Consider the following 57,671-nt stretch of genomic DNA (forward strand, 5'->3'; position numbering starts at 1 on the left):
GTGTCTGAGTATATGCCCGCTGTGGGGGGGTAGCGGCTGGTAGCCCTTGACAAACAACATAGACTTCAGCATGACAGCATAATGGCAGCATCATTGTCTTTCTGAGCGAAGCGAAGAATCTCAGAGATGCTTCACACTGTTCAGCATGACACGCGGAAGTAGCCGCAGGCCTTAGCCTGCTTTTCAGCATCACACGAAAGCCAACGTAGGGGGTACAGCGAAAATGAAATATATCAAACACACCCTGCCTGCGATAGCCATTGCGCTAGCTGCGGTGGTGGTCGTCTCTTGCGGTAGACAGTCCACTACTGCCACCAAAGAGCTGGAGGTCGCCTGCTTCAAGGGTGGATATGGCATTGACTTCTTCGAGCAGGCGGCGCGCGAATACGAACAGCAACATCCGGGCGTCAAAATCAAGGTATGGGGTAACCCGCGTGTGTGGGAACAGTTGCGCCCACGCTTCATTGCGGGCAACCCCCCCGACCTAACCTACCCCGGCTGGGGTATGGACCACTGGGCACTGGTGTACGAGGGGCAGGTTATCCCGCTGGATGAATATCTGGACAGCCCGCCCTACGGTAAAACCGAAGGCAAATGGCGCGATACCTTCGAGCCTGCCCTGCTGGAGCTGTGCCAGTATCAGGGCAAGACCTACATGCTACCCTACTTCTTCAGTATGCTCGGCTGGTGGTACAACAAGGACATGTTTGAGAAAAACGGCTGGAAACCACCACGCACATGGAGCGAACTGCTGGACCTCTGCGAGAAGATTAAAGCCAAGGGCATCGCGCCCATCACCTATCAGGGCATCTACCCCGCCTACGCAGTCAGCGGGTTCCTCATCCCGTGGGTCATCAGCGCGGGGGGCATTGAAGCCTTTGATGACGCGCAAAATCTCGTGCCGGGTGCGTGGAAGTCGCCGGCGTTCCTGAAAGCGGCACAGATGATGGACGAGCTGCGCCGCCGTGGGTATTTCCAGGAAGGTGCAAACGGCATGGACCACACCGGGGCGCAGATGGAGTTCATTTCAGGACGCGCCGCGATGATACCCTGCGGCACTTGGCTGCACTCGGAAATGCGCAACGTGTTGCCACCGAACTTCCGCATGGGGTTCTTCCTGCCACCGGTGCTGGACGACGGCAAGGGCGACCCGACCGCCGTCGGTATCGGCATCGAGCCGTGGATGGTTCCCACCAAGGGCAAAAACCGCGAACTCGCCATTGACTTCTACAAATATATGACCTCGCTGGAGAAGGCGAAGCAGTTCGTGGAGCAGAAGGGCACGCTGATGTCCATCCGCGGTAGCGACCAGGCAAACTTCCCCGAGCATCTGAAAGAACCCGTCGAGGTGTTCCGCAGGGCGAAAACCGTCTGGTCGGTGGAGTACCGTCAGTGGTACCCCAAGCTGGGCAAGGCGGTAGAAGACGCCACCGCTGCGCTGCTGTCGGGCAACATCACGCCCGAGCAGTTTGTCGAGCGACTGGAAGCGGCGGCGGAGGCGGCACGGCAGGACAAGAACCTTCCCAAGCACACCTACAAACGCGGACAGGGGCGATGAGCGGACGTTCCCGCGGGATATTCATCGCCGGGTTTCTGCTACCGGCAACGGTGCTGTATGCGCTGTTCGTGGTGGCGCCGGTGCTGCAGGCGTTCGCCTTCTCGATGTATCGCTGGCGGGGAATTTCGGAAAGCCGTACCTTCATCGGACTGGAGAACTTCCGCCAGATCTTCGCGGACCCCATTGTGTGGCTGGCGCTGCGACACAATCTGCTGCTGTTTGTGGGCACAAGCATCGTCATCCTGGCACTTGCGCTCGCGCTGGCGCACGCCGTCGGGCACGACTCGGGCACGGCGCGTTTCCTGCGGGCGGTGTACCTGTTTCCACAGGTCATCTCGCTGGTCGTGGTGGCTGTGCTGTGGCTGTTTATCCTCAACCCTTCCTTCGGCATCCTGAACGGCGCGCTGAAGGCGGTCGGTCTGGAAGCGTGGGCGATTGCGTGGCTGGGCGACAAACGCACTGCGCTGGCGGCGGTGGGCGTGGCGCACGTGTGGCACGCGCTGGGGTTTTATATCATGCTGTTCAGTGCAGCCCTGCGCACCATCCCGCACGAGGTGATGGAGGCAGCGACGCTGGATGGGGCGGCGGGTCTTGTGCGGTTGCGTCACGTGACCCTGCCCCTGCTGTGGGCGGTGCTGCGGATTGCTTTGGTCTACATGGCAATCGGCACGATGAATATCTTCGCGCTCGTGTTCCTGATGACACAGGGCGGTCCCGACCGCGCCACCGAGGTGATGCTGACTTACCTGTATGAGCAGGCGTTCAAACACAGCGACTTTGGCTATGCCACCGCGCTGGCGATAGTGAACTTCATGGTGGTGATGGCGCTGAGCGGGGCGATTCTGGCACTGCTTCGCCATAACCCGCAGGAGGGCAGGGCGTGATGCGGCGCGTGCTGATTGGTGGCGGGTTGTGGATATTCGCCCTGTCGGTGGTCGTGCCCCTGCTGTGGGTGCTGATGACCGCCTTTAAGACGGGACCCGAAATCTTCACCTCGCCGTGGGGCTTGCCTCGGTCGCCGCAATGGCAGAACTTTGTGCGGGCATGGCAGGAGGCGGGCATCGCCCGTTACTTCATGAACAGCCTCATCGTTACCCTCAGCACGCTGGCAATCCTGTTGCCCATCGGCGCGATGGCGGCGTATATCTTCGCCCGCTATCCGTTTCGCGGCGCGAACTGGCTGTTTGGGGCGTTCCTGGGCGGAATGATGTTCCCGCTTTTCCTCACTATAGTGCCGCTGTTCTTGCTGCTGGCGCGGCTGGGTTTGCTGGATACCCTGCACGGCTTGACGCTGGTTTATGTGGCGTACTCCCTGCCGTTTACGGTGTTCGTACTGACGGGCTTTTTCCAGACCCTGCCCCAGGAGCTGCTGGAAGCGGCGCTGATTGACGGCTGCGGCCCCGCGCGGGCGTTCTGGAAGGTGATGCTGCCGCTGGCGAAGCCGGGAATCATCGTGGTGGGAGTGTTCAACGCGATTGGCTTGTGGAACGAATATCCCCTCGCGCTGGTCATCATGAGCAGCGACGAGAGGCGCACCCTGCCACTTGGTATCGCCAACCTGCTGATGGTGGAACAGTACCAGAGCGACTGGGGCGCGCTGTTTGCAGGGCTGGTGATTGTGATGCTGCCCGTGCTGTTCGTGTACTGGCTGTTCCGCGACCGGATCCACGAGACGATGGTCGCTGGGGCGTTGAAGGGGTAGAGAAGCGCAATGAGGGGGTAAGGGTTGTAGAGTATGGCTGGGAAATGGACTGTCCAACCACGGGGCTTTGTAGATGTCGTCAAGACGGTAAGGCAGGGGAATACGCAGTGAACTGCGAATCCCCAGGATAAACGCCGACGAGTTGACCGTTTGGGTGGCGGGGCACAGCTGCGTCGCAACCAACCTGTAGGTATGGCATCCAATATCCCTGTTGCAGCGCCGGAACTTTCTTTCTATCTCAGCGAGGGATTGTGACGGGACTATGCAGTTGGCTACAGCGGTATACGTTTGTCATCCATGTGCGAAAGGGGGTAAGTCGCCGTGCCGGTGAGCAGGCTTTTTCGTTTCATTCTCTGGAATGACATGCACGTTCGCGCAGCGCAGGTACCTGACAGGTCCGAAGGCTACCCTTTAGCCAACGAGAAGGCGCTTTGGGCGTTGGAATGCGCGAACGGTCAACATGGTTGCGAACCGCCGGATTTTATCCTCTCGTTAGGCGACATCGTTGACGGCGAAATTCCGGACTATCGCGACGATTTCCGCACGTTGAAAAACCTTCTGCTGAGCCGCCTGAAGGTGCCTTTCTTGCCGTGCGTCGGTAATCACGAAAACGGTCAGGGCGAGGGCATCCCCGAACGATACGTTGCCTACGACTGGTGTTTTGGCGAGGGATGGCGTAATTATGTGTTTACGTGCAAGGGAATTGGTTTCATTGTCGTGGATACCAGTGGTGCTCACCGACTCGGCGACGCAGTAACGGAAGCCAGAAATGCGTTCCTGGAGCGGGCTTTCCGTTTTCTGCAAGGTCGTCCCGTTATACTGGCAACTCATGTTCCACTGGTACCGATGCGGGACGAAGAGGTTTTGAAAGCCAGTTTCGGTTTTGACAGCTGGAAGGTTCGAGATGAGCGCACTTGCAAAGTCGTCCACGCACACGCCCATCAAGTCATTGCTGTCTTCAGCGGTCATCTCCATCTCACGGCGGCGAAATGGGTCAACGGAATCGCACATATCGTCCCGGCGGGAACGGCGGGCTACCCGGCAGATTTCGCGTCGGTGGACGTTTACCCGGAAAAGATAACGGTTCGGATGCATCGCGCGCCCCAACCGCTTTTGGACAGGAAGGGGAACATCCACGGCACCCCAAGACACAAACAAGATTACACCGATGCCGACCACCCCACGCATGAACGTTACCTTTGGGGCAACCCCGAGGAGCGGGAAATCACCATCCAGCTGCAAAATGCGAAAAGACCCGCTAGCCGACGAGAAAGGCTACGTGTTTACCACGAGGTTGGAGCTGGCACATGGAAAGAGGTTGCCTATTAGAGGCAACCGAGGCGTTACCCAATGGCTCGGCGGGAGTCTACCCCTCCAGCGGGTTCCATTACCCTGCTCTTCAAATGTATCAACAGCGCAGCGATATCGGATGGGCGGACGCCCGGGATGCGCGATGCCTGCCCCACACTGCGGGGGCGCACCCGCGAGAGCTTCTCCCTTCCCTCATGCGACAGACCGCGCACCATGCCGTAGTCCATATCTTCGGGGATAAGCAACCCCTCGAGCCGCTGGTGTTCCGCGACCTGCTGTTGCTGCCGTCGCAGGAAGCCCTCGTACTTCGCCGCCAGCTCGATCTGCTCCGCCACCTCGCGCGAGGCAGGCTCGTCCACAGGCGCCAGTTGCAGCAAGGTCTCGTAGGTGACCTCCGGACGGCGCAGCAGGTCATACAGGCTGGTGGGTCCGTCCACCGGCGCGAGACCGTGTTCCTGCAACAGCGGGTTGTGCCTGCCCGTGATGACGGTTTGCTGCAACCGGCGCGTTTCGCGTTCGATGGCATCCCGCTTGGCGGTAAATCGACTCCATCGCTCATCATCCACCAGTCCCACCTGCCTGCCAATGGGTGTCAGGCGCAGGTCGGCGTTGTCGTGGCGCAGGGCGAGGCGAAACTCTGCGCGGGCAGTCAGCATCCGGTAGGGGTCCTGCACCCCCTTGGTGATGAGGTCATCGATCAGCACGCCGATGTAGCCCGTGTGGCGTTCCAGCACCATCGGCTCGCGCCCCTGCACGAACAGCGCGGCGTTGATGCCCGCCACCAGCCCCTGTGCTGCGGCTTCCTCGTAGCCGGATGTGCCGTTGATTTGCCCCGCGAGGAAAAGCCCTTGCACCTCGTGTGTCATCAGCGTGGGCTTCAGCTGGTCGGGGTACACCATGTCGTACTCCACTGCGTAGCCCGGGCGGATCATCACCACCTCTTCCAGACCGGGCAGGGTGCGCAGGAAAGCCAGCTGCACCTCCTCGGGCAGGCTGGTGCTCATGCCCTGCACATACAGTTCGTTCGTCTCCCAGCCCTCCTGCTCGAGAAACACCGGGTGCGACTCCTTATCGGGGAACCGCACGATTTTGTCCTCAATGGAGGGGCAGTAACGTGGACCCACGCCGGTAATCCTGCCGCCGTATAGCGCGGAGCGGTGCAGATTCTCGCGGATGATGCGATGGGTCTCTTCGGTGGTGCGCGTTTGCCAGCAGGGCAGCAGTTCGCGCGGCGGGTCCAATCGTTCATGTACGAACGAGAAGGGCGGCGCGTTGGGGTCGGATGGCACCACCTGCACACGCGAGAAATCCACGCTCTCTTTAGCGACACGGGCAGTGGTGCCGGTTTTGAATCGCCCCAGCCGAAAGCCCAGCTGGCGAAGCGATTCGGACAGCCCGACGGAAGGCGGCTCGCCCGCCCGTCCCGCACGGATTTGCTTCTCGCCGATATGTATCAAGCCGTTCAGAAACGTACCCGAGGTGATTATCACCGCCTTCGCCCGCAGCTCCCGCCCGTCTTTCAGGCGGATACCTTCCACCTTGCCCGCGTGTGCAACAACCTCTATCGCCTCGCCCTGTATCAGGTCGATGTTCGGCTGCGACTCCAGCACGGCGCGCATGTAGCGCGGGTAGAGCTGTTTGTCGGCGTGGGCGCGAAGGGTCTGGATAGCCGGTCCCTTGCCTGTGCCCACGAAGCGGATGTGGGTCAGGTTCAGGTCAGTGGCAATGCCCATCTGCCCGCCGAGGGCGTCGATCTCGCGCACCAGATGTCCTTTGGCGGGTCCTCCGACGGAGCAGTTGCAGGGCATGTGCGCTACCCGTGTGGGGTCGAGCGTGATGACAGCGATGTGACAGCCCATTCGCGCCGCTGCCAGCGCCGCCTCGCACCCTGCGTGTCCTGCACCCACCACAATGATGTCGAACCTGTTCTGGTTCATCTCCCGCGCTGCTTGCAGAATATCGCAGGCGTATTATACCCGATTCTGGCGCGCAGGACGCAGGAATATCCCGGCAGGCGAATCGTGGCGATAGATACCTGTAGAAGTTACGCAGTTCAAAGGCTGCACGAAAGTTTGTAACCTGAAGAGACAACTTCTGTCATTCTGAGCGAAGCGAAGAATCTCTTTTGTGGCTCTGAGATGCCTCGCTTGCTCTCAGCATGACAGTAAATCGTCTCCGCAGTCGTTGAAAAATGCATGGCTGGTCAGGTGCCTATTGCAACTGCGTAAGTCCTAACCTGTTAAAAATACGGGAATCCTTTCTGATTTTGCCCGACATATTGACAGGTGCTGCTGGACGTGCTACACTGGCTCTGGCGCAATAGCGGTGTCATGTTTTCACACGCTTTGCTCCAATCTCGGTTTGCGAAAGGAGGTTCCATACCATGCGAAAGTGGCACGCGCTTCTGGTTGCGGCATTCACGCTGTGTGCGATGCCGACCTTCGCCCAGCTCCTCACCGACTTTGAGGGCTACCAGCTGGGTGCTAATGGACAGGTGATGTTCCGCTTACCGAACTTCTCAGGTTCTACAGCAGGCTTTCTGGAGTCATCACCGAATCTGGCAGCCATCAGTGATGAGAAGGCGTTGTCCGGCACGCAGTCGCTGAAGGTCTCGTTCCAGTTCAAAGCGGCGCAGACCAACCCCTGGGTGCGTCTGACCACGTTCAATGCGGCAAACCTACCGAACCCCATCATTTCGGTGACCCTTCCGTTCAGCTTGTGGGTATACGTGCCTGCGGAAACACCGGATTTTCGCTTGACGCTGGGATTGCGGGAGACCAACCCTACGGGACCCATTGGTGGAAACGGCGGCACCTCCGGCCCTATTGAGTTCGTCGGCGCACCATCCAAATCGGGCAACGCACCTGCAGGCAAACTGATTACCACCAAGGGGCAGTGGGTCAACGTGGTATTCGACATCCCGAACGAGCCTGTGGTGGCCTTCACTGGCAACGGCATTCTGCAGTCGACCACTGGCAAAGCGGTGCTGGAGTGCCTTGCCATCACCCCGGCAGACAGCAGCGTCGTAGGGCCCTATACTTTCTATCTGGATAACCTGGCGGTCGTGCCCGAGCCGTCCACCGTCGGCGTGCTGGGGTTAGGGCTGGCGGGTCTGCTGTTGCGAAGACGCCGTTCCGCGTAACCCTGCGTGTCTATCACGAGCCGCTCGCGGACTGCGGGCGGCTTTGTTGTTCGATACAGGTAAAGGCACCTTCCATGGATAATAGTTCATTATGGAAGGGAGGCGAACAGCATGTTTGCGCTAATCGGCGGTACCGGGATGAGCGATTTGCCGGGCTTCACGGTAGAGCGCAAGCGTGTGTTGTGTACCCGCTACGGCGAGGCAACGGTACTGGAAGGGCATTTGAACGGCACTCCGCTGGTTTTCCTCCCGCGACACGGCGAAGGGCACACCCTGCCCCCGCATCGCATCAACTACCGTGCGAACATGCTGGCGTTACAGCAATGCGGTGTGACGCGCATTATCGCCACTGCGGCGGTTGGCTCGCTCAACCATTCCATGAAGCCGGGCGACTTTGTGCTGATTAGCGACTTCATCGACTTCACCCGTGAGCGACCACTCACCATCTTCGACCGACCGGGCGAGGTCGTGCATACCGATTTCACTCAGGCTTACTGTCCCGAAATCCGGCATGTTCTGGAGCGCACCGCCGAGCCGCTGGATGTGCCTGTGTACTTCGGGGGCACCTATCTGTGCGCCGACGGACCGCGCTACGAGACCCCTGCGGAAATCCGGATGTTCGCCTACTGGGGTGCAGACGTGGTAGGCATGACCGGCGTACCGGAGGTGGTGTTTGCCCACGAACTCAGGATGTGCTACGCGGCGGTTGCCATTGTCACCAACTGGGCGGCTGGCATCAGTCCCTCGCGCCTCTCGCACGAAGAGGTGGTGGCAATTATGGCGGAAAGACGCCCCCTGTTGCTGGAGTGGCTCGGTCGTGCGTTTCAGGCGATACCAGAGACAGCCTGTGCATCCTGCGGCAGGTGATCAGGATATCATGTGGCGGGGAGGAATACCGATGGCAGCGATGAGCTGTGTCACTATCGTCGGGGGAGGATTCGCAGGCTCGGAAGCGGCATGGGCGGCGGCGAACGCCGGAGTGCCGGTGCGCCTGTATGAGATGCGACCGGTGCGCCAGACACCTGTTCACCAGACGCCGTACCTCGCCGAACCGGTTTGCTCGAACTCGTTCAAATCGAACCTGCTCACCACTGCTTCTGGACTGCTGAAGTGGGAGATGCGGCAGCTGGATTCCCTGGTGCTGCAGTGCGCGGAGGAGGTCGCCGTGCCTGCCGGAGAGGCACTGGCGGTAGACCGCCATCTGTTCGCACAGGTGGTGACCCAGAGGCTGGAGGCGCATCCGTTGATTGAGATTGTCCGCGAAGAGGTTACCGACATCCCTGCCGAGCGCCCGCTTATCATCGCGACCGGACCGCTCACTTCTGACGCACTGGCGCAGGCGATTGCCCGCTTGACCGGCAGCCAGCGTTTGTATTTTTACGACGCGGTCGCGCCCATCGTGGACGCGCTGACGCTGAACATGGAGCGTATCTTCACGGCGTCGCGCTACGGCAAAGGGGATGCCGCCTACCTGAACTGCCCTATGACGCGCGAGGAGTACGAAGCCTTCGTGGACGCTCTGCTGGCAGCGGAGACCGTTGAGCCTCACGACTTCGAAGAGCCGCGCTACTTCGAGGGGTGTTTACCCATCGAAGAAATCGCCCAACGAGGCAGGGATGCCCTGCGATTCAGCCGCTTCAAGCCAGTGGGGTTGCGTGACCCACGCACCGGCAAGCGTCCGTACGCGGTGTTGCAGCTGCGCCAGGAGAACCTGCAGGGCACGCTGTACGGTCTGGTGGGCTGCCAGACGCGCATGAAGTGGGGCGAGCAGAGGCGCGTGTTCCGCCTGATACCGGGGCTGGAGAACGCCGAGTTCGTGCGCTATGGGGTGATGCACCGCAATACCTACATCCATTCTCCCACCCTGTTGGAGCCGACGCTGCAGCTGCGTTCGGAGCCATGCATCTTCTTCGCGGGGCAGATTACGGGCGTGGAGGGCTATATCGAGAGCGCAATGTGCGGCATCGTCGCGGGAATGAACGCGGCAAGGCTGGTGAAGGGGCTACCCCCAGTGACCTTGCCTGCGGACACGATGATGGGCGCGCTGCTGGAGTACATCAGCCGCTACCCGGGTAAGGACTTCCAGCCGATGAACGCGAACTTCGGCTTGTTACCGGAGCCGCAGCCTCCCGTGCGTGACCGCCAGCAGCGAATCGCCGCGAAGGTGGAACGGGCACAGGAGGCACTGCGGTGGTTTCTGACGCAATATGAACACGCCAGATGAGCGCTACGAGTGGATAGACGCCTTCATCACCGACCTGCGGCATCGCCGCCGCGCGTCGGAGAACACCGTGCGCAGCTACATGCGCGACCTCGTGCAGTTCGCTGAGTTTTTGGAGCGGAATTACCCCGAGGTGGGCTGGGAAGCGGTGCAACCGGGCATCGTTCGCGCGTTCCTGGCGGAGCTGCACCGGCTGGCGTTGTCGCCGCGCAGTGTCGAGCGCAAAATCGCGGCGCTGCGGGCGTTTTTCAAATACCTGCGGCATCGCGGATTCACATCGAGTAACCCCGCACAGGCGGTAACCGCCCCCCGACACGACCAGCAATTGCCCAAAGTGCTGGCGCAGCAGGAAGTAGAACAGCTGCTCACCGCGCCGCAGGGCGAAGACCCCCTGTCCATCCGCGACCGCGCCATTCTGGAACTGCTGTATGCCAGTGGGATGCGCGTGGGCGAGCTGACCAGCCTGCGCGTGCAGGACATCGACTGGAGCCAGAACGCCATTCAGGTCACCGGCAAGGGAAACAAGACGCGGGTGGTGCTGTTCGGACGGGCGGCGCAGGAGGCACTGATCGATTACCTCAACCGCGCTCGCCCGGTGTTGTTGCAGAAAGGTGGGGGCAGAGACGAAGGCTGGCTGTTCCTGAACCATCGGGGAACCCGCCTGACCGACCGCAGTGTGCGTCGGGTACTGGACCGCTACGCACCAGAGCTGTCCACCGCCTTCAAGCCCACTCCCCATTCCCTGCGCCACTCCTTCGCCACCCACCTGCTGGACAACGGCGCAGACCTTCGCACCGTGCAGGAGCTGCTCGGTCACGCCAACCTGACCACAACCCAGATTTACACCCACGTCAGCCGCCAGCGGCTCAAGGAGGTGTACCGCAAGGCGCACCCCCGCGCTTCTGAAGAAGAGTAACTGTGGCTCACTAACGGGAGCTGCTGTGCGTGGAAGGTTTCATACTGCGGTGCTGCGCGACCCATATCTCCGACGTCTCGCTGGGTACCTGAATGGTAGTCTTGTGCTCCGGATGACCGTCAATCCAGAACTCATAGACCCACCCCTTGCCCAGCGCGATGTCGACGCCGTCCGTGCCGACACGGAGCTGCGGTGAAGGCGAAAACGCCAGTGGCGGGTATGGGTCTGTAAATGCTTCCTTACGAGACACCACTACCGTCGCTTCGATCGGCTCACGGGAACCGTCTGGATACTGGGCGTATGCACGCAGGCGGACGGTCTGCTTTAGGTTATCCGCACGGTAGCCCGCTACAGCGTCGGTATGCACCGTGTATACGTTCTCTCCGGGCACGACGTCGCCCGGCTTCAACCCCGTCTTGAGTTGAAGAGATTTGTCCTGTAGCAGGCGGTTTGCGATTCGGGCAGATGCCTCCGACAGCCAGTCGCGCTCGGTATGCAGCTGTTGCTGGATACGGTCCAGCAGCGGGTTGATGTCTTTCCCCCGCCCGCTCCTTTCCTCGGGCAGCCATAGCACCGCTTTCGCGATGCCCCGCAACCAGACGTGCCAGTAGGCAAATCCCTGCGCATAGGGGGGAACCTTCACCGGCTCTAGCATCGGTTCCTTGACTTGCCCTGTCTGCCTCATCTCATCCATTTGCGACTGGACGTACCGCTTGAGCCATTCCTCCCGTATCTTTGGGGAACTAAGAATGCGAATATTCAGCAGATTCCATCGCTTGAAGGTCCCCGCGTGGGCAGGAGGTTCGACCGGAACTGGCCGGGAATTGTCGTTGGTGAACTCCTTCACCAGTAAAGTAGATGTCGATGCTCCCGACGGATGCGGGGCGAAGCGCGGCGGTGGATTCAGTTGTTTCCACTCGCCGTCCTCGCCGGGGAAATCCTCCGCACCTACTACCTTCCTGATTCCCTCGTCGGAAGGGGGCGCAGGACGATAGGGAAGGAACTCCCGCGAAATGATGACGGGGACAACCGCGTCCCACCAGCCGCGGTCGATCAACAGCTTCGCCAGCACCTCTCCTCGTTTGGAGAACAGATACGCCAGGTAATACTGTTGGTCGCTGTCGTAGCGCAGACTACCCGCGATACGCGAACCGCTGCGGTCAGCAGACAGCTCGCCCACCAGAAGCCCTTTGCCGAACGCCATCAGCCGCAACTTGCCCAATCGGTTGCGCCTGTCCTCCACCCGGAAGACCAGCTTAATGGTGTCACCATCGGCATAGAAATGCGCCCAACCTCCCTCGTCCGGTACCTGGAGTGTCAAGATGCGCCGCTCATCGAAGGTCTGCACTCGCGGCTGTTCGACGGGGTGGTAGGCGGCGACGTTGGCGGTGAGCTGTAGGTATCGGCTCGCTTTGTGGTAGGGGCTGTAGAACCGGTCCCAAACACCGACGTAAACACGGATTTGTTTGTCGTGAGGCAGGGGAACCAGCGGGTGTGCGCTCGCCGATGCATACCCCAACAGAAAGAGGGCAACAGCGCAAATGTTCCCCACTGCTCGTGCGACCATGCACCTGCACCTCCTCGTGTAGAGTACTGCCCAGTGTGATTTTATCACCAAGCCCGATAAGCGTCAATACACCCGCAAAGAGGGACGCGCTGTTTGAACACCCCTCGTATCACCTGAACTCCAGCAGTGACAGGAAGTGCGACAGATGCGTAGTATTCTATTAGCAAACATCACATGGAGGTGCTTTGGTGAACGGAGCAATCATCTGGATGGTGGGCTGGTTACTGGCACTCTCTGCGCCGGTATGGGCGCAACAGATGCTGACACTTTCGGATGCGTTGACGGCTGCGGAGCGTCAAAATCCCCTGCTACAAGCAGCGCGGGCACGCCGTGACGCAGCACAGGCGCGAGCACAGATGGCATCTGCCATGCTGCTGCCACAGGTGTCGTTATCCGGCTGGCTGGCGCAAGGGACGGTGGACAACATGCTGGCGTCGTCGCCGGGGGTGATGCCCGACTCGATGCGGATGGCGCCACGCGACCAGTTTGCCGCGTCACAGCTGAAGCTATCCGTTCCATTGTTCACTGGTGGACGGTTACAGGGCATGATTGGTGCTGCTCGTGCGGAGAGAGACGCGATGTCTGAGGAAGTACGGGAAACGGTTCAGGAGGTGCGTTTAGAGGTCACCATGCGCTATCTGCAGGCGTTGCTGCGCAGGCAGCTGGTGGAGGTGGCGGAGAAGCGGTATCAGGCGCAGCAGGAGCAGACGGCCGTCATCGAGCAGTTGTACGAAAGCGGTAAAGCGCCGCTGGCTTTCGTGTTGCGCAGCCGCGCGGCGGAGGCAGAGGCAAAGCAAGCATGGACTACCGCCCGCGCCGAGTTCCGAAAGAGCCTGCTGAACCTTCAGACCAGCATCGGTGCAACACCCGGAGAGGAAATAGACCTGCCGCTGCATCAGGAGCCTGTGTTTAACCTGCCTGCCACCCCGGAGGCAGCAGTAGAGAGGGCACTGCAGCAACGCCCTTCGCTACAGGCGCAACGAGCTCGGGTGCAAATGGCGAAACTCGATCGACTCGTTACCGAAGGAGCGATGCGCCCGCAGGCGTACCTGACAGCTTCGCAGGACTGGGTGAAGGTGCAGGGCATGTCGGCGCAGTCCGGTTACACGGTGGCGCTGGCGATCAGTGTGCCGGTGTGGACAGGTGGGCAGCTGCAGGCGCAGGTTCGGGCAGCTGCGGCTCGCGAGCAGGAGCAGATGGCTTTGTGGCGTGGACAACAGCTTCAGGTGGAGAATGAGGTGCGTCAGGCATGGCTGGATATCGAAACGGCTGCGGCGAACATCGCTACGGCAGAAGCCGCTCTTAAGGATGCGGAGGAAGCATACCGCGTGGCGACGTTACGGGTAAACGAAGGGAAAGCCCCCCTCGTGGAACAAATCGACGCCCTCGCCGCCCTGACCGAAGCACGCACCCGCTTGCTGGAGGCGCAGACAGAGCACAAGCTGGCGCAGGCACGCCTGCTTCGGGCGATAGGAGAACTGTAGCTATGTCGTTTGCTTGCGCAACAGGGCGATGAACAGCGTGGAGCGCGTCTCCTGGATAATCACCGCTTGAAAGTGTGTGATGTCCCAGCCGTGCGATACCAGCTCGTTCAGGTGCTGTTCCATCAGGCGGTCATCAGTGGTACGCACGATACGGTACTCTACCGTTGCCAGTTTGGCGGTGTCCTCCTCGCCATGCAGGATGTGATACAGGGGTTTGACGTGGTGTTCCAGCATGGCGTCCAGCGGCATCTCCATTTCCGCCTCACGGGGTTCCAGCCCGAGCCACACACGCCCTTCGCCGTCACGATAGATGATGAAGCCTGCTTCCACCACCACCTCTTCTTGAATGTCTGGTTGAGAGAGCATCTGCTGGCAGTGTTCGGCGTTCACCATCCACATATGCGAGTGGCGCGGTAATCCGATGGCACTGTACTCGTGGTCGGTACGCACCTCGCCTGCCACTCGCTCCAGTAACATCCCTCCCTTGACCGCGGAAGCGACCACGGATGTGGGGACTGCGCAGAAATTACGATGCAGCCAGTCAGCGTACGTTCGTAACATGTCAAGCCCTCCTCTCCACACGAACGCGTCGCTGCGTGATGCACCCTGCATACCGCTTCAAGGCTACAAAGGACGGGTCAATGGTCTGAAGTTTCGCGCTCACGCGGCGTTCCGCGTATTGCTGCCCAATTATAACATTCGAGCAAATGTTTGTCAAACGATAATACCATCTGCGCTAAAGATAGGTGGCTCGGCGGTACACTCGCAATGATACCGGCAAAAAAGATTCAACACGCTGTCAGCGGCGGCGACAACAGGCGTTGAGCACGCCCGTTCAGGGTTTGCACATACCGCACCTGCGCTGGCGAAAGCCCGACTTCTCTGGCGATAGTTTCTGCGTCCATCCCCCGCTCCAGTCGCCAGAGCACCCTGTCCAGCGTCGCATAATCCAGCCCTATCGCCAGCTCGTCGGTCAAGCCGGGCAGGAGGTCCGGCGAGGGGGGGCGGGCGATAATCTGCTGAGGGATTTGCAGGTATTCTGCCAGTGCGCGCACCTGTGTTTTGTAGAGGGTAGCCAGCGGGGCGATATCCGCTGCCACATCGCCGTACCTCACGAACAGACCCGTTGCCAGCTCGGTCTTATTTGCGGTACCGGCGACCAGCAGGTTAAATCGCTCGGCGTAGTAGTAAAGCACGGTCATGCGCAGGCGGACTTTCACCCGGTGATAGGCGACCGTCTCGTTCAGCCATGGACCGCGCAATCCCCGGGTGCCTGTCATCACTGCGGAAAACGGAGTCTCTCCTTCGGGCAGGGTCTTGCGGAACTGCTCATAATAGTGCTGCACGGCTTTTGCCTTCAGGCGACGGCCAGGTATCAGCCACAGGGGCACTTGCCGATACACCCCCAGCAAGGCGAGCGGTAGGGTTAATCCAACGGTTCGGCAGCGGATGCCCAGGCTCTGGGCGAGCCGGCGTGCCAGCTGCTTGCTTTCGGGCGCGCTATCGCGCTCCGGCAGTATCACCCCCAGCACGCCATCAGCCCCCAGAGCCCGGGCAGCAATAGTGGCAACCACTGCCGAATCGAGCCCTCCACTCAGCCCAACGACCACCCCTTCGCGGCGAAAATCCTCTACCGCGTTGCGGATAAAGGTGGTCAAACAGGCTACTACGTCCTCTGGCTCGATGCGCAGCTCTTCCAAGAACGGTTCCTGCCCCCTTGAATCTCGCTCAGGTACTCCTGTTGCCAGATAGGATCGAACTTCTCCCGTAGCCTCTCGTCGTAAGCGACCAGTCCCTGATAGTAGCTGGGGTCTCGCAGTGCGTCGGCTGCAGACTCATCCTCCGGCTCGGGGCGGTATCGGTCGATCATCGCACGCCCGTCGCGGTGATGGTCACGTATCGAGCAGGGGATGAGCCAGTTGCCGTGTTCCTCCGGTCGTTGCTTGCCGAAGCCGTAGTCCCACTGCCATTGCCGGATGGCGCGGAAGTAGGGCAGGTCATAGATGTCGTCCAGCGTGCCGCCCCGACGATAGATGTCGTGGATGTTCACCGCCGAGTAGGGCACGAACACACAGGGCATCACCTTGCCGCTCCAGTCGATGTACAGGTAACCTGCGTCGCGCCCTGCAGCGATACAGCCATCGCTGACGGTTCCGCAGTTCCAGAAGTCCGCCAGCATGATGTGACGCTCCCGAATAAGTTGCCAGGTGCGTCGCCACATCCACACTCGCTGTTCCGGTGTGGGCAGCAGCTCCAGCGTATAGCCGCGCCCGATGGGCATGTACTGGAACAACCAGCCGAACACCGCCTGCTGCTGCTCAAAGAAGAAATCCACGAACTCGTCAGACAAAATCTCCTCGGCGTTATGGCGTGTGGCAGTGAGCGAGATGCCAAAGACCACCCCCGCCTCGCGCAGGTGTTCCATCGCTTCCAGAATGCGCCGGAAGACGCCCTTGCCACGCCGCGCGTCGGTACGCTCCTCCAGCCCTTCCACCGAAATGGCAGGCACGATGTTACCCGCCTGCGCCATCTGTTCGGCAACGCGCCGGTCAATGAGCGTGCCGTTGGTGTACATCATGAAGAAGCAATCTTCGTGCTCGGCGAACAGGTCCAGTATGCCCTTGCCCTGTGAGCGATATGCCAGTGGCTCGCCGCCTGAGATGGTGAAGAAACGCATGCCCCACAGCGTTTTCGCCTCACTGACAATCCGGTGCACAATGTCCCACTCCAGTTTGTCCACAGTGCCCTGGCTGGAGTTCGCATAGCAGCCGATGCAGTGCAGGTTACACACCTTTGTGGGGCTGAGCACCATCGTAATCGGAGGGGCATGTCCTTCATGCCGTTGCATGAAGCTGCACTCCGCGGTTTCGATGTCTTCGTTCTGGCGCAGGATGGTGTTCACCACCAGCACTCGCAACAGCCGGCGGACCACCGTACGGGAGACCTGCCTGCGCTCCATTGCCCGGTCAATGGAGCGTATCAGCGCGCGCATCAGGTCCACCTTATCCCGGGTGACCTGCGGAGGTCGGTTCGGGCTGGCACTCGTTTGCAGGTGCGCCAGCAGGTGCTTCTCCAGTTGCCGCATCACTGCACGGCGCAACCTGTCATTCCACAACGCTTGCTCGGCAAGAGACAGCAGGGAATCCAGGCTTCCTTCCACCGCTTGCTGCAACACAGTCCCTCTCGCGCTCATGGGCGAACCTCCTTCACCTCCGTTTTGTCAAGGAGCCTCAAGGATGCTCGGTGAACCTCCTCGTAGCCGCAGGCTTCAGCCTGCATCAAGCCTTTATGAAACGGCTCGGCTGGAGCCTCGCCCTGCAGGGGCATTTGCACCCCAGTATTATGAGATAGCACACAACGGGTTGCTTGTCAAGGTACAGTTAAAACTGCACCTTCGGTACCTCTCTCTCCTGTGGAGCTGCCTCGAAGAGAGGCATCTCCTCTGCCCATACGCTCTGCGCCACCAGCACGGCGGGGAAGGTCTTCTGATACACGTTGTAGTTGGTCGCTGCCTCGTTGTACAGTTCGCGGCGGTCGGCGATTTGCTCCTCCAAATCCGCCAGGGTGCGCTGCAGGTGCAGGAAGTTCTCGTTTGCCTTCAGCTCGGGGTACTGCTCGCCCCACACGATGATGTTGCCCAGCAGGCGTGACGCCTCCTGCTCCGCCTGAATACGCTGTTTGCGGTCTTGCGCGCCCAGCGCAACCGCACGCAGCTCGGCGATACGCTCCAGTACCTGCTTCTCGTGCTGCGCATACGCCTTTACCGTCTCCACCAGGTTCGGGATGAGGTCCCAACGCTGTTTGAGCACCACATCCACGTTCGCCCACGCGCGCTGTGCCTGCCCGCGCAGGTTCACCAGGTTGTTGTAGGCGGCGATGACCCATATCACCAGCACGCCTCCGATGATGAACAGCACAATCGCTAACGTTGACATTCCTGCCATTCTTGTAACCTCCTAGTACGGGTAAGTGTATTCCTGACCGACGTACTCCGTCACCACGCCCGGGTTCAGCAGAATATACAGCACGCCCAGCAGCATGATGACACCGATGATTGCCAGCACCAGTCCCATTCCCGAACGGCTGGTGTATACCTTGCTCTCCTGCCCTTCCAGCACCACCATGCATTTGTGGAAGCGGTCGTACTGCAGGCGCATCTCATCGCGTGCGGTGCCGGGCAGGTCGCGTTCGTAGTAGCGTGCCCAGACGGTTACCGTCGCGTTGGGTGGGATGTAGCTCACCCGCGTGCGCACATCACCCACGTGTGCAAACCAGGGGAACGAGCGCACCGGATGATAGTTGTAAAACAGCGCGATGTGGTCGGGGTAGAACTCCGCCCCTTCCACCTCCACAATCGCTTTGCCCGTGCCGTCGTCCAGTATGAAGTCGACCCTGTGCGTGGCGCTGTAGATGGTCTCCCAGCGGTAGACGGTGCGCGTTTTCCAGCTTTTGCTCTGCGAGTCATAATATCGCTTTATACGGCGCACGTAACGCTCGGAGAGTTCGCTGATGTAGATGCCGGGGATGTCTCCGACCTGACTCTGCACCACGCCAAAGGCAGGTTCCGCTGTGCCGCGCACCTTGAGGAAACCGTGCGACGCGCTGCGCAGACGTGCCAGCGGGGTGTTGCGCAGCAGTTGCCCCTGTTGCCATGTGCGCGCCGCGAAGGCGAGGCAGGCGACGCTTGCGAGGGTCAGCCCACCCGCCACCCAGCCGTCTGGCTCGGGCTGCAACTGTTGGCGGATGAGTAACGCCGCCAGCGGCAGCATCATGGTCACCCCGCCTGTTAGCAGAAGGCTCAGGAGGACCTGCGCGGGCAGTGCGCCCCTTTGCCAGCCGCTCGCCCATTGCAGCAGTAACATCAGGCACACAAACGCAAACAGCGAAGCCACCGCAATCGGTGCGAGGAGGCCTGCAGTGGGGACCCTGGGCAGCGATTCGGTGGAATAAGGTACGCTGGGAAGACGCGGGGCTGGGGGACCCGGCGACGGAAGGCGGCTCAAGCCGATATTTGCCCGACGGATGAGATCGGAGCCGGAGGGGGCAAGTTCCAGGCACTTCAGGTACCAACGGCGCGCGGTATCGTACCTGCCCAGCTGGTGCGCCCAATCGGCGGTGCGGAAGGCAATCTGAGCGCGTGCGGTATCGTCGGGGGCGAGCGCATACGCCTTCTCCAGCACCTTGAACGCACGGTCGAATTCGCCTTTCTCCCAAACCTGTCGTGCCCGCGCAAACTCCTGTTTCCACGCGGGTGAGGCAGACGTTTGTGCCTGAGCAGACGCCGCGCACAACGCGAGCGCCAGTATGGCCAGGGGCAGTATCGTTCTCATCGCTCCCTCTCGGAAAGACACCGCACGCAGGCGAAAGTTGCGTTCACCTGTTTAGATTCACCGGATAGATTCGCGTTGCCTGCTGTCAGAGGGCGCAGATTGCCTTCAGGTCAGCCCGCATCATCGACACACAGTTCGCGGCGTTGCAGGTGTTGTCCGTGGACGGCTCAGTGGGAGCTTCGCCCTCCAATTGGTGCCTGCGCATTACCATTACCTGGCGGGCGGACCTCCGGTGAGCCGTAAACGCGGTGCTCTTCTTGTCTCATCTCCTTCCTGCCATGTATAATAAGGTGGTAATATCCGCATCGGTTATTTTGCTCGCCTGAAGCCGTCAGGTGCCCCTTGCGCTCGGACTACCGGGCTTTGACAAGGAGAGCGGGCAGGTGATTTACCCCTTGCCCGTTCCAAGGTGTGTTTGTCGTGCGCCTTCATCCTTTTATGGAGAAATCGTGCCGATGCATTTTCTGAAATCGCCAATCTACGAGCTCAAACAGACGACCCGGGAGTTTCGGTGGAGCGATGCCTTCGTTTTGCTGACCATCACGGCATTGCTTTATCTCGGGGTGCATTTCGGTTTTCATGCACCGGAGGTGGTCAAAGGCCCCGGCATTGTGCTTCACCCAACTGCGCTGCCCTACTATGCGTTGCGCTCGGTGATTCGCATGGGGGCGGCGTACATGCTGTCGTTAATGTTCACCCTGGTTTACGGTTATGCAGCAGCGCGCAGCCGTCGGGCAGAGCAGATTCTGTTGCCCACGCTGGACGTGCTGCAGAGCGTGCCCATTCTGTCGTTCCTGCCTGTAGTTTTGCTGGGGCTGAGCGCAATCTTGCAGGAGCAGCTGGCGGCGGAACTGGCGTCTATCGTGCTCATCTTCACCAGTCAGGTGTGGAACATGACCTTTTCGTGGTACCAGTCGCTGACCACCCTGCCCGGAGACCTGCGCGAGGCGGCAGCTATCCTGCGGCTGAACTGGTGGCTGAGGATGCGCAAGCTGGAACTCCCCTTTGGCGCGATTGGCCTTATCTGGAACAGCATGATGAGCTGGGCGGGGGGATGGTTCTTCCTGATGGCGGCAGAGATATTCACGGTAGGCGAACGAGACTATCGCCTGCCCGGGCTGGGCGCGTATCTGCGCGAGGCGTCGCATCAGGGAAACATCGCGGCTATACTGTGGGGGCTGGGCACACTCGTGCTGGTGATTGTGCTGCTGGACCAGCTGGTATGGCGCCCGCTGGTGGCGTGGAGCGAAAAGTTCAAACTGGAGATGATCGAACAGGAGACGCATGCCAGCTCGTGGTTCTACGACATCCTGCGCTCCTCCAGGCTGTCGGAAAGGGTATCGGCTTTCTGGGAACGGATTGGGGAGCGAGTGGACGCCTGGACCCTGCGAGTATGGCCCTTCCGCCCTGAGCGCGCGCCCGAGCAGGCGCAACGTCAGGATGTTGCCTGGAGGCTTTTCTTTCTGGCGATATTGCTGCTGGTTGCTTACGGCACGCTACGTGCTCTGCATCTGCTGATTCAGGTGCAGCTGTCGCAATGGCTGGCTATTTTGCAGGGCGTTTTCATGACCGCGCTGCGGGTGGCTTTGGCACTGGCTATTGCCTTCGGCTGGACGGTTCCGCTGGGAGTGTATATCGGCATGAACGCGCGGCTCGCCGCGTGGTTGCAGCCGCTGGTGCAGATTGCCGCGTCCATTCCAGCCACCGCGCTGTTCCCTGTCTTCGTGCTGATGCTGCTGAACCTGCCCGCCGGTTTGAACATGGCGGCGGTGCTTTTGATGCTGACGGGCACACAGTGGTATCTTCTATTTAACGTGATTGCGGGTACCATGTCCATCCCGCAGGAGTTGCGCTTTACCGTCACCCTGCTGGGGATGAACCGCTGGCAGAAGTGGCGCGTGCTGATATTGCCCGCGCTGTTTCCGTATCTGATTACCGGCGCGATTACCGCCAGCGGAGGTGCATGGAACGCCAGCATTGTGGCGGAATACGTGGAGTTTGGTGGACGCACCCTGCGTGTCACCGGACTGGGAGACCTGATTGCCGCCAGCACCGCTGAAGGTGATTTTCCCATGCTGCTGGCATCGACGCTCACCATGATTCTGACGGTCGTACTCGTGAACCGTTTGCTCTGGAGACGATTGTACCGGATTGCCGCATCACGCTACAGGATGGAGTGAAGAAATGAACAATGGACAGACACTGGTAGAGCTGGAGCATGTCAGCCAGGTGTACGCCACCGGTAGAAAGCGATTTTATGCGGTACAGGACATCAACCTGAGTATTAACGAGGGGGAGTTCGTTTGTTTGCTGGGTCCTTCGGGTTGTGGCAAGAGCACGCTGTTGCGTTTGATTACGGGACTGCAACGTCCGACGGAGGGTGTCGTCCGCTATCGTGGGCAGGAGCTGCAGGGTGTCAACCCGCATGCCAGTATTGTCTTTCAGACCTTCGCGCTGTTCCCATGGTTGTCGGTGCAGGAGAACGTGGAGGTCGCCCTGAAGGCGCGGGGAGTGCCGCCCAAACTCCGCACCGCGCGCGCCCTGGATTTGCTCGACCGGGTGGGACTGGACGGCTTTGAGAACGCCTATCCGCGCGAGCTGTCGGGCGGGATGCGCCAGAAGGTGGGCTTCGCCCGTGCCATGGCGGTGGAGCCAGAGCTGTTGTGCCTCGACGAGCCGTTTTCCGCGCTGGATGTGCTCAGCTCGGAAGCGTTGCGCGGCGAACTGCTGGAGCTGTGGCTGGACGGTAAAATCCCCACCAAGACCATCCTGATGGTCACGCACAACATCGAGGAAGCGGCGGAGATGGCAGACCGCCTGGTCATCATGGGTACGTCACCCGGAAGGATTATAGCTGAGGTGAACGTCGACCTGCCGCATCCCCGGCACCGCAAGTCCCCCCAGTTCTTGAAGCTCATCGACCACATCTACGCCATCCTTGCCGGACAGACTCAGCCCGAGCCGGTAGAGATGGGTACCGCGCCCGGCAAGCCCGGCGTGACCCGATGGCTGCCCCAAATCCAGATTAGCGACCTCGTGGGGTTGCTCGAGCACCTCGCCGAATCTTCAGAGCCCACCTACGACATTTATCAGCTTACCGAAGACTTCGGTGCGGACTCCGACCTGGTGCTGCGCCTGATTGATACGGCGGAACTGCTGGGCTTCGTTCGCGTCGGGCAGGGTGACGTGATGCTCACCCCGCTGGGCGAGACCTTCAGCGAGGCAAGCATCCTCACCCGTAAGGAGATATTCTCCACGCGGATTCGGAGGCTACCTATCTTCCAGTGGCTGATCAACATGCTGCAGATTGCCGAGAACCAGAGTCTGAAGCGCGATGTGGTGCGCCTCGCGCTGGAGCTGGAACTGCCCCCGGCGGAGGCGGAGAAGCAGCTCAACACCATTATCGAATGGGGGCGATACGGTGAGCTCATCGCTTACGACGATGAGACCGAGATGCTGATGCTGGAGCCGCTGGCAGGTCAGGCGGTGGCCACGCATTGAGAGCTGGCTACCACCGCAGCGCCACGGTCACCTGCGCCGGAGATTGCAGGTTCTGCTCCTGCGCAAAGCGGAGGATGACCTGATTACCTTTTGTTTGTACGGAGACTTGCGCCGTTTGCCTGCCGATGCGCACGCTGGCGGACCGCAGGGTGGTACCCTCCGGTATCTGGAACACCAGCTCGCGCAACCGCAGGAAGCCATAGCGCAGGTCTATCTCCTCGCGTTGCTCGTTGGTGCTACGCTTTTGTGCGAATAGCCCCCACCCTGTTCCCGTGATGAAGAAGCTGCGGTGGTCGTTGGGCTTCCAGCGCGGGGCAAAGCCGAGTACGCCAGCGGGAGTGTCCAGAATCAGTCCCTGCGCCGCCAGCAACAGCCCGAACGAGCTCATGGCGCGGGCGTAGAACTTGCCACACTCCAGCTCGTTAAACGGGTTGCCGCCCGGTCCCGAATTGACGCCGTCGCGCCGACGCCCGTCGTATCGGCTGCGCGTGGTGTTGACCAGATGCACCGCTTCGTCGACCATCCCTTCCCATAGCATCAGTCCGGCTACCGCGTACTCGATACCTGTCCACACCTCATCGGCATAGCCGATGAAGGGGTCGGGGCGCCCACCGCGCGGCCATGTACACATCAGCAGCCCCGCTTCATTGTCCAGCAGGTAGCGGCGGGGAAACTGCAGATGTCCTATCATGTTGTATCGGAAGTTATAGCGGTAGATGGACTGCAATGCCCGACGCACCGCCTCACGCGGGTATAGATAGCCGAGCCCCAGCTGGTGCGCCCACCACTGTCCCAGCAGCTGGTCGCTGTGGCAGCCGGTGTTATAGTCGTTGGCAGCAGGCGTGCCCGGCTTTTGAATGTAATACCCGCCGTTCCACAACTGGGCGTGCTGGTTGCGCGAGCCTGCCAGCCGAATGCGCCGGTAGCGCTGCGCCGCCGACTGGTCGCCCATGCGCAGAGCCATCTGCTCCGCCGCTGCCAGCGCGCACAGGTACTGCGAACCGATGAAGGTGGTGGCTCCCGATACCGCGCAGTCATAAGTATTCCACTGTATCCCCGAAGGCACGCCGTCCTCGTCGGGGTCTATCTTGCGAATCAGCCACTCGGTCGCCAGCCTAGCGCGGCTCCATATCTTCTTCAGGAAGGCGTTGTCGGGCGCGGTGAGATGCTCCCGATAAGCCGCGCAGATGGTGGCGCACTGTCCGTCGATGAACGCCTCGTGCTGCCAGTGTTGGCGGTGGGAGGTCTCGCCATCTGGGTGCAGGAACACCAGCAGGTCGCTCTCGCGCATGTTGCGTCCGATTTCGGGGAAGAGACGTGCATGTGTCTGCGCGTAGTTCCACACGTGCGTGCAGTTCAGCGGGCAGCAGGCGTAGCTGCCTTCGTAGCCCGCGAAGTAGCCGTTGTCCGACCAGAAGCAGGTCGGGCTGCGCAGGATGACCGCCTGCGACGTGATGGCGTCCAGCATTAGCGGCGGCAGGTTGGACTGGTACATGGTCTGATGATACAGTTGCGTCCAGCCCCACAGCTGCGGCAGGTGCTGTAGCACGTACTCCGCTGCCTGTTGCCCTGTACGGAACCAGCGGTAGTACAGGTTGCCGCGTCGGCGGAACCGCTCCACGTGCGGATAGCTCCAGCCCATCACGAAATGCACCACACGCTGCTCGCCGGGTGCCAAACGCAGCGGGGCTTCGATGGCGCCGTGCTGTCCTTGCGCGGATCCGCCGGTGCGCAGTTCATCCAGCGCGCTCCAGCGGGGGAAGCGGGTGTCGGGCTGGTCGGTTTTGACGCATACGTTGCCCGCACGCGGATGCCATTCTGTCAGGTACAGGTTACCTCGCTCGCGGATGCCCAGCGCCCCAAAGAACAGCTCCTGCGTCCACGAAAGGTTCCCCTCGGGCAGCTGCCCCGCCAGCGACAACACGACCGTGCCGTTGCCGTAGCGACGCATCAGCAGCAGCGGCGTTCCATCCGACCATTGCGCCAGCACCTGCCAGTCGCCCGGCTCGAACCCCTCCAGCCGCAAACAGGAGTCAATCTCCCATTCTTCGATGTTGAGATTCGGAAACATCTGCCTGCCGAGCGCTGTCCACTCTGGTCGCTGAGAGCTCGGCGGCGATGGCATGTCGCGCATGTTGGTGGCACGCAGGGCAAGAGCCTGTCGCATCTGTGGCAGCGCAGCAATCAGGGAAAACATCGCCACGGGCGATTCATCCGCAAACACGATGTGGTCGATGTTGATATGCCCCCAGCCGCCCGCGTGGTTGTCCACTATCTGTATCTGTGCTTGCTTGCCAATCAGGTCACCCACGTCCCATTCGTAAGGCTCCAGACGCTCGGCGTTGCGTCCGGTGGCGGTGCGCGCCACCTTGCCGTCCACCAGCAGGTTGATGCACGTCTCGCCCAGATGGTTACCACCACCGATGAGAAAGCCGATGAACCGCTTCTGGATTTGGAAAGGACGCGAACTCAGCCTGCCTTTCGGAGCGTCGTTGGGCAGATAGGTGTTGACCAGCCCATTACCGACAAAGCCACTCACCGGTTGCTGCCCGGGCGACGTGCCCGAATGGGGCTTGGTGCCGAACGCCTCGCCCTCTACCGTCCAGCCCTCGTAGCTGTCTTTCTCGAAGTCTTCGAACACCTCCCACGGGGGCACCAGGTTACCCCAGAAGCTGGCGCGCGGCGAAGTAATCAGCACCACGCCTCCTGCCTGCAGCGTCTGGTACGCCTCGATGATCTGTCGCCAGTTTTCGGGCTGCTGCCACCCGCCGGGCAGTTCGCTGGGCATGGTGAGATGCCTCAGGTAATACAAGGGCGCGGGAGTCATATCCCTGCCCGTTTGCCGGTCGTAAATCGCCTGTGCGCCCGGACGGCGAAGCGGCACGGACGTCACGGAGCGCGAATAGCCGGGCGTCGCGTCCAGCGCGTTGTCTCGCTCAGCGGACTGCGGCAGCGTGAACAGCAAGGACAGGTCTACGGGACGGTTGCCACGGTTGCGCACCGTCCAGCGGAAAACCGCGCATGGGAGCGCAGAGTGGAAGGCATCTAACGGAATGAAGGGATTAAACGCCTCCAGCACCACATCCACCGGCAAGCGGCGCGTGTCGTAGTGCAGGCGAGCGATGGGATAGCCTCCCTCAAACGCGATGACCGGGATGGCAGGTACGTCCTGTTCCGATGGGGTCTGCAGCAGATACAGCTGCCCATCCAGGCGCAGGGCAAAGTGGACATGCGGCAGCGGCTCCTCCGTGTCATTATTGAATATCTGCCACACCGACAGCTTGCCCTGCCCGTCCAGCCACACTGTGCCCGTGCCGATTCCGCCGATGGGCATCAGCACGTACTCGAGGTTCGCGCCGCGGTAGGTGCGAGGAGTCTGCGTGGGATAGCCACGCGCAGTCGGTAGGGAAGACAAATTGCCTCGAGAGACCTGCCACACCTCAGGCTTTTGTTCCTCATTGGCTGCAGGAAGGTCGCGCATGAACACCGCGCCCGTCGCACCTGCCAGCATGATTTGCAGGAACTCTCGCCGGTTCAACTCCCCACCACAACGCCCGGAACAACCGCACTCTCGCCTCATCTCTTATCACCTGCCTGGAAGATGATATGGATGCAGCTCGATACCTTTCTTCGCAGGATAAAACCCTGACTCCTTCTGGCGATACAGAAGGTGCTTCGGGAACATATATCGAACCTTCTCAACGTAAGAATCCAGCGGATGATACGATTTTGATGGGGGTGAACGATGCGCCGAGCGATTGCATTCGTGCTTGGAGCAGTGACGATTGCCCTTATCTTCTACGCCTTCCAGCCCAGTGCCCCTGTTGCAGGACAGACCGCGCCCGACGTTATTTTAAGATTCACGGAGGGGGGCGAACAACGGTCTCTCTCTTCCTATCGGGGTGGCGTGCTGGTGCTGGACTTCTGGTCCACTTCGTGTGCCCCTTGCCGCGATGCCATGCCGAAGATGGAAGAGTTTCACCGTCGATACAAAGGTCAGGGTGTGACCGTCATTGGAGTAGCAGTGGACGTTGACGATTACAACCGCGTGGTTCAGCTGGCTAAAGAAGCGGGGGTCACTTACACCATCGCCGCAGACACCAGCGGCGAGGCAAAGCAGTATTACCAGCCTCGCACCTTGCCGACGCTGGTGGTGATAGACAAAGACGGTGTAATCGCCCTGCGCGTGGATGGTTACGACCCCCGCAACCGCGAGAAGCTGCTGGAAGATGCGGTGAAGCGCGCATTAGAAAAACCAGCGAAACCTATCGTGCAGCAGCAGTGAGCACGTAATGCTGGAGTATATGGCGTTGACAGGCGAAGTCTCGCTGTGCTGGCTACCGACCCCGCGCAAGCGGGGTTTTTTGGTGGACGCAAGTGCGGGTTCAGCCGCACGGGAACGCCCCATCTACCCTGATGCCTGTACGCCATGAAAAAAAACGTGCAGGAATCCTCCTCACCTGCACGAATGGAAAGAGTGGGCGGACGGTGCGCTACTCTCCGAAAAACGGAACCTGAAGGGACGACACATCCACTTGGGGAGGAAAGGCTGATGGTCAAACACGTTACCCTGCAGTATGGTTACAATTCGCTGGTGGAGCAGGGCGAGATGCAGTATATCGAACTCGGCGTCTTCAAAGGGAAAGCAGGCGATACCTTTGCCTGGAACACGGAGGACTGTGAAGCGGTGCTGGTTTTTCTTTCGGGCAGGTGTCGTCTGCGGGTCAACGGTGAGCAATACCCTGTGGTCGGCGGGCGGCGCAGCGTGTTCGAAGGCAACGCATGGAGCCTGTACGCGCCGAACGGCACGCAGGTAGAGATAGAGGTGCTGGACGAAGCGGAAGTGGCAGTGAGCAAAACGCGCGTAACCACAGATGCCATGCCCAAACTGATTCCACCCGAAGAGGTGAACGTGCGCGATGTGGGCGTATGGAACTGGCGGCGCGACGTGAAAGACATTGTGGACAAACGCACCCCTGCCGCCCGCCTGCTGGTGGGCGAGACCATCAACCCGCCTGGCAACTGGTCGAGCTGGCCCCCTCACAAGCACGATGTGCACGACCCACCCCGCGAGTGCAAGATGGAGGAGGTCTATCTCTTCAAGGTACAGCCAGGCAACAGTTTTGGGCTAGGCAGGCTGTACACAGCGGATGCTACTATCGACGAGCCGTTCGTCATCCGCGACAACACGGTGCTGCGAATCCCAAAAGGCTATCATCCCATCGCTGCCGCGCCGGGCACCCGCGTCTACTACCTGTGGGTGCTGGCAGGGGAGCAACGCGACCTGATTCCCAATGACGCGCCCGAGTTCCGCTGGCAAAAGGATACGGAGGCAGTCATTCGGGAAATGCAACGTCAACGTTAGGAAAGAGGCAGGATAAATGCTCGACCACTGGAACCGCGTGCTGGTGTTCGCTGCTCACCCTGACGACGAGATTATCGGCTGCGGAGGCACCATCGCGCGGCTTTCTGCGATGGGCAAACGGGTGTTTGTGGTTACTTTCTGCGCGGGAGAAACGGGCTACAGCACGCCGGAGATGAAAGACAAAATCGCCGAGATGCGTCGGGCGGAGGCGGAAGCCTGTAACCGCGTGCTGGGCATCACCGAACGGGTGATACTGGGCAAGCCCACGCAGGGAGTGGTGAACGACCGCGAGACCTATCAGGAATGCGTGCGTCTCATCCGTCACTACCGTCCCGATGTCATCCTCACCCACTGGAACGAGGACAAGCACCGCGACCACCGTGCCATCTCCGCCATCACCGATGAGGCACGCTGGAAGGCATACGAGAACGTGCTGGCGGATATGGGCGAGCCTTGGTATACACCGGAGCTGTACTACTATGAGGTGCTGGAGCTGTTCCCGCACCCCTCTCTGCTGATAGACATCACGGATACCTTCCGCAAAAAGCGGGATGCGATGCAGACGCAGCAGAGCCAGTTTGCGGTGTTGCCGGGCGTCATGGAGTATATCGAAGGGCTGGCGAAGGTGCGCGGGTATGCACGAGGAACCCAGTATTCGGAAGCGTTCCTGCGCTCGAACTTGCTACCGACGTTTGCGTGAGGGAGGTACGACATGAAAATCAGCTGTTGCTGGCTATACGCCATCAGTAAGTACGGCTATCCGCCCAGTCTGGAGGACACCTTCAAGGTGCTGGGCGAGATGCGCGACATGGGCTTCACCCGCGTGGAGCTGGAAGGGGTGCGCGAAGAGAACCTGATGGAGGTGTATCGCCATCGCGCTGAGCTGAAAGCGCACTGCGAGAGCCTCGGGCTGAAGGTCATCAACTTCTGCCCTGTGCTACCCGATATCGTGTCGATGGACGAGACGAAGCGCCAGAAGGCGAAAGACCTGTACCTGATTGGTATCGAGCTGGCGAACTACTTTGGCTGCGACACCATCCAGACTGACAGCTTCACCCCGCCGCTGGAGTTCGTGGGCGATGCCCCTTACAAGGAAGCCATCAAGTTCGGCAAGCAGTTCAAGGTGAAGGTAGACCCCAACTTCTGCTGGGATGACCTGTGGACGGCGATGGTGGACAGCTTCCGCTTCTGCACGGAGCGGGCGAAGGACGCCGGGCTGAAGTTCTGTCTGGAACCGCGCGTGGGCGAGCTGGTCAGCAACACCGATGCCTTCCTGCGCCTGTGGGAACACGTGGGCAGCGACAACTTCGGCATGGTGCTGGATACGGGTCACCAGAACGCGCAGAAGGAGATACTGCCCCTGTCGGTGGAGAAGCTGGGCAAGCGCATCTTCTACGTCCACGTCTCGGACAACGACGGGCGCACCAACGAACACCTTGCACTGGGCAAAGGCACTATCGACTGGGAAGGCGTGTTCACCGCCCTGCGTAAACACGGCTACGACGGGTACATCGCCATCGACATCGGCAACGTGCCCGATATCGAGAAGGCATACATCGAGTCTCGCCAGTTCCTGGAGCAGATGTCGGCACAGATGGGCTGGTAGCGTAAGAGATGCAAGCCTGCGGTATAATTCCAAAAGGGGGATGACCGATGCCATTGTATATCGAGTTGACTTCTGAACAGGAAGAGGCTCTGCGCCGCGTGGCGGAAATGAGGCAGAAGACAGTCGAGGACATCATTGCAGAATGGGTGCAGAGGCTCCTGGAAGAGTGCGTAGATACGGATTGGGAAAACCGCCGGGCACGTGCCCTGAATGCGGTAGGACGTTTTCGCTCAGGAAAACGGGACGTCTCGGAAAAGCATGACAAGTATCTGGCGGAGGCTTTTGACCGTTGAGCACTTTTGTGGACACTTCCGCGTTTTATGCGCTTATGGACGCTAATGACAACAAACACGAAGACGCAATGTCCACATGGTCTTTTCTGCTCGATGAGCCTAACAGAATGTTATCATCCAATTACGTTGTTGTGGAGACGATAGCTCTGCTTCAACACCGACTGGGGCTAGACGCGGTGCACGTCTTCGTTGAGGATATGCTTCCCGTGGTGAGGATAGCATGGGTAACAGAAGCCGACCATGCTGCTGCACTCTCGATACTTTGGGGCACCGGCAGAAGAAAGGTCAGTTTTGTAGATTGTACCAGCTTCATTGTTGCCAAGCGTCTGGAGGCACGCGAAGTCTTTGGCTATGACCCCCATTTCGAACAGTTTGGTTTTCAAAGGGTTCGAAAGCCGTAGTCTGAATCACAGCCCAAAGGATACCTCCTGGCACACCGCGAAGACTATCTGCATTAGACGCCGAAGGAGGTCAAGCGTGGTGAGGATTGTTTTTCGGTGTATGAATGCTGCGCTGTTGTTACTGATTATCTTGTCACCGGCAGGAGCCAAACCGATGAACTTTTACGTCTCCCCCAACGGCAACGATTCGTGGTCGGGCAGGCTGGCGTCACCCAACCGCACGCGCACCGATGGTCCTTTCGCTACGCTGGAGCGCGCCCGCGACGCCATCCGCGCACTCAAGAAACAGGGCGGGCTGCCGGATAGCGGCGTCACCGTCTGGCTGCGCGGCGGGACTTACACGCAACTCACGCCTTTTGAACTGACCGCCGAAGATAGCGGCACGCCCCAATCGCCCATCACCTACAGCGCGTACCGCAATGAGCAAGTACGTCTGGTGGGGGGCAAGCGCGTCACAGGCTGGCAGCCAGTGAAAGATGATGCCGTACTGCGCAGACTTCCCCCCGCAGCGCGAGGCAAAGTGCTGGTTGCCGATTTGCGGGCGCAGGGCATCACCGACTTCGGGCAGATGCTTCGACGCGGCTTTGGGTCCAGCGCAGCCGTCCCCGCTGGGCTGGAGCTGTTCTATAACGGTAAGCCGATGCCACTGGCGCGGTATCCCAACGAGGGCTGGCTGAAAATCGCCACGACCCCCGCCGGGCAACAGGGCGGATGCTTCACCTGCGATGACCCGCGCCTGCGCCGCTGGACGGAAGCAAAGGACGTCTGGGTGCATGGCTACTGGACGTGGGACTGGGCGGACAGCTATGAGCGAGTGGTATCCATCGACGCCGAGAAGGGTGAAATCGTCACTGCCGAGCCGCACGGCGTGTATGGCTATACGCCCGGCAAGCGGTTCCGCGTGCTGAACCTGCTGGAGGAGCTGGACGCGCCCGGCGAGTGGTGGCTCGACCGCGAAAACGCCCTGCTGTACTTCTACCCACCCGATGACGGCGCCAGTGAGGCGATGGTTTCGCTGACCGAGAAGCCCCTGATGACTCTGAACGGGGTTTCGCACCTTCGCATAGAACGGATGACCTTCGAGGTCTGCCGCGCCACAGGCATCGAGATGCGCGGAGGGCAGCAGAACACCATCGCTGGATGCACGTTTCGCAACATCGGCACGGTGGGCGTGGTTATCGAAGGCGGCACCGAGCACAAAGTGGTCTCCTGCGACTTCATGGATTTGGGTGATGGCGGCATACAGGTATCAGGCGGCGACCGCAACACCCTGACCCCCTGCCAGCACGAGGTGCTGAACTGCCTGTTCACCCGTTACAGCCGCTGGAGCCGCACCTACCGCCCGGCGGTGCTGGTGAACGGGGTGGGCGTCCGCGTGGCGCATTGTCTGATGTATGACGCCCCACATAATGCCATCCTGTTCGGCGGGAACGACCACCTGTTCGAGTACAATGAAGTGCATCACGTCTGCACCGAGACCGGCGACGCGGGAGCGTTCTACATCGGGCGCGATTTCACCCAGCGGGGTACCGTCATCCGCTATAACTATTTCCACGACCTCGGCAAATCGTTACAGGCGGAGACCTTCGTGGACGTGATGGCGGTGTATCTGGACGACTGCGCGTCGGGCATCACCATCTTCGGCAACGTGTTCTATAAAGCGGGACGCGCGGCGATGATTGGCGGCGGGCGCGACAACACGGTAGAGAACAACATCTTCGTGGAGTGCGAGCCGTCGGTGCATGTGGACGCGCGCGGCCTGGGCTGGGCAAGCTTCTGGTTCGACGGGCGCGACAGCACGCTGATGGACCGGCTGAAGGCGGTGCCTTACCAGCTGCCGCCATGGAGCGAACGCTACCCCGAGCTGGTGAACATCCTGAATGACGAACCCGCCGTGCCGAAGGGGAACAGAATTATCCGTAACATCAGCGTGGGCGGGCGATGGATCGACCTCTACGACAACCTGACCGACAAAATCGTCACCATCCGTGACAACATCGTCGACGGCGATGCGGGCGTAGAGGTCACGGCAAAGGGCATCCGCCTGCGCAAAGACTCGCCTGCGTTCAAACTGGGCTTCCAGTCAATCCCGCTGGAGAAGATAGGGCTGTATCGGGATGCCTACCGAAAGAGGCTACCGTCTCATTAGATGCGTCCGCAGTTGAGAGCTGAACGGCGCACGGGAACGGTATCGCGCTTTGCAGTTAGGAGTTACGCAGTTGCCGATGAACACATAGCGGGTAAGGCCTTTTCAGCGACTGCAGAGACAGTTCCCTGTCATGCTGAGCGAACGCGAAGCATCTCGTTTCTGTCACCCTGAGCGCACGCGAAGGGTCTGAGATTCTTCACTTCGTTCAGAATGACAGGTAATGTCGCTTTATACCACCAAATTTCTAACAGGTCTTTCAATTGCGTAACTCCTAGCAGTATAATAAACTGGGTTGGTCGAGAGGTTCGCGCCGTAGACCACGGGTATCTGGGAGGCAGGTGATGCGACATGGCGATACCGCAACCACTCAAAACCGAGATAGTCTATCCCGAATCGGATGGTCAGCCGATGGCGGAAAACACTAAACAGCTGGAGGTTATTGTCTACCTGTACGACAACCTGTGCGCCCTGTTCGCAGACCGCGAGGACGTGTTCGTGGCGGCGGATTTACTGTGGTATCCCGTAGAGGGACATCCTGAAATCCGCACTGCGCCCGACGTGTTTGTGGCGTTCGGTCGCCCGAAGGGGCACAGGGGCAGTTACCGGCAGTGGGAGGAGGGAGGCATTCCGCCGCAGGTGGTGTTCGAGATATTGTCTCCGGGCAACCGCTACCAGCCGCTCATGGAAAAGTTCCGCTTCTACGAGCGATACGGGGTGGAAGAGTATTACCAGTACGACCCCGATTACGGAATCCTCGAGGGCTGGCTGCGACGCAACGGCACCTTAGAGCCGATTGAGCAGATGCAGGGCTGGGTCAGCCCGCGGCTGGGCACGCGATTCAGCTTGGAAGGAAGCGAGCTGGTGCTGTATCGCCCGGACGGCGAGCGATTCATCCCCTATGTCGAACTGCGACGCCGCATGGAGCAGGCGGAACAACGCGCTCAACGCCTCGCCCAGAGGCTGCGGGAGCTCGGGTTCGACCCCGACGCGGACAGTTAGGACGCTCAGTTGCCCTGCGCGCGCTCCCACTCCTCCTGCTGGCGCATGGCTTCCTCCAGCGTATCCAGCGCGGGCGACGGCTCCAAACGGGCCTGACGGTAGTCGGGGTCGTTGGGGTCTTTCGCCTTCTCTGGATCGAAGATGCGCGCGTCTACCGGCAGGGCGCGGTACGGCGTCAAATCGGGCTCGGTGGTGAACATATCCGCCAGGTCGCTGGCTGCTGCGTCGTACAGGTTCAGGTAGGGGATGCCCAAAATCAGGTACATGGTCTTCATGATGCTGGCGATGCTGCTTTGCCGGTGTGAGATGTAGCCGCGCTTCGCCCACGGGCTGATGACCAGCAGCAGACTTCGGTGCGCATCCACGTGGTCAATCCCGCTTTGCGCATCATCCTCCGTCACGAAGATAGCCATCTCCTTCCACCACGGGCTGTGCGACAACGCCTCGACCACCCGCCCCAGCGCAAGGTCATTGTCCGCCATGTAAGACTCCAGATAGGGGTATCCCTTGTTTGGACGAGCGCCTGCGCCGTGGTCATTGGGCAGGTAGATATAGAGGAAAGGAGGCAGAGGCTCCTTACCGGAGAGATACTTTTCGCGGAACTCTTTCAGAAACTGGTCGGCACGGTACTGGTCGGGGATGTTTGTGTTGTATTCCGGGTACTCCCGACAGGTGTTCTGATACAACACCATCGGCATGGGGATGTTCACGGGCAGACGTCCGCCTGTCGGTTTGGTATCGGGGTCCTGTGCCATACCCGCAAACTCGAAGCCCTCGCCGTAGTTGCGGAAGGTAACGCCGTTGCGGTGAAGGTGTTCCCACATGGAGCCGTGTTCCAGATACTCCTCGGGGGTCAGCGACGAGTTGGACTCAAACAGTGCGAGCCGCCCGGGTGCCTTGCTTCGGCGGAATTGCGCGCCACCCCCGTAGCCCGCGGAAGTGATGGTCTCCACCCAGTGGGTGGGATACACACCCACCAGCCAGCGGTGTCCATCTGCTGAGTGGTCGCTGTCCACATAGAAATTGTCGCTAATCGCATAGCGTTGCGCCAGCGCACGGTGGTTGGGCATGACGTTCACACCCTCGTGTTCGCCCACCTTGCGGTTTACCCCGAACCGCGCCAGCGTGGGGTCGCCGTTGACGCCGGGCAGGTCACCGAACACCTCGTCGAAGGTGCGGTTCTCCTTCGCGACAAACACCACGTAGCGGATTTTATCGGATGGGATGCCGGCGACGGCAGGCACCGGATGCCCTTTGGGTCGGTTCGCTTGAACCGGCACGAAACCGTTGTTCGCAATGACCTGCTTGGTGAGGTCGCGCAGTTCGCGGTCGGTGGGCACGTCCATCAGCGACACCGTGCCCTTCATCAGCCTGCCGATGCTGCGTCCCTCCGGACCCGGCACGAAATTCGCGCCGCCATTCGGTCCCGCCCCGAAGCCTTTGGCGTTCGCCACATACAGCTTCTTGCCGTCCGGCGAGACGCACACCCGCGACGGATACCAGCAGACGGGAATATGCCCCAGCAGTTTGCCCGTGCGAGCGTCGAGTACACCCACCGCGTTGATGCCCGACTCCGCCACGTACAACCTTCTGCCATCGGGTGAGAGAGCCAGCCCAAACGGCGCAACCCCGCGCAGATGGCGCAGGAAGGCCGCTGGCGTGAGCAAGGTGCGCCATTTGCGGCGGTGCGTGCGGATGTCGTAAGCCTCCACCAGGTCGTTAGTCGAGTTGCTGACAAAGACGGTATCGCTGGATACCGCCAGAGCAGCAGGCGCGCTGCCCCCGATGGACTCGCCCACCAGCAAGCCGGTCTTTATCTTCACCACCACCTGCGGGCGGGTCGGGTCGGAAAGGTCTATCCCCCACACCGAACAGGCTTCGGGCACGTTGGGGTCGCCCAGCCCCGGAACGCGCCTGCCATCCACCACAGCGCCTTCCCGTGCCTCCCGCGACGGATAGCCGAAGGGCGGGAACAGGATGCCGCGCGGGTCGTCGCCGGGGCGCGTCTCGATCAGCGCGTACTGGAACGTACCCATGTTCGCCACGTAGGCACGCGAGCCGTCCGCCGTGAGCGCAAGGGCAAAGGGATTGCGCCCTACCTCCATCGACGCAACCGGTCGCAGGGTACGGGTATTCACCACCACCAGCCGGTAGTTCGCCAAATCCAGCACATACAACCATCTACCGTCGGGAGAGAGCGCGATGTCGGTGGTGAAAGCATCGGGATGCGCCTCGGTGCTCAGGTCTATCCGCTCCATGCGCTCTCCGGTGCTCAGCCGAAAGACGATGACACTGCCGTCGTTGCCTCCGGAGGCGTACAGACGGTCACGCGCCGGGTCCACCGCCGCACCGATAAACGTGGCGGGCAGCACCTCCTTTTCCGTGTTTACCGACGGCGGTATCTGCGACACCTGCGGGTTGTCGCTATCGGGACGACGTATCACCGTCAGGGAGAAGGGAGCCACCCCACCGTTCACCGTGACCAGCACACTGCCGTCCGCGCTGAGCGTCATGCCGTAAGGGTGTGGAGCAACGCGAATCTGCTTCCCGCGCGGGGTCAGCAGCCGCCCGTTGGGCAGGATGGTGGTGCCTTCGGGGTCAATACGTGCGGTCCGCTCGCCCGCAGGAGCCTGCAGCATGAAACGGTCTATCCGCGTGGGCGCGGCAACGAGCATACCAAACGTTCCCAGCGTGAGCAGCAGGGAGAGCATCAAACGCATATAGCTTCCACCTCGTGTAACGATTTCTGGGGAAGAGGATTCGTGCCAGCGCAGGGGCACACCTGCCCCCAATTGTTAAGTTTATGTTGAGCGAGGGCGCACGAGTCCTCTCAGAACCGCTTCCACCGCCACTTGAGCAGCGTCCAGATGGCTTCCACGCCGTCCCACCAGCGGATTTTCTTGCCCTGTAGTGTGGTGCGCGCCTCGTAGGAGATGGGCACTTCCATGATTTTGATCCCTCGGCGGATGACCTTCGCGGTCACCTCAGGACAGAACTCGAACCGCTGGCAGGTGAGCGGCACGCTCTTGAGCAGGTCGGCGCGGAAGGCTTTGTAGCAGGTGGCTTCGTCGGTCAGAGGATGCCAGTACAGCCAGCGCACCATTGCCGCCAGCAGGCGGTTGATGAGCCAGTTGGGCAGGCGCATCCCCTTCGGGCGTCTGGTGGTCAGAAAGCGCGAGCCGTACACTACCTGCGCCTTCCCCTCCGCAATCGGGGCGATGAGGCGCGGGATGTCCAGTGGGTCATACTCCAGATCGGCGTCCTGAATGATGATAATGTCGCCGGTAGCATGTGCGATGGCGGTACGAATCGCCATGCCCTTGCCCAGATTCTGCGGATGTCGCAGCACCACCACGTCGGGCTGTTGCGCCAGCAGCTGGGGTGTCTCGTCGGTGGAGCCGTCGTCCACCACGATAATCTCCTTCTGCAGCGGTACCGCGCGCACCCGGTCAATCGCCTGCACGATGGTGTCCGCCTCGTTGTATGCCGGGATGACAATGCTGATGAGCGGTTCTTCAGACACGAAAAGAGTTCACCCTCTCTGTTTGCTACCCATAGTGTGCCCCAGAGCGCAGGGTGCTGTCAAGCGTCTTGACTCTTCATCTCCTCTCAGGTAACATACTAACGCCCGAAATCCTTGCCGGAAAGGAGATGATGTCCAGATGGATTCCCTACTGCCACGAAGGGTCCTGGCATGGCTGGTGGTTCTGGTGATGACAGCCGTGCTGGGAATAAGCGTCGCTTCCAGCTTGCAACAGACGCCCTCGCCACAGACACCACCGCCGCCACCTCCTTCATGGGCACTACCGACGCCCTACCCTGACCGTATCATCCTCACCTGGTCCGACGACCCAGCAACCACGCAATCGGTCACGTGGCGTACCGACACCAGCGTCACCAAGGCGGTGGCGCAAATCGCTCCCGCAGGGGACGGTCCGAACTTCACCCAGCAGGCGAAAACCGTAGACGCCCAAACCACTCCTCTGCAAACCGACCTGGGCACAGCACATTACCATTCGGTCACCTTCCGCGACCTGAAGCCCAACACGCTCTACGCCTATCGCGTGGGCGACGGCACTTACTGGAGCGAGTGGTTCCACTTCCGCACCGCCAGCGACCGTCCGCAACCGTTTACCTTCCTCTATCTGGGAGACGCTCAAAACGACATCCGCAGCGCGTGCCTGCGCGTGGTGCGCCAGGCGTTCCTGCACTATCCCGACGTCCTCTTCGTATTGCACGCGGGCGACTTGGTGAACCGCGGAGACAGAGATATCGAGTGGGCAGAGTGGTTCGCGATGATGGGCTGGATGGGGGCGACCATCCCCAGTCTACCCACACCAGGAAACCACGACTATCCACGAGATGCCGAAGGACAGCGGAGACTGTGTGCGCACTGGCGGGCGCAGTTTACCCTCCCCGAAAACGGCATCCCCACGCTCAAAGAGACCAACTACTACGTGGATGTTCAGGGGGTGCGAATTATCTCCCTGAACTGTATGGAACAGCGGGAACAGCAGGCGAGCTGGCTGGAACGGGTGCTGGAAGACAACCCCAACCGCTGGACGATTGTCTTTACCCACTACCCCATTTTCTCCTCGGCGCAGGGACGGGATAACCCCGAGCTGCGTGCGCTGTGGAAACCCATCTTCGACAAGTATCGCGTGGACCTCGTGCTGCAAGGACACGACCATACCTACGCCCGCAGTAAGCCTCAACCCAGCGGCACGGTATATGTGAACTCGGTGACGGGACCCAAGATGTACAAGCTCAACCCGCAGCCGTGGATGCACCGTTCCGCGCAAGATACGCAGTTTTATCATCTCGTTCACGTCAACGGAAATACCCTTCGCTTCGAAGCGTATACCGCAACGGGGAAGCTTTTCGACAGGTTCGAAATTCGGAAGCGTCCGGGCAGGGTGAATCAGGTGGTTGACCGCTGAGCGCGTCGGGGGAGTTACGGAAACGGGTTGTCCAGCCGCTTGACAGCCCCTCCGCCGCCCCCTATAATGGCGCTGGTAATGTCTTTTCGGGAAGGAGGGTCGCACATGCCTCCCCAAACGTCCCAATCAATGACGGCAGACGGAAGAGAGGTGAACAAAATGAGGTGGTTTGCGTGGATGCTCTTCGCGCTGCTGTTCATCACGACCGCGTTGGCGCAGGAGCAGGTCACGGTGCAACAGTTATTGAATGACGGCAAGAAGTACGATGGCAAACAGGTGGTGCTGGTGGGCGTGGTGCGAGACCTGAAAGAGAAGGTAAGCAAGAAAGGCAACGCCTACTACACTTTCAAAATCGGCGAGGGCAAGCAAACCATCAGCGTGTTCAGCTACGGCACCGCTACGGTCAAAGAGGGCGACAGGGTGCGCGTGACGGGCAAGTTTGCCGTCGAGAAGCGCGTGGCGTACGCCACCTACCGCAACGAGATCGACGTCACGAAAGGCAAGGTAGAGGTGCTTACGCCCGCGCCCAGGAAGGGGGAGTCTGCGCGCCCGCCTGCTGGCAAGTGATACTGGTGAAGCACGAACGTGGAGGCGCAAGATAGCCCACGGTTTGAACCGTGGGCTATGCTTTTTGGGTTCAGTGGCAGGCGCCCAGCCTGTTGCTCGGCCGGGCTGGGGGGACGCGGGTGACGGCATCCTATTCTGACAGCACGTACACCTCTGCCCTCTCCGACCAACCCGCGAAGTCCTCCACCGACAGGCGTAAGGACAACCGGTCTTGACGCACGGCGTTCAGCCTCAAGGTGAATTCGCGACCTGCGGTCAACGTTTGGCGCAGGGATGGCATTTCATCCACTGAAACCACCAGCCGATGCGCCTCCGGCTTGCGCAGGGCGAAGGCAACCCGTATCTTGCCCGCGCCGTCTTTGACTATCCCCACCTGCTGCACCACCTGAATCGGGCGCGGGATGGAGTAGGTGATTGGAACGGTTACCTCGCCATCGCGCCAGCGAACCCGAAGCCTGTACTGGTGGTCGCCAGGAGTGGTGCGGGAAGGGACTTCAATCGTCGCCTCGCCCCGCGCAGGAACCGCAAAGCGCCGCCCGCCGACCTCCACATCTTCCTGCCTTTCGCTCAGGTTCAGCACGGTCAACTGCATCGGGGGGTCATCGACGTAAGAGGGAGGCGTAACGCTCTTGACCAGAATGTTGCCCTGGTGCCGCATCGCCACGCCGAATCGTTGGGTGTTGTGGAACCAGCCGAAGGTCGGCGACCATGCCCAGTGGCTCACTCCCGCTTCACCGCGCTGGTGGTGATTGCGCCCCAGATTCAGGCGCAGCAGCGGCTCGTCGGTTGCGTTCAGGTCGACATCAAACGGCAACGACTTCCAGGGGATGGCGATTTCCACCGTCCAGCCCTGGGCGTCTGTATGGGTTGCCACCGTAATCTCCGTGTTCCAGCCCACATCGAAGCCCAGCTCGTCATAGACGGTGCCGAGGGCGTTGATGATAAAGTGTGCGTAGCGTTCAGGTCTATCTGGAGAAGCGAGAAACACCTCCACGCTTTCGTCCAGCCAGATGCCGAAGGCGTCCCTCTGCCGCTGGTCTGCCACCAGACGGTCTGGGTACGGCGCAAGACACACCATGCCGATATACAACGCGTTTTCGTCGTACGCCAGCAGTCCTCGCGTCTCCATGTATGGTGGCATCGGCACACTGCTGTTACTCTCCCAAAACGGGCTGGCAATTGCCGCCACGCGCCACTGCGGCTCGTCCAGCTTGCCGTCCACTACGGGCGGCTGGCTCCAGCGTGGGACGGTTAGCACGGGCAGCTGCGCTTCTGTCACTGGATGCGATACTGGCGGTACGACCTCCACCTGCAGCGTGACCGCCTGCGGGCGTTTTGAAGGTGCCATACGCTCGCCGCGTAGCCGCTGCACCAGCCGCTCGATTTGCCCGCCTGCTATCAACCGCAGCTCCTGCAGGTTGGCATTGCTGAATCCCGCTCTGCCGACCTCGTTGAGCCACAGCACGCCCTCTTCCAGCATTTGCAGGGTGCGCTCAGCGTCCTCTGCAGCTCGCAACATCTCTTGCGCCCAGCGGGTGGACTTGCCCGAGGCTACCTTCCGCGCATAAGCGATGGTATTGCGCAGGGTACTCAGGTAGCGATAGTCGTTAATGCCCTCGCGAATGGCTTCCCACTGGATGGTGGGGATGATGCCCACAATGCTGTCAGGGTCGTTCGGGCGGGAAAGGTGCGGGTAGACGGTGCACTGGTCTTTGGGCTCCACGCTGTTCTGGCGCGAGCCGTCGAAGTCGTTGAAGGGGTCTTCGTGCGGGCGCACGAAAGTCCATGAGACCTGCCCGTCTGCCCTGGTCTTCCAGAACAGCCATCCCGTCAGGAAGCGGTTCGCGAACAGGCGTCCCTCCTGCCCCAAATAACAACCGCTGCCATACCAGTAGAATTGTTGCTGGCGCGCACGACACTGTTCGTATGCCCACTCCGCCCCCTGTTTCGAAGCCACCAGCCCGACTGCGAAGCAGGGATGGGTCATCCATTGCGCAGCTGCGTCATAGGTGCCGCGTTGGTAGAAAGTGACATACGTTTGTGCGCCGCCTTCGCGCCATGTGCGGTACTGCTCCAACGCGCGGATGGTTTCTGGTCCGGGTTCGTCCCACCCGTAGAAGAGCCAGTCGATGCCGTAGGGGCGAAGCGTTTGCACCACTGTGCGGGCAATCAGGCGCATCGCCTCGCGGACGCGCTCGTCCCACTCGCGGTTGACATCCGCCTGAATGCCCAGTTTGGCGGGAACCTGGTCCTCAATAAACGTGCCAATGGTATGTGGTCCCCGCAACCCGGCTTGCTGCATCAGCCGATGCCAGCGCAGGAGCGGTTGGGGGTCGTATTGCACCTTGCCCTCTGTCAGGGCGGACAGATCGATGTTGCCAATGGGGAGCTCGGTCAGTCCATCGATGCCGTAGCCGCTCATCCGCTGGAGCAGCGCGAGCAGTTTCTCCTCGGGCAGTCTGCCTATCCAGTAAGCATCGGCGTAGAGCAGCCAGCGTTTGTCCGCAGGTTTGTGCAAGCGGAACGAATAGACATAAACTTGCAACGGTATCTTGAACGCCGCTTTCCCCTTCGCCTGAACCACAAGGGCATAGCGATATTCGCCTGATAGGCTGGTAGGCACGTGGATGTTTATCCAGAACAGGCGGCTCTCACCCTCTGGCACATTCAACGTACGCCACTCCAGCACGCCGCCCGCCGCGGGAAACTGCGCCTGCCCGTCGCGCATCTCCAGCAGCAGCTCCGGGGTGATGTAGTAGGTTCTTCCACGCCAATCGGTGCGCTGCGCCCAGAAGTGCGCGTAATACGTCTTCACGACAGGCGTGTTCGTGGGCGGCTGCTGTGGCTCCACGCGAACCCGCACCTCCCTTAACGGCTCCAGCGCGTGGATGGCAAACCAGAGGCAGGTCGTCTCCCCCAGAGCGACGTTCGCGTGCAGTTTGGTGAGCCGCTCGGAAGGCTTCGGCTTGCTCCATGGCTTGATGTCGAACGGCTCGCCGCGGGTGAAGGGGATGAACCCGGCTGCTCGCTCCGCTGCCGATGGCGCAGGGGGTTGCCAGTTTTCCGGCTGTCGGGGAGCCTCCTGGAACGGTGCGCCCGGATCCACCCGCTCATACACGGTATCGTAGATGGTCACTGCACCGCGAACCTCCTCCTGCGCGCATGCGGCGGTGGAAACCAACATCGCGCTAACGGCGAAAATCAACCATCGCATTGGCGTTTCCCTCCCGATGAAATCTGCTAATGTACTGCGGAAACCTGTTTTGCCTGCCGTATGAAGGCTTCCTCATCTATCTTCAGGCGAAGGGGCAGGGGGTCTTCCCAGAACTTCTGGAAGGCAAAGCCTGCAATGACCCACAGCTCGCCCGGTCTACGCTCAAAGAGATACGGGTAACTCAGCTGTCCACCGCTTTGCTTGGCGAAGGTGATGGGCTTTGTCCATGTCTTGCCGTCGTCCTCCGAAAAGGCAATGGAGAGCTCCTCCCGATGCCACGAGGAGGGGAATTCGGTATGTTGCTTCCAGTCGCTTTTCTGCCACTCACGCCCTTCGGGATGCAGGCGGTTCCACACCAGCACGAGGCGTCCGCTCTGCAGGCGCAGCAGGTAGCCGGGCGAGTTGCTGGCGTCGATGCCGCTGGGCTGGATGATGCGCCAGTACCTGCCGCCGTCAGTGGAAATCGCCTGCCAGAACTGGTCGAGGCTGGTGCGAATCAGCATCAGCAGGCGTCCGTCGCTCAGCTCCGCCAGTGTGGGTTCAAACGCACCATCGTGATGTCCGTGCCCACCCAAATCAATCCAGTTGCTGCGCCGCCACGTCTTGCCCTCATCATCCGAGTAGACCGAGCAGGTAATCAGCCGCCCCGGATTGCTGGTGAGATGCTGCAACGGCGCAACAATCCTGCCCGAACGGGTCTGAATCAGCGCGAAAAAGTTGGGGTTGTAGCCGTCTAACACACGCTGATTGTCAATCCACGTCTTACCGCCGTCCACACTGCGAATCGCCCACACCTCCAGCCGACAGCCTTCTTTCGGCTCCTTGCGCTGTTCGTCCCACTCGAAGTGTCTTCCCACGAAGTTCAGGTACACCATCACCAGCGTCCCTTTCTGGGTACGCAACAGATAGTGGGATGCTGGCTCGTCGTCGCTGACGCCTTCGCACACGGAAGTGGGGTCTGACCACGTTTTGCCGTCGTCTCTGCTCACGCGAAAGCCTTTGCTGTCTACAGTCGCCAGACTGCCATCCTGCAGAACCACAAAGGGTCCATTGCAGGAGATGTCGAGCGGTTGACACAACGGATGCACCCAGCGGGCATCGGAGAAGGAGATGCCGGCTAAAACTGGAAGGAGAAAACACATAGTTGCCACCTCACTATATGATGCCCCACGCTTTCAGCACTTCTATTTCGGGCGGCGGGTTCCACAACCACTCTATCCGCAGCCACAAGCCTGATAGCACCACGCTGCGATATTCGCCCGTCTCTCCTTTCGCTATCAGCACATATTTGCCCGCCTCGTTCCGCACATAAAACTCCGCCTGACGCTTCTGCGGGTCTATCAGCCAGTACTCCTGCACCCCGCCCCGCTCATACTCCGAAAACTTCTGCACGCGGTCGCGCTCCTCGCTCTCTGGGCTGACGATTTCTACCACGAGGTCGGCGGGTCCGTCCAGAAAGGTGTCTTTCAGGCGGTGCAGGTTTTCGCGGCGGACAAACAGGATGTCGGGGGAGCGACCCGGCAAATCCGCGCCCGTCTTCATCTGAAAAGGCTCGTAGCGCAAGACGCCCAGACGGTGGTAGTTCATGTAAAACTGCAAGATGGCAATGAGAAATCGTCCAACATCCTGATGTGGAGCGGAAATAGGGCTCATCAGTTCAACCTCTCCATCCACCCATTCTGCCCAGGTATCTTCGTCCAGCCACTGCAGAAACTGCTCGTAGCTGATTTTACCTTTGGGCAGGGGGCGCGTCGGCGGCGTTATGACCTGTTGCGACATCGGGCATCACCTCGCGATAATTATAGCACACCCAAGTGCTTAGATGCTTATCTCCCGTCGTGGCTGCAGGTACTCGTCGCGTGTGCCGCACTGCTCCAGAAACCGCAGGAACTTTGCGTGCAAGCCTCGGGCGACGTCGGGATATTCACTGGCGACGTTGCGCGTCTGTGCGGGGTCAGTTGCGGTGTGGTACAGCTCCACCTCGTCGCCAGCCACGCTATAAAGCAGTGTCCACTCTCGCTCGTGTATCGTGGAAGGACGTGGCGATAGCACCACGCGCTCGGTTCCGTCCACGGCGCGGCTCATGGTTTCACCTGGCTGGTGCACAATCGCCCAGGAAGTAACGAAGAAGTCGCGCCATGCGACGGGCTCACCCCGAATCAGCGGAAGCAGTGAACGTCCCTGCACCTCCGAGGGTATCTGCACGCCCGCCAGTTCCAGTATGGTGGGCATCAGGTCGATAAAGCCAGTGAACGCCTCATGACGCGCGGGTGTGGTGTGGGGTACGTAGATAAGCAGGGGGATGCGCGCCACCTCATCGTAAATGGGCGAGCGGTGGAAGATGTGCTTGCCGTCGCGCTCCTCGAACAGCGCTTTGCCGATGATGCCATGCTCGCCAAGGTAGAACCCATGGTCGGCGGTAAAGATAACCACGGTGTCCTCCAGCAGGTTCAGGCTCTCCAGCCGCGCCATCAGCCTGCCGAACCAGTAATCCACCATCGTCACCTCGCCGCGGTAGAGCGCGCGGCAGTGGTTCAGTTCGGCTTCGGTCATGAACTCGCGCCAGTACCAGTAGTGCGGGTAGATGACCTCTTCGCCCTCGTAGTTGGGGTCATACAGGTCGGTGTAGTGGCGCGGCGGGTCCCACGGCTCGTGCGGGTCAAAGGTGTCGATATACAGGAAGAAAGGCTTCTGGGTGGCGTTTCGCTCCAGCCATCGCATGGCGGCGTTCACCGTACGGGCGGGGAAGTAGTCCTCCTCGCTGCGACGGTCTGCCACATTGCGCAGGTACTGGCGCAGGGTACGCTCCCCCAGACGACACTTGCGGATGTCGAAGGGGTATTCCACCTCTATGGGGTCGGTGCGCCAGCGATCGTTCTCCTGCCCGCGTATCCACTCGAAGGCAGTGAACCCCCTGTCGAAGTGATACCCGTAGTTCAGCAGGTGGGGAGTGTCGATAATCATCATGGTGGTGTAGCCCGCGTGCGACAGCAGCTCCGCCAGCACCGTCTCCTCGCGCGGCAGGGGCGACCAGTCGCGGTGCGGAAAAGTCCACCTGCCAGTGAACAGGTCGGTGCGGGCAGGAACGGTGGGAAACGAGCCACAGTAGGCCCGTTCAAACACCTGTGCCATCTGCGCGAAGCGGTCCAGGAAGGGAGTGTGTATCTCCGTGCCGCCGTGCACCGTCAGGTTATCGCGGCGGAAGGTGTCTGAGATGAACAGTACCACGTTGAGCGGTTTTGCCGACATCAGGAAATCTCCTCCATTGCTCGCGCCAGCAGGTCTGCAGGACGAACCCGGCAGCCTGTCTGTTCTGATTCGTTGGCGGCGATGGCAACCGCCTGCGTGCGCACCGCCTCCTCGCCACTGGTCAGCGGCTGTTTGCCCTCGCGGATGCACTCCACAAAGTGGCGCAGCTCGGCAGCGAAGGGGTCTACCGGTTCCACCTCCAGTGTCACGAACCCCTCGCTCCATTCCGGCTTTTTGCGCGAGAAGATATGCAAGCCGTTCCAGTTGTGGATACAGCCTTCGGTGCCCTCCAGCCACAGCTTGCGGTAGAAGGCGCGATAGGGCGACATCCAGTTGATGCTGAGATTCGCGATTGCCCCCGTCGTGAACTGCATGTTGACCACGCCCGCGATTTCGCCCTCCATGCGGTCGGGATTGTAGAAGGTCTCGGCAGAGACCCACTCCACCTCGCCGATAAACCAGCGCAGCAGGTCGATTCGATGGCATCCCGCGCTGGCAATCGCGCCGCCGCCCAGCCGATTGCGCTCGCGTGCCCAGTGCCCCGGCGGGATAAACACGTTCTGCAGATGGTCCACCTGCGCCAGAACCGGCGTGCCAAGCCAGCCTTCGTCCAGTAGTTGCTTCGTGCGCCAGTTTTCCGCCTCGAATCGCTCCACGAAGGCGGTCATCAGCACCACATTGGCATCCCGCGCGGCGCGTACCATCGCCCATCCGTCTTCCAGCGTGGTGGCAATCGGTTTCTCCACGAAGATGTGCTTGCCTTCCTGCGCCGCGGCGATGGCGACCTCCGCGTGCAGGTCATGCGGCAGGCAGATGTCCACCGCGTCAACGTCCTTGCGCTCGACCACCGCACGCCAGTCGGTGAGGGCAACCTCAGCCCCCGCGTCTCGGGCGCGTTCTTCCGCCAGCGACTGTTCGACGTCGCAGGTCGCAACGACCCGAATCGCCTCCGCTCCCAGACTCAACATCCCGCGCACGTGTGCGCGGGAGATACCCCCACAGCCGATTAGACCGATGCGAACAGGCTGGCTCATGGTTTCCCTCCTTCATGCGGTGTCCACCAGATGGCGAACGTGCTGAAATCGCGGTCGGTGTGGTTGCGCACGGTGTGGTAGGCATTCGCAGGGATGAAGACCACATCCCCCTCACGGATGACCTGTTCTTCGTCCTCGACCTGCAGCGTGGCTTCGCCCTGACGCACGTAGTAGAGTTTGGCGACAGGAACGCGCTCCGGCTTTTGCACCATACCCGGCTTCAAGACGCCAAAGGCGCATCCGAACGGCGCACCTATCTCTTCGGATGCGAACACGCCTTGCGCCAGGATGGTGCCCTCATGCGCCGGGAAAAGCGCATCTGGCTGAAAAGAGCGGATGAACATCACATCCTCCCCCACTAGAGCCCTCACAGCGCCCTCGTTGCGCATTTATTCTCGGTCAAAGGGGAGATTCTCCTGCGCGCGCTCGCCGAAGAACTGCCGGGCTACCTGCAAAAATCGTTTGCGCCCCTCGTCGGGGGTCACCAGAGGCGATGGGTAGTCTGGGCACAGGCGATGCAGGTTTTCGAGGTCGCCGAGCTGTTCGGCGCCGGCTTGCTGGAGCTCGGGCACGTAACGATGGATGTACTCCGCCTGCGGGTCGAACTTCTGAGCCTGCAGCAGCGGGTTAAAAATGCGGTAGTAGGGCTGGGCGTCCGCCCCACAACCTGCCGCCCATTGCCAGTTGCCCACGTTCATGGCCAAATCGGCGTCCACCAGATGCAGGTATAACCACCGCTCGCCCCAGCGCCAGTCGATGAGCAGGTGTTTGGTCAGGTAGTTCGCCACGACCATGCGCGTGCGGTTGTGGATCCAGCCTTCGCACAGCAGCTGGCGCATGCCCGCGTCTACCAGCGGGATGCCCGTGCATCCCCGTGCCCATCGTTCGAACTGCTCTTCGTCGTGTCGCCAGGGAAAGCCGCGCCATTCGGGGCGCAGCTCCATGTTCACCGTTTCGGGATGGTGATACAGGATGTGGGAATAGAAGTCGCGCCATGCCAGTTCCTTGACGAACTGCTCGCTCACTCCCCAGGCGTCGCGCAGCATCTGCCGCAGCGAAATCATACCGCACCGCACGTAGGGGCTCATGCGCGAGGTGCCCGGTTGAGATGGCAGGTTGCGCCGCTGCTCATACTGCGCCAGTCCCGCGCGCACAAACGCCTGCCAGCGTCGCTGCACCTCCTCTTCTGTCGCGAACCACGACTGCGCCGCCTCGCTCTCGGGCTCAGGAATGGGCACTGTGGGCAATTCGAAGGATGGGGTGTTGATGGCTTTGGGCGCGGGTATCGGCGACAAAGGGCGTACGTTTTCCAGAAAGTGCTTTTTATAGAACTGCGTGAAGGACGGATACGTGCCGTCGGGCAAAGGTGACAGCAGGCTATCGCGAAGCACATGCACCCGGATACCCTTGCTGTTCAGCAAGTCGATCAACTGCTTGTCGCGCTGGCGAGAGTGCGGTTCCACATCTTCACACAGGCGCACCACGTCCGGACGCACGGTATCGAAAAACCGCTCCTGCTCCGTCGATGGCAGGATATATAACCGTCCGCCAACCGCCTCGATGCTGCTTTGCAGCTGGCGCAGGGCATGGAAGAACAGGGCGCGCAGGGTATCACCGTGCTCCTGCTGATTATGATCGTCCAGGAACAAGACGGGGATGAACTCGCCGCGTTCGGCGTCCTGCAGCAGAGGGTTATCGTACAGGCGCAATTCGCGTCGGAAGATGGCTACTGTTCGCACCGGCAAACCTCTTGACCATGCAATCTTGCTACCATTATATACGAATGAAAAGAGAAAAATCCCCCATCACTGGCGTGTGGGGGATGCAACGCATATTTGGAGGCTGTTACCGACGGCGAACGCAGCGAAAACCGAACAGTCCAGCCAGAGCCACTCCCAGAGCGGTCAGGCTGGCAGGCTCTGGCACGACAGCGCCACGCACTTCTACCAGGTCAAACCGATAAGTGCCTGTGGATGCGTAAGAGCTGGTGGAGCGGGCTGCCGTGTACTGCCCGGTGGCCGGGTCAAATTCGCTCACCACACGGAAAGCGAACAGCGGATTGTCGGATACGCCGGCAACATTAGACAGGTCTAACACGACCAAACTACCACCACTACTGTACCAGGTATCTCCACCAGGGGCGACCAACTGCAAACTGTTCACCCAGTTCGTTCCATCCACTGTGTACTGCACGCGGGCGTATTTGGAAGCGGTGTTGCTCCAGCGGAAGTCGAAACGCACCACGATGTCCTTGTAGCCCGTGGTGGGTGTGTTGAAGCGCACGCCTGCGGTGAGGTTATTCGTGCCCTGCGCGGGATAGTTTCTGGTGTTTAAGCCGCGGTTGGGCGAGGCGGTATCCTGGGGTGACCCCGTTGCCCACTCGTGAGTGACGCCGCCGATAAGCTGCAGATTGCCGCCGACTACGCCACCGTCTACGTCAAAATTCTCATCATTGAAGTTCCACAGGGACAGAGTCACCTGCGCGTGCGCCGCCAGTGACAGCGTCAGCACGACAATCGCCATCATAAGGCGTAGAGTAGCTCTCATGCTCTCCGTTTCCTCCTTAAAGATTGAAACTTGCGCCATCAGTCTACAGGATGTTTATTAAATCTATATTAAATATATAAAGAGAGTGCTGGACAGCACCTCGCCGATTTGACGATGTAAAGCGACATCATCTGTCATTCTGCTCGAAGCGAAGGTTCTTCTTATGGCGATGAGATGCTTCGCGTCCGCTCAGCAGGACAGGAACTAGTGACTATCAGTGTCATTCTGAGCGAAGCGAAAAATCTCAAAGACCCGTTTCAGCGGGGCGAGATGCTTCGCTGACGCTCAGCACAGCAGGAAATAGTGACTGTGAGACTGAGTGCATCGCGCCGCGGAACGAACTCCCCTAGCCCGCCAGCGCCTCACTGGCGATGGTGTCGAAGTCCATCTGGCTCTCCCCCGCCGTCAGATACTGGAAATAGCCCGCTGAGGCAATCATCGCCGCGTTGTCGGTGCACAGAATCAGCGGCGGGATCACCAGCTGGTAGCCGCGTTTGCCTGCCTCCTCGCTCATCACCGCTTTCAGGCGCGAGTTCGCCGCCACTCCCCCGCACACCGCGATGCGCGGGATGCCATATTCCTCTGCCGCGCGGATGGTCTTTTGTACTAACACGTCCACGATGGCTTGCTGAAAGCTGGCGGCGGCATCGGCGACGTTCAGCGTGTCGCCCGCCTGCTGCACCAGACGCAACAGCGCGGTCTTCAGCCCGCTGAAGCTGAAGTCGTAGCTGCCCTCTTCCAGCCACGCACGCGGGAAGGCAATGGCTTGCGGGTTGCCCTCCTTTGCCTTGCGGTCGATCGCCGGCCCGCCAGGGTAGCCCAGTCCCAGCAGGCGCGCCGCTTTATCAAACGCTTCGCCCGCGGCATCGTCGCGTGTACTGCCCAAACGGCGGCGTTTTCCATGCCCTTCCACGATATGCAGGTCGGTGTGCCCGCCCGACACGATGAGGCACACGAAGGGAAACTGCAGGTCGGGCGCGGTGAGGAAATTGGAGGCGATATGCCCTTCTAGATGGTGTACTGCCACAATCGGCTTGCCCAGCGCGTAAGCCAGCGCTTTGCCCGCAGATACCCCCACCATCAGCGCACCCACGAGCCCCGGACGGTTGGTTACCGCGACGAGGTCGATATCCGTAAAACTCACGTTCGCCCGTCGCATCGCCTCCTCGATGATGGGTGTCAACCGCTCGACATGCTTGCGCGCTGCCACTTCGGGCACGACACCGCCTGTCAGCGCGTGGATGTCCACCTGCGAGGCAATCAGGTTCGACAGGATTTCCACTCCGTCGCGCACCACTGCGACTGAGGTCTCATCACAGCTGGTCTCGATTCCCAGAACAATCATGGCTACTCCTCCGTTTGACTCACGTCGCCCATCGTGCTATCTTCAAGATAGAGTATACCTGACGGATAAGAGAGATGCGCTGTGAAGGGGTGGGGGCTGGTGCTGGTCGTGCTTTGGGCTTGCGCCGGTGCATCGGCGCAGGTGAAACTGGAACCCCTTCGGCAGGCAGGTTCGTCCAGTACCGCGTCGCTAAGCGCTAGCGACTGGTGGATGAGCCGTCTTGAGGCTTCCCCGGTTCGGCGTGGAGGAGTTTCCAGCGGTTCGCCCGCAGCAGCTGCTGGTATTCGGGGGTTTGCATCTCGGGCGACCACATGACGAGCGCATCTTCGCCTGTATCCGCATAGTAGCCCTTGCGGATGGCGACGGCATAGAAACCGTACTTGGCGTAGAGCCGCTGAGCGGCGGTGTTGGAGGCGCGCACCTCCAGCGTGGCACGGCGGGCGCGGCGCGCGATGGCTACTTCCAGCAACCCCAGCAGCAACCGCTCGCCGATATGCTGGCGTCGGTAGGCGGGATGCACTGCCAGCGTGGTGATGTGCGCCTCGTCCATGATGACCCACATGCCCCCGTAGCCCACCACGCGCTCGCCGATGTGCGCCACCAGATAACAGGCGGGCTGATGGTTCAGCTCGGCGTAGAAGCTGTTTTCGTGCCAGGGCGTGACGAAGCACATCCGCTCGATTTCCATGATTTGCGGGATGTCTTCCGCCTTCATCGGCTCGATCACCAGTTGTGGCACGAAAATCGCCATCACCATCACCCGGGCGCCCGCAAAGTATTATCCCCCTCTCCCACAGCGTGGGAGAGGGGACAGGGGTGAGGGCATCGCGCCTACTTCAGCACCGCCACCACTGGAACCGTGCACACGTGATACTCGGTGCCGTTCACGGTGCCCTGAGCGTCGGCAAACAGCGCGAAGGACATGGCATCGGTGGGCAAGGCGATTTCGACGGTGTATTTACCGTTGCCAGCAGGTTGGGCGTTCTGTGCGGTCCAGCGTGAATTGCGCAGGTCTTTCGTGCTGGATTGCGCCGTCCAGATTTGCACGCCGTCCACCTTACCCTTTGTGGTCACGGTCACCAGCAGCTTGTTGCCCTGGCGCTTCACGTCTGCCTTGATTTCCGCCAGCGGCTGTCTGGATGCCACCGCCAGATAGAACGCCGTCAGGTTGTTCACCACCCGCTGCAAGCCCTCTTGCAGGCTGTGTCCGGCGTTGGGCACGTACATCAGGTACTTCTCACCCGGCAGGTCGTTGAAGTAAAACCGCGCGGCATCGATCACCCAGTAGCGGTCGTTCGCGCCGTTGATCACCATCTTGGGCATCTTGAACCGCTCGCGGTAGGAGTAGGGGTCGACGATGGCGGTCAGCGTCTGCCCCTCCGCGGTGGAAAGCATCTCCGTCAGCCCTTTGGTGGAGTAGTCGGCAATCATCTCGCTGTACTTACCCCAGGTCGCCACCTGATGGGGCAGCTGCTTGGGGAAATTCAGGATGTCGTAGACCAATGGGGCGATGGCGCGCACCCGCTTGTCCACCGCCGCGGTCAGCCAGGTAGTCCAGCCGCGCTTCGAGCCGCCCGTCACCAGAAACTCTTTGACGTCGATGCCCCACTGCTTTTTGGCAACCTCCTGTACGGCGGTCATCGCCCGCACCGCGCTTTTGGTCATCGGCAACAGGGCGGGCCAGGTCACATCTTTCGATTTGGCAAACTCCACGAAGGTGTAGGAGATGAGCGCATCTTCCGTAAGACCCCCGAAAAGGGGCTGGTTGGGCACGTCGTTCAGCACCACACACAGTGCGCCAACTTTGTTTGCCACCTGCCCAAAAGCCGCCAGCTCCTGCCATCCGCTGTTGCCGGTGATATACAGCACGGCGAGTTCTGGGGTCTTCAGCTGGGACGGCTTCAGGATGTACACACGGTGTTTCCAGATGATGTCGCGCCATTTTTGCGAGGTGAGACTCACCTCCAGCGCAGTGATGCCAGCCATTTCGCGCGTGTTCACAATTTGCCAGCCGTAGGTATTATCCTCGGCAGCCACATAATCATCCAGCGGCGTCGCCGAAGCCATCAGCGCTGCGAACGCGATCAGCATGGATACAAACGACCATCGAAACATCGAACCACCTCCACTTGTATTCTCTCGTTAGCAGCTGACGATTCTGCAGGGGAGGAGGTTTACCCTTTTTGTTGGTTTACCAGTTACGCAGTGGAAAGACTGTTGAGATGTTTGTGGCATCAAACGACATCCGCATTGTCATTCTGGGCGTTAGCGTTGTCATTCTGAGCGTTAGCGAAGAATCTCTGAGACCCTTCGCTGTCGCTCAGGGCGACAAAGGAGAGATGCTTCACTCCGTTCAGCATGACAGGACAGTATCTCTGCAATCGCTGAAAAAGCATGGCTCGCGCCACACTCAGTTAGCGGCTGACCAGGCTCAGCTGCACCTGCAGCTGCCGTTGCTGATAACTCCACAGGATGCGCGGCTGGATGCAGTGCGAGGGAGGGCTTACCGCCAGCTGCCAGTCGCGCCATCGACGGTGTTCGACATCCCACATCCCCAGCACGTCGACGCCCCAATCACCTGTCCACTGCAAGCGAAACCGGGCTTCGCGGCGCGTCTCCAGTCGGTCGGACACAAACGGGCTGCTGCCGCTGGTCGCCGCCAGTGCCAGCCCCGCTCCTGCCTGCAGACGCTCCCCAGCGTTCCAGTAGATACCCCACTGTGCCCGCACCCAGCCATAGCCCTCTGCACCGGTATAAGCACCTGCCCTCGCATCCAGAATCACATCGGTGCCAAACTGGCTGCCTATCTGCACAGTCGGAGATTGCCATCGCACGAGAGCAACGGCTCGACTCGCGTTTACCAGCGTGGGGCTTTCTCGGAGCCGACCCAACTTCCACTCCGTTTCCAGCAGACCACCAGCAAGGGGGGCGACCGTCTGGTAACCCAGCTCCACGCCCCGCAAGTAGAGGTCGGTACGCTGCAAGTTTTCTACGGGTGAATTCGCCCGCAGGGAGAGGTACACACCCTGTTTGCTTTCCGTGCGGACGAGCGTGCGCCAGCTGGAGGTGCTGACGGTTTCCAAAAAAGATACTCCCGGTCGTTCTGTGGGTTCCAGGTGGGGCAGGGGCTCCTGGTCGCCCGGTTTATCCAGCCGACGCAGCAGGTCTATCCGAATCTCGGGGTCGTGGCGGGTGAATACCCGTATGCCATATCGCACCTGCCCCCACCGCTGCGACAGGAGGTCTCCATAGGATAACATCACCCCCCGTCGGCGCGAGAAGCCGATTTGCGGCAACAACGGCTCGCCCGGCTCCCTCCTGCCGATTCGTCGACTCAGGTACGGTAGCGTAATCCATTTGTGTCCCCATGCTGTCAAGGACACCCGGCGGGCGCGCACCCGCAGAGCACTGCTCAGGCTGAGTTGACTGGCGGACAACAGGAAGTGGGGAGTTTGCTGGTCACAGGTGGTCAGGGTCACCTCTTGCATGTTCAGCGTATTGGCATCGGATTGCAGCGAATTCGCGGTGATGAAGATGCCCTCTATTTCGCCGCGAACATCGGATAGTTCGCCTTCAAGTGTCTTCAGGTTAAAACGCAGGTGGGAAGCCCGAAGCGTGCCCCGTTCATCGGAGAGGAGCACATCTCCCGTAGCCGTTATCCAGCCGGTTTGCAGGTCGCCCTCCATCCGCTGCGCTCGCACGCTCCGGTTGCCCCACTGCACTTCGGCATCCCCCTCGGCGATAAAACGCTGGAACTCCTGCGCTTCCACGCGCTGTGCCAGCAACCGCCAAGCCTCGTCCTCTGCGGAGGAGGGTGCAGAAAGGCACAGCAGAAGCAGGGCGGCACACCAGCAGGTACACGCTATTCGCAGCTGTTCACCTGATGCAGGATCCACTCTGCCGCTCCCTGCAGGTCTGGCGCAACGTGGTCCGGAGGATGTTGCTGTATCTCGGCGGAATCCAGCATCTCCGGTTTCACATGCCCGCTCAGCACCAGCACCGTCTTTACTCTCGCCGCGCGTCCTGCCACAATGTCACGCCACGAATCACCCACAAACACCGAACGCTCCAGCGCGATGCCGTGTGCCTGCGCCGCTCTCAGCAGCAACCCCGGTCTGGGCTTTCGGCAGTCGCAGTTGTCGGCGTCGTCGTGCGGACAGTAGTAGAAGGCGTCAATACGTGCTCCGTATTCACCCAGCATCTGCTGGAGCCGCTCGCTAATCTGCTCCAGGGTTTGCATGGTGTACAGCCCTCGTGCCACCCCCGACTGGTTGGAGCAAACGATGACAGGCACCCCCGCCGCATTGAAACGGGCTATCGCCTCTGCCGAGGAGGGAATCAGTTGCAACTCCTCCGGTCGCGTGACAAACTCCACCGGATCCACGTTAATCACGCCGTCTCTGTCCAAAAACACGGCAGGACGAGCCTTTTTTTCGCTCAACCGTTCACCTCCTTTTGCTGTTCTCCACAAGGACTATATCGGAGCTGAGGGCGAATCGTCAAGAGGATACCACAGGCGGAGGTGAGCTCGGATGGCACTGCGTGTGCTGATCGGCACTTCTGGCTGGAGTTACGATCACTGGCGCGGTATCTTCTACCCCCCCGAGCTGGAGCGCAAAGGGTGGCTTGCCTTCTACGCGCGGGTGTTTCCTACAGTGGAGATTAACAGCAGCTTCTACCGTTTGCCTTTTGAAAACATGGTGCTCCGCTGGTACCAGCACACGCCGGAAAGCTTTGTGTTTGCTGCCAAGTTTTCGAGACTGGCGACACATGTACAACGCCTGCGTGATTGTCAGGGAATCGTGCAGCGTTGGCTGGAGCGTGTCCGTTTGCTGGAAAATAAACTGGGTGTGGTGCTGGTGCAGTTGCCTCCCGGATTGCACAGGGATGTCCCGTTGCTGGAGCAATTTCTTCACCTGTTCCCCGAAGGGATTCACGTCGCGGTAGAGTTTCGCCATCCTTCATGGGAGTGCGATGAGGTGTACCAGATGCTCCGCACGCTGGGTGTGGCGCACTGTACCATCAGCTATCCCCGCTACCCGACGGACTGGACGGTGACCGCCCCATTTGCCTATGTGCGCATGCACGGCGTGACGCGGGCGTACGACTACTGTTACAACACCGAAGAACTGCGCGAACTCGCCAGACACATTCGGCATCTGCTTCGCGAGGTCGACCGGGTGTTCGTGTATTTCAACAACGATACCAGCGGCTACGCCCCCGATAACGCCCGCCAGCTGCAAACTATCCTTGCGATGGAATCGGAGGTTGCAGGAACCTGACCGGTGGAAGCGAATAGCCATATCATCAACGGGCAAGGAGGAAGGATGAAGTTGCGAACGGAATGGTTGTTTGTGCTTGTGTTTGTGCTGGCACTCGCGCTACCCGGCGAATCGAAACGCCGTCTGAGCGTCACCCACCTTCTCACGGAGTGGCTGGAAAACCCGCTGGGGATTGATACCCCTCAACCGCACTTCAGCTGGCAGATACAACATGCCGACCGGGGTGCCAGCCAGAGCGCGTACCAGATACAGGTCGCCAGCAGACCGGAGCTGCTGCGCGATGGCAAGGCGGACATGTGGGACAGTGGCAGGGTGGATTCGCCGCAGAGCCTGCACATCCGATATGAAGGAAAACCTCTGCAGAGCCGAACCACCTACTACTGGCGCGTGCGAGTGTGGGACCACAACGGCGTGACCAGTGCCTACAGCCAGCCCGCCACCTTCGAAACCGCCCTGATGGACGCCAGCGAATGGCAGGCAAAGTGGGTTGTCGTGCCACGAGGGGGTGGAAACGGCTGGCACTCGCAGTTTGCGGATAGAGTGGACGTTACCAAGTGGGTTCAGATAGACCTGCGCCAGCCGGTGGAGTTCCAGCGGGTGGTGCTTTACCCCGCCAGACCGCACAACTGGGTGCGCGACGAACCCGGCTTCGGCTTTCCGGTGCGTTTCCGCCTCGAAGCCAGCGATGAACCCGATTTTGTTCAGCCGCGTCTCCTTGCCGACTACACACAAGCCGACGTGCCGAACCCGGGCGCAGGTCCGTTTCCCATCGACGTGGGCAATCAAAAAGCGCGCTACGTGCGACTGGTCATCACCAAACTGCACCATCCCGCCGATACGCGCCCGCTGGCAGCGCTTGCGGAAATGGAGGTGCTCGACTCCGGAGGCAACAACCTCGCCCTCCACGCTGCCGTGACCACCGACAGCTGGAACATGGACAGCATCGAAGAGAACGACTGGAGCCGGGCGATGCTCACCGATGGGATACGCGAATCGCGTCCTTCAGACAGGTTTGCCCCCATGTTGCGGCGCGAGTTCAAGGTGAACGGAAGGGTCAGGCGGGCTCGCGCCTACGTGACCGGTCTGGGCTACTACGAGCTTTACCTCAATGGACAGAAAGTGGGCGACCGCGTGCTCGACCCACCTTACACCAACTTCCACAAGCGCATCTACTACAGCACGTATGATGTCACTCCCCTGCTGCGGCGGGGCGATAACTGCGTGGGCGCACTGCTGGGCAACGGCTGGTGGAAAGGCAAACCCCACTTCCTGTTACAGATGTATATCGAATACACCGACGGCACGGAGCAGATAATCACCAGCGACGGAGAGTGGCGCTGGGCGAAAAGCCCCATTCTGGACAACAGCCTGTATCACGGTGAAACCGTTGACGCCCGACTGGAACAGCCCCGCTGGTGCGAGCCCGGTTTTATCATGCAGGAGGGCGTTTGGCAAAAAGTGTTGGTGGGCGAAATGCCAGGGGTTACCCTTTCTGCCCAGATGATGCCGCCAATTAAGGTCACTCAAACCCTCAAGCCGAAGTGGATTAGCGAGCCGCGCCCGGGGGTGTTCGTGGTGGACTTCGGGCAGAACTTCTCGGGCTGGTGTCGGTTGCGGGTGAAGGGTGCGCCCGGAACCACCGTCACGCTCAAACACGCCGAGGTGCTTTTCGAGAACGTACTGGTCAACCAGCAGAACCTGCGCAGCGCACGAGCCACCGATACCTACATCCTGAAAGGCGACGGCGTGGAGGTCTACGAGCCCCGCTTCACCTACCACGGCTTCCGCTACGTGCAGGTAGAGGGCTACCCGGGCACTTTGACGCGCGACGACATCGAGGGACGGGTGGTGCATACCGCCTTCGAACAGCGGGGACAGTTTGAATGCTCCAACGAGTTGCTGAACCAGATCCAGCGCAACGCCCAATGGGGCTATCGCACGAACTGGC

46 protein-coding genes (1 of these 46 running past the window's edge) are annotated in these 57,671 nt (G+C 60.5%); 23 read left to right on the top strand and 23 right to left on the bottom strand.

Features of this window, described 5'->3' with window-relative positions; all coding sequences use genetic code 11:
- Positions 1-223: 223 nt before the first annotated feature.
- The 4 genes from K6U75_01260 (at position 224) to K6U75_01275 (ending at position 4,589) form a co-directional block, all read left to right on the top strand.
- Positions 224-1,558 carry an extracellular solute-binding protein gene (locus tag K6U75_01260; GenBank protein ID MCL6473671.1) on the top strand — a complete coding sequence of 445 codons (1,335 nt, stop codon included), beginning with the start codon at positions 224-226 and terminating at the stop codon, positions 1,556-1,558.
- A complete protein-coding gene (locus tag K6U75_01265) occupies positions 1,555-2,442 on the top strand; it encodes a sugar ABC transporter permease (protein MCL6473672.1) in 888 nt (295 codons plus the stop codon). The genes K6U75_01260 and K6U75_01265 overlap by 4 nt, the downstream gene beginning before the upstream one ends.
- Positions 2,442-3,260 (top strand): carbohydrate ABC transporter permease, encoded by an 819-nt coding sequence (locus tag K6U75_01270; protein MCL6473673.1) that lies wholly within the window; start codon positions 2,442-2,444, stop codon positions 3,258-3,260. The genes K6U75_01265 and K6U75_01270 overlap by 1 nt, the downstream gene beginning before the upstream one ends.
- Before the next feature lie 321 nt (positions 3,261-3,581).
- Positions 3,582-4,589, top strand: coding sequence for a metallophosphoesterase (locus K6U75_01275; protein ID MCL6473674.1), 1,008 nt, complete (start codon positions 3,582-3,584; stop codon positions 4,587-4,589).
- 14 nt (positions 4,590-4,603) lie between these two features.
- Here the strand turns inward: K6U75_01275 and mnmG are convergent, their stop codons facing one another.
- Positions 4,604-6,508, bottom strand: coding sequence for a tRNA uridine-5-carboxymethylaminomethyl(34) synthesis enzyme MnmG (gene mnmG, locus K6U75_01280; protein ID MCL6473675.1), 1,905 nt, complete (start codon positions 6,506-6,508; stop codon positions 4,604-4,606).
- Positions 6,509-6,954: 446 nt separating this feature from the next.
- On the opposite strand from mnmG, the gene K6U75_01285 reads away from it, so the two are divergent.
- From K6U75_01285 to xerC, 4 genes are all read left to right on the top strand, one after another.
- On the top strand, positions 6,955-7,713 hold the full coding sequence (locus K6U75_01285; GenBank protein ID MCL6473676.1) for a PEP-CTERM sorting domain-containing protein: 759 nt from the start codon (positions 6,955-6,957) through the stop codon (positions 7,711-7,713).
- A 111-nt stretch (positions 7,714-7,824) separates the two neighbouring features.
- Positions 7,825-8,580 (top strand): S-methyl-5'-thioinosine phosphorylase, encoded by a 756-nt coding sequence (locus K6U75_01290; GenBank protein ID MCL6473677.1) that lies wholly within the window; start codon positions 7,825-7,827, stop codon positions 8,578-8,580.
- Between the two features lie 10 nt (positions 8,581-8,590).
- The gene (gene trmFO, locus K6U75_01295; GenBank protein MCL6473678.1) at positions 8,591-9,937 is read left to right on the top strand and encodes a methylenetetrahydrofolate--tRNA-(uracil(54)-C(5))-methyltransferase (FADH(2)-oxidizing) TrmFO; all 1,347 of its coding nucleotides are present in this window, start codon (positions 8,591-8,593) and stop codon (positions 9,935-9,937) included.
- A complete protein-coding gene (xerC, locus tag K6U75_01300) occupies positions 9,921-10,850 on the top strand; it encodes a tyrosine recombinase XerC (protein MCL6473679.1) in 930 nt (309 codons plus the stop codon). Before trmFO ends, xerC begins: the two co-directional genes overlap by 17 nt.
- Positions 10,851-10,860: 10 nt before the next feature.
- Here xerC and K6U75_01305 read toward each other — a convergent pair whose 3' ends face one another.
- Positions 10,861-12,417, bottom strand: coding sequence for a hypothetical protein (locus K6U75_01305; protein ID MCL6473680.1), 1,557 nt, complete (start codon positions 12,415-12,417; stop codon positions 10,861-10,863).
- Positions 12,418-12,605: 188 nt separating this feature from the next.
- Between K6U75_01305 and K6U75_01310 the strand changes: the two genes are divergently transcribed.
- On the top strand, positions 12,606-13,901 hold the full coding sequence (locus K6U75_01310) for a TolC family protein (protein ID MCL6473681.1): 1,296 nt from the start codon (positions 12,606-12,608) through the stop codon (positions 13,899-13,901).
- Here K6U75_01310 and K6U75_01315 read toward each other — a convergent pair whose 3' ends face one another.
- The 5 genes from K6U75_01315 to K6U75_01335 form a co-directional block, all read right to left on the bottom strand.
- Positions 13,902-14,462 (bottom strand): hypothetical protein, encoded by a 561-nt coding sequence (locus K6U75_01315; protein MCL6473682.1) that lies wholly within the window; start codon positions 14,460-14,462, stop codon positions 13,902-13,904. It abuts the gene before it with no gap.
- Positions 14,463-14,689: 227 nt separating this feature from the next.
- Entirely contained in the window at positions 14,690-15,601 is a 912-nt protein-coding gene (gene nadE / locus K6U75_01320) for an NAD(+) synthase (protein MCL6473683.1), read from the bottom strand.
- The gene (locus tag K6U75_01325) at positions 15,568-17,094 is read right to left on the bottom strand and encodes a radical SAM protein (protein MCL6473684.1); all 1,527 of its coding nucleotides are present in this window, start codon (positions 17,092-17,094) and stop codon (positions 15,568-15,570) included. Before K6U75_01325 ends, nadE begins: the two co-directional genes overlap by 34 nt.
- A 187-nt stretch (positions 17,095-17,281) precedes the next feature.
- Entirely contained in the window at positions 17,282-17,845 is a 564-nt protein-coding gene (locus K6U75_01330) for a LemA family protein (protein MCL6473685.1), read from the bottom strand.
- Positions 17,846-17,857: 12 nt separating this feature from the next.
- Positions 17,858-19,231, bottom strand: coding sequence for a tetratricopeptide repeat protein (locus K6U75_01335; GenBank protein MCL6473686.1), 1,374 nt, complete (start codon positions 19,229-19,231; stop codon positions 17,858-17,860).
- Between the two features lie 455 nt (positions 19,232-19,686).
- On the opposite strand from K6U75_01335, the gene K6U75_01340 reads away from it, so the two are divergent.
- Both K6U75_01340 and K6U75_01345 read left to right on the top strand, forming a co-directional pair.
- Positions 19,687-21,411: an ABC transporter permease subunit gene (locus K6U75_01340; protein MCL6473687.1), complete on the top strand. Its 1,725-nt coding sequence runs from the start codon at positions 19,687-19,689 to the stop codon at positions 21,409-21,411.
- A 4-nt stretch (positions 21,412-21,415) separates the two neighbouring features.
- Positions 21,416-22,732 (top strand): AAA-associated domain-containing protein, encoded by a 1,317-nt coding sequence (locus tag K6U75_01345; protein ID MCL6473688.1) that lies wholly within the window; start codon positions 21,416-21,418, stop codon positions 22,730-22,732.
- A gap of 7 nt (positions 22,733-22,739) precedes the next feature.
- Here K6U75_01345 and K6U75_01350 read toward each other — a convergent pair whose 3' ends face one another.
- Entirely contained in the window at positions 22,740-26,312 is a 3,573-nt protein-coding gene (locus tag K6U75_01350) for a hypothetical protein (GenBank protein MCL6473689.1), read from the bottom strand.
- A 165-nt stretch (positions 26,313-26,477) separates the two neighbouring features.
- On the opposite strand from K6U75_01350, the gene K6U75_01355 reads away from it, so the two are divergent.
- From K6U75_01355 to K6U75_01390, 8 genes are all read left to right on the top strand, one after another.
- Positions 26,478-27,017, top strand: coding sequence for a TlpA family protein disulfide reductase (locus tag K6U75_01355; GenBank protein ID MCL6473690.1), 540 nt, complete (start codon positions 26,478-26,480; stop codon positions 27,015-27,017).
- A 267-nt stretch (positions 27,018-27,284) separates the two neighbouring features.
- A complete protein-coding gene (gene iolB / locus K6U75_01360) occupies positions 27,285-28,097 on the top strand; it encodes a 5-deoxy-glucuronate isomerase (GenBank protein ID MCL6473691.1) in 813 nt (270 codons plus the stop codon).
- Positions 28,098-28,113: 16 nt separating this feature from the next.
- Positions 28,114-28,797: a PIG-L family deacetylase gene (locus K6U75_01365; protein MCL6473692.1), complete on the top strand. Its 684-nt coding sequence runs from the start codon at positions 28,114-28,116 to the stop codon at positions 28,795-28,797.
- A 12-nt stretch (positions 28,798-28,809) separates the two neighbouring features.
- Positions 28,810-29,703: a sugar phosphate isomerase/epimerase gene (locus K6U75_01370; protein MCL6473693.1), complete on the top strand. Its 894-nt coding sequence runs from the start codon at positions 28,810-28,812 to the stop codon at positions 29,701-29,703.
- 47 nt (positions 29,704-29,750) lie between these two features.
- Complete coding sequence (locus K6U75_01375; GenBank protein ID MCL6473694.1) at positions 29,751-29,996, top strand: CopG family transcriptional regulator; 246 nt, start codon at positions 29,751-29,753, stop codon at positions 29,994-29,996.
- On the top strand, positions 29,993-30,397 hold the full coding sequence (locus tag K6U75_01380) for a PIN domain-containing protein (GenBank protein ID MCL6473695.1): 405 nt from the start codon (positions 29,993-29,995) through the stop codon (positions 30,395-30,397). Before K6U75_01375 ends, K6U75_01380 begins: the two co-directional genes overlap by 4 nt.
- Before the next feature lie 76 nt (positions 30,398-30,473).
- Positions 30,474-32,546, top strand: a complete 2,073-nt coding sequence (locus K6U75_01385; protein ID MCL6473696.1) for a right-handed parallel beta-helix repeat-containing protein — start codon at positions 30,474-30,476, stop codon at positions 32,544-32,546.
- A 348-nt stretch (positions 32,547-32,894) separates the two neighbouring features.
- Positions 32,895-33,545, top strand: a complete 651-nt coding sequence (locus tag K6U75_01390; protein ID MCL6473697.1) for a Uma2 family endonuclease — start codon at positions 32,895-32,897, stop codon at positions 33,543-33,545.
- A gap of 5 nt (positions 33,546-33,550) precedes the next feature.
- Here K6U75_01390 and K6U75_01395 read toward each other — a convergent pair whose 3' ends face one another.
- Both K6U75_01395 and K6U75_01400 read right to left on the bottom strand, forming a co-directional pair.
- Positions 33,551-36,265 carry a bifunctional YncE family protein/alkaline phosphatase family protein gene (locus K6U75_01395; GenBank protein MCL6473698.1) on the bottom strand — a complete coding sequence of 905 codons (2,715 nt, stop codon included), beginning with the start codon at positions 36,263-36,265 and terminating at the stop codon, positions 33,551-33,553.
- Between the two features lie 110 nt (positions 36,266-36,375).
- A complete protein-coding gene (locus tag K6U75_01400; protein MCL6473699.1) occupies positions 36,376-37,068 on the bottom strand; it encodes a glycosyltransferase family 2 protein in 693 nt (230 codons plus the stop codon).
- 139 nt (positions 37,069-37,207) lie between these two features.
- Here K6U75_01400 and K6U75_01405 point away from each other — a divergent pair, with 139 nt between their 5' ends.
- Positions 37,208-38,485 (top strand): metallophosphoesterase family protein, encoded by a 1,278-nt coding sequence (locus K6U75_01405; GenBank protein ID MCL6473700.1) that lies wholly within the window; start codon positions 37,208-37,210, stop codon positions 38,483-38,485.
- Between the two features lie 159 nt (positions 38,486-38,644).
- Positions 38,645-39,052: a hypothetical protein gene (locus K6U75_01410; protein MCL6473701.1), complete on the top strand. Its 408-nt coding sequence runs from the start codon at positions 38,645-38,647 to the stop codon at positions 39,050-39,052.
- 130 nt (positions 39,053-39,182) lie between these two features.
- Here the strand turns inward: K6U75_01410 and K6U75_01415 are convergent, their stop codons facing one another.
- The 13 genes from K6U75_01415 to gmhB all read right to left on the bottom strand — a co-directional run bounded on the left by K6U75_01415 (position 39,183) and on the right by gmhB (position 54,882).
- Positions 39,183-42,266: a DUF4091 domain-containing protein gene (locus K6U75_01415; GenBank protein ID MCL6473702.1), complete on the bottom strand. Its 3,084-nt coding sequence runs from the start codon at positions 42,264-42,266 to the stop codon at positions 39,183-39,185.
- A gap of 26 nt (positions 42,267-42,292) precedes the next feature.
- A complete protein-coding gene (locus tag K6U75_01420) occupies positions 42,293-43,408 on the bottom strand; it encodes a glycoside hydrolase (GenBank protein MCL6473703.1) in 1,116 nt (371 codons plus the stop codon).
- Between the two features lie 13 nt (positions 43,409-43,421).
- On the bottom strand, positions 43,422-44,045 hold the full coding sequence (locus K6U75_01425) for a Uma2 family endonuclease (GenBank protein MCL6473704.1): 624 nt from the start codon (positions 44,043-44,045) through the stop codon (positions 43,422-43,424).
- Between the two features lie 39 nt (positions 44,046-44,084).
- Positions 44,085-45,515, bottom strand: coding sequence for a sulfatase-like hydrolase/transferase (locus tag K6U75_01430; protein ID MCL6473705.1), 1,431 nt, complete (start codon positions 45,513-45,515; stop codon positions 44,085-44,087).
- On the bottom strand, positions 45,515-46,549 hold the full coding sequence (locus tag K6U75_01435; GenBank protein ID MCL6473706.1) for a Gfo/Idh/MocA family oxidoreductase: 1,035 nt from the start codon (positions 46,547-46,549) through the stop codon (positions 45,515-45,517). The genes K6U75_01430 and K6U75_01435 overlap by 1 nt, the downstream gene beginning before the upstream one ends.
- The gene (locus K6U75_01440; GenBank protein MCL6473707.1) at positions 46,546-46,893 is read right to left on the bottom strand and encodes a cupin domain-containing protein; all 348 of its coding nucleotides are present in this window, start codon (positions 46,891-46,893) and stop codon (positions 46,546-46,548) included. The genes K6U75_01435 and K6U75_01440 overlap by 4 nt, the downstream gene beginning before the upstream one ends.
- A 45-nt stretch (positions 46,894-46,938) precedes the next feature.
- The gene (locus K6U75_01445) at positions 46,939-48,288 is read right to left on the bottom strand and encodes a DNA photolyase family protein (GenBank protein MCL6473708.1); all 1,350 of its coding nucleotides are present in this window, start codon (positions 48,286-48,288) and stop codon (positions 46,939-46,941) included.
- A gap of 106 nt (positions 48,289-48,394) precedes the next feature.
- Entirely contained in the window at positions 48,395-49,096 is a 702-nt protein-coding gene (locus K6U75_01450) for a PEP-CTERM sorting domain-containing protein (protein ID MCL6473709.1), read from the bottom strand.
- A gap of 346 nt (positions 49,097-49,442) precedes the next feature.
- Positions 49,443-50,441, bottom strand: coding sequence for a tRNA (adenosine(37)-N6)-threonylcarbamoyltransferase complex transferase subunit TsaD (gene tsaD / locus K6U75_01455; GenBank protein MCL6473710.1), 999 nt, complete (start codon positions 50,439-50,441; stop codon positions 49,443-49,445).
- Between the two features lie 196 nt (positions 50,442-50,637).
- A complete protein-coding gene (gene rimI, locus K6U75_01460; protein ID MCL6473711.1) occupies positions 50,638-51,192 on the bottom strand; it encodes a ribosomal protein S18-alanine N-acetyltransferase in 555 nt (184 codons plus the stop codon).
- Between the two features lie 80 nt (positions 51,193-51,272).
- Positions 51,273-52,556: a PhoPQ-activated pathogenicity-related family protein gene (locus K6U75_01465; protein ID MCL6473712.1), complete on the bottom strand. Its 1,284-nt coding sequence runs from the start codon at positions 52,554-52,556 to the stop codon at positions 51,273-51,275.
- Positions 52,557-52,855: 299 nt separating this feature from the next.
- Positions 52,856-54,337 carry a hypothetical protein gene (locus tag K6U75_01470; protein ID MCL6473713.1) on the bottom strand — a complete coding sequence of 494 codons (1,482 nt, stop codon included), beginning with the start codon at positions 54,335-54,337 and terminating at the stop codon, positions 52,856-52,858.
- Positions 54,304-54,882: a D-glycero-beta-D-manno-heptose 1,7-bisphosphate 7-phosphatase gene (gene gmhB / locus K6U75_01475; GenBank protein ID MCL6473714.1), complete on the bottom strand. Its 579-nt coding sequence runs from the start codon at positions 54,880-54,882 to the stop codon at positions 54,304-54,306. Before gmhB ends, K6U75_01470 begins: the two co-directional genes overlap by 34 nt.
- 91 nt (positions 54,883-54,973) lie before the next feature.
- Between gmhB and K6U75_01480 the strand changes: the two genes are divergently transcribed.
- Positions 54,974-55,723, top strand: coding sequence for a DUF72 domain-containing protein (locus K6U75_01480; protein ID MCL6473715.1), 750 nt, complete (start codon positions 54,974-54,976; stop codon positions 55,721-55,723).
- A gap of 45 nt (positions 55,724-55,768) precedes the next feature.
- Positions 55,769-57,671, top strand: partial view of a family 78 glycoside hydrolase catalytic domain gene (locus tag K6U75_01485; GenBank protein ID MCL6473716.1) — the 5' portion only. Its footprint extends 1,283 nt past the window's final position; the window shows 1,903 of its 3,186 coding nt (coding positions 1-1,903); its start codon is at positions 55,769-55,771; the stop codon falls past the right edge of the window.

Source organism: Bacillota bacterium (assembly GCA_023511455.1).
In the GTDB taxonomy this organism is placed as follows: domain Bacteria; phylum Armatimonadota; class HRBIN16; order HRBIN16; family HRBIN16; genus HRBIN16.

Bases quoted from the DNA above. Each gene is read 5' to 3' on its own strand.
- K6U75_01365 (MCL6473692.1), top strand. From the start codon at position 28,114: ATGCTCGACCACTGGAACCGCGTGCTGGTGTTCGCTGCTCACCCTGAC.
- K6U75_01260 (MCL6473671.1), top strand. From the start codon at position 224: ATGAAATATATCAAACACACCCTGCCTGCGATAGCCATTGCGCTAGCT.
- K6U75_01290 (MCL6473677.1), top strand. From the start codon at position 7,825: ATGTTTGCGCTAATCGGCGGTACCGGGATGAGCGATTTGCCGGGCTTC.
- K6U75_01285 (MCL6473676.1), top strand. From the start codon at position 6,955: ATGCGAAAGTGGCACGCGCTTCTGGTTGCGGCATTCACGCTGTGTGCG.
- K6U75_01410 (MCL6473701.1), top strand. From the start codon at position 38,645: ATGAGGTGGTTTGCGTGGATGCTCTTCGCGCTGCTGTTCATCACGACC.
- K6U75_01405 (MCL6473700.1), top strand. From the start codon at position 37,208: ATGGATTCCCTACTGCCACGAAGGGTCCTGGCATGGCTGGTGGTTCTG.
- K6U75_01390 (MCL6473697.1), top strand. From the start codon at position 32,895: ATGGCGATACCGCAACCACTCAAAACCGAGATAGTCTATCCCGAATCG.
- K6U75_01270 (MCL6473673.1), top strand. From the start codon at position 2,442: ATGCGGCGCGTGCTGATTGGTGGCGGGTTGTGGATATTCGCCCTGTCG.
- xerC (MCL6473679.1), top strand. From the start codon at position 9,921: ATGAACACGCCAGATGAGCGCTACGAGTGGATAGACGCCTTCATCACC.
- K6U75_01375 (MCL6473694.1), top strand. From the start codon at position 29,751: ATGCCATTGTATATCGAGTTGACTTCTGAACAGGAAGAGGCTCTGCGC.
- K6U75_01480 (MCL6473715.1), top strand. From the start codon at position 54,974: ATGGCACTGCGTGTGCTGATCGGCACTTCTGGCTGGAGTTACGATCAC.
- K6U75_01415 (MCL6473702.1), bottom strand. From the start codon at position 42,266: ATGCGATGGTTGATTTTCGCCGTTAGCGCGATGTTGGTTTCCACCGCC.
- tsaD (MCL6473710.1), bottom strand. From the start codon at position 50,441: ATGATTGTTCTGGGAATCGAGACCAGCTGTGATGAGACCTCAGTCGCA.
- iolB (MCL6473691.1), top strand. From the start codon at position 27,285: ATGGTCAAACACGTTACCCTGCAGTATGGTTACAATTCGCTGGTGGAG.
- K6U75_01265 (MCL6473672.1), top strand. From the start codon at position 1,555: ATGAGCGGACGTTCCCGCGGGATATTCATCGCCGGGTTTCTGCTACCG.
- K6U75_01465 (MCL6473712.1), bottom strand. From the start codon at position 52,556: ATGTTTCGATGGTCGTTTGTATCCATGCTGATCGCGTTCGCAGCGCTG.
- K6U75_01330 (MCL6473685.1), bottom strand. From the start codon at position 17,845: ATGGCAGGAATGTCAACGTTAGCGATTGTGCTGTTCATCATCGGAGGC.
- mnmG (MCL6473675.1), bottom strand. From the start codon at position 6,508: ATGAACCAGAACAGGTTCGACATCATTGTGGTGGGTGCAGGACACGCA.
- K6U75_01435 (MCL6473706.1), bottom strand. From the start codon at position 46,549: ATGAGCCAGCCTGTTCGCATCGGTCTAATCGGCTGTGGGGGTATCTCC.
- K6U75_01440 (MCL6473707.1), bottom strand. From the start codon at position 46,893: ATGTTCATCCGCTCTTTTCAGCCAGATGCGCTTTTCCCGGCGCATGAG.
- K6U75_01370 (MCL6473693.1), top strand. From the start codon at position 28,810: ATGAAAATCAGCTGTTGCTGGCTATACGCCATCAGTAAGTACGGCTAT.
- K6U75_01425 (MCL6473704.1), bottom strand. From the start codon at position 44,045: ATGTCGCAACAGGTCATAACGCCGCCGACGCGCCCCCTGCCCAAAGGT.
- K6U75_01340 (MCL6473687.1), top strand. From the start codon at position 19,687: ATGCATTTTCTGAAATCGCCAATCTACGAGCTCAAACAGACGACCCGG.
- rimI (MCL6473711.1), bottom strand. From the start codon at position 51,192: ATGGCGATTTTCGTGCCACAACTGGTGATCGAGCCGATGAAGGCGGAA.
- K6U75_01345 (MCL6473688.1), top strand. From the start codon at position 21,416: ATGAACAATGGACAGACACTGGTAGAGCTGGAGCATGTCAGCCAGGTG.
- K6U75_01430 (MCL6473705.1), bottom strand. From the start codon at position 45,515: ATGTCGGCAAAACCGCTCAACGTGGTACTGTTCATCTCAGACACCTTC.
- K6U75_01335 (MCL6473686.1), bottom strand. From the start codon at position 19,231: ATGAGAACGATACTGCCCCTGGCCATACTGGCGCTCGCGTTGTGCGCG.
- K6U75_01305 (MCL6473680.1), bottom strand. From the start codon at position 12,417: ATGGTCGCACGAGCAGTGGGGAACATTTGCGCTGTTGCCCTCTTTCTG.
- K6U75_01315 (MCL6473682.1), bottom strand. From the start codon at position 14,462: ATGTTACGAACGTACGCTGACTGGCTGCATCGTAATTTCTGCGCAGTC.
- K6U75_01325 (MCL6473684.1), bottom strand. From the start codon at position 17,094: ATGAGCGCGAGAGGGACTGTGTTGCAGCAAGCGGTGGAAGGAAGCCTG.
- K6U75_01420 (MCL6473703.1), bottom strand. From the start codon at position 43,408: ATGTGTTTTCTCCTTCCAGTTTTAGCCGGCATCTCCTTCTCCGATGCC.
- K6U75_01350 (MCL6473689.1), bottom strand. From the start codon at position 26,312: ATGAGGCGAGAGTGCGGTTGTTCCGGGCGTTGTGGTGGGGAGTTGAAC.
- K6U75_01395 (MCL6473698.1), bottom strand. From the start codon at position 36,265: ATGCGTTTGATGCTCTCCCTGCTGCTCACGCTGGGAACGTTTGGTATG.
- K6U75_01450 (MCL6473709.1), bottom strand. From the start codon at position 49,096: ATGAGAGCTACTCTACGCCTTATGATGGCGATTGTCGTGCTGACGCTG.
- K6U75_01355 (MCL6473690.1), top strand. From the start codon at position 26,478: ATGCGCCGAGCGATTGCATTCGTGCTTGGAGCAGTGACGATTGCCCTT.
- trmFO (MCL6473678.1), top strand. From the start codon at position 8,591: ATGTGGCGGGGAGGAATACCGATGGCAGCGATGAGCTGTGTCACTATC.